At 72.6% G+C, this 56847-nt stretch carries 53 protein-coding genes (2 of these 53 running past the window's edge); 21 read left to right on the top strand and 32 right to left on the bottom strand.

The window, feature by feature from the left end; translation table 11 throughout:
• From tal to pgl, 4 genes are all read left to right on the top strand, one after another.
• Positions 1 to 749, top strand: the 3' portion of a protein-coding gene (tal, locus tag AB0R04_RS07085) for a transaldolase (RefSeq protein ID WP_063349514.1). 391 nt of this gene lie to the left of the window's left edge; the window shows 749 of its 1140 coding nt (coding positions 392-1140); the start codon falls outside the window, past its left edge; it ends in the stop codon at positions 747 to 749.
• 64 nt (positions 750 to 813) lie between these two features.
• Positions 814 to 2370, top strand: coding sequence for a glucose-6-phosphate dehydrogenase (gene zwf / locus AB0R04_RS07080; protein WP_363369122.1), 1557 nt, complete (start codon positions 814 to 816; stop codon positions 2368 to 2370).
• On the top strand, positions 2367 to 3479 hold the full coding sequence (opcA, locus tag AB0R04_RS07075) for a glucose-6-phosphate dehydrogenase assembly protein OpcA (protein WP_363368898.1): 1113 nt from the start codon (positions 2367 to 2369) through the stop codon (positions 3477 to 3479). Before zwf ends, opcA begins: the two co-directional genes overlap by 4 nt.
• The gene (gene pgl, locus AB0R04_RS07070) at positions 3476 to 4264 is read left to right on the top strand and encodes a 6-phosphogluconolactonase (protein ID WP_363368896.1); all 789 of its coding nucleotides are present in this window, start codon (positions 3476 to 3478) and stop codon (positions 4262 to 4264) included. The genes opcA and pgl overlap by 4 nt, the downstream gene beginning before the upstream one ends.
• Positions 4265 to 4332: 68 nt before the next feature.
• On the opposite strand, the gene AB0R04_RS07065 is transcribed toward pgl, so the two are convergent.
• The 11 genes from AB0R04_RS07065 to uvrA form a co-directional block, all read right to left on the bottom strand.
• Positions 4333 to 4668, bottom strand: coding sequence for an RNA polymerase-binding protein RbpA (locus AB0R04_RS07065; RefSeq protein ID WP_079135914.1), 336 nt, complete (start codon positions 4666 to 4668; stop codon positions 4333 to 4335).
• Positions 4669 to 4825: 157 nt separating this feature from the next.
• On the bottom strand, positions 4826 to 5062 hold the full coding sequence (gene secG, locus AB0R04_RS07060) for a preprotein translocase subunit SecG (RefSeq protein WP_363368894.1): 237 nt from the start codon (positions 5060 to 5062) through the stop codon (positions 4826 to 4828).
• A gap of 87 nt (positions 5063 to 5149) precedes the next feature.
• Positions 5150 to 5935: a triose-phosphate isomerase gene (gene tpiA / locus AB0R04_RS07055; RefSeq protein WP_363368892.1), complete on the bottom strand. Its 786-nt coding sequence runs from the start codon at positions 5933 to 5935 to the stop codon at positions 5150 to 5152.
• A 5-nt stretch (positions 5936 to 5940) separates the two neighbouring features.
• Complete coding sequence (locus AB0R04_RS07050; RefSeq protein ID WP_363368890.1) at positions 5941 to 7143, bottom strand: phosphoglycerate kinase; 1203 nt, start codon at positions 7141 to 7143, stop codon at positions 5941 to 5943.
• Positions 7144 to 7294: 151 nt separating this feature from the next.
• Positions 7295 to 8302, bottom strand: coding sequence for a type I glyceraldehyde-3-phosphate dehydrogenase (gap, locus tag AB0R04_RS07045; RefSeq protein ID WP_063349506.1), 1008 nt, complete (start codon positions 8300 to 8302; stop codon positions 7295 to 7297).
• A 297-nt stretch (positions 8303 to 8599) separates the two neighbouring features.
• A complete protein-coding gene (gene whiA, locus AB0R04_RS07040) occupies positions 8600 to 9580 on the bottom strand; it encodes a DNA-binding protein WhiA (RefSeq protein ID WP_063349505.1) in 981 nt (326 codons plus the stop codon).
• A complete protein-coding gene (gene yvcK, locus AB0R04_RS07035) occupies positions 9571 to 10542 on the bottom strand; it encodes a uridine diphosphate-N-acetylglucosamine-binding protein YvcK (protein WP_107453083.1) in 972 nt (323 codons plus the stop codon). The genes whiA and yvcK overlap by 10 nt, the downstream gene beginning before the upstream one ends.
• A 189-nt stretch (positions 10543 to 10731) precedes the next feature.
• Complete coding sequence (gene rapZ / locus AB0R04_RS07030; RefSeq protein WP_363368888.1) at positions 10732 to 11616, bottom strand: RNase adapter RapZ; 885 nt, start codon at positions 11614 to 11616, stop codon at positions 10732 to 10734.
• Between the two features lie 118 nt (positions 11617 to 11734).
• On the bottom strand, positions 11735 to 13813 hold the full coding sequence (gene uvrC / locus AB0R04_RS07025; protein ID WP_363368886.1) for an excinuclease ABC subunit UvrC: 2079 nt from the start codon (positions 13811 to 13813) through the stop codon (positions 11735 to 11737).
• Between the two features lie 96 nt (positions 13814 to 13909).
• A complete protein-coding gene (locus AB0R04_RS07020) occupies positions 13910 to 14362 on the bottom strand; it encodes a Rieske (2Fe-2S) protein (protein ID WP_363368884.1) in 453 nt (150 codons plus the stop codon).
• A gap of 110 nt (positions 14363 to 14472) precedes the next feature.
• Positions 14473 to 17382, bottom strand: coding sequence for an excinuclease ABC subunit UvrA (uvrA, locus tag AB0R04_RS07015; RefSeq protein ID WP_063349501.1), 2910 nt, complete (start codon positions 17380 to 17382; stop codon positions 14473 to 14475).
• 268 nt (positions 17383 to 17650) lie between these two features.
• Here uvrA and AB0R04_RS07010 point away from each other — a divergent pair, with 268 nt between their 5' ends.
• Both AB0R04_RS07010 and AB0R04_RS07005 read left to right on the top strand, forming a co-directional pair.
• Positions 17651 to 18385 (top strand): maleylpyruvate isomerase family mycothiol-dependent enzyme, encoded by a 735-nt coding sequence (locus tag AB0R04_RS07010; RefSeq protein ID WP_363368882.1) that lies wholly within the window; start codon positions 17651 to 17653, stop codon positions 18383 to 18385.
• A gap of 48 nt (positions 18386 to 18433) precedes the next feature.
• Entirely contained in the window at positions 18434 to 19087 is a 654-nt protein-coding gene (locus AB0R04_RS07005; RefSeq protein WP_363368880.1) for an MBL fold metallo-hydrolase, read from the top strand.
• A 108-nt stretch (positions 19088 to 19195) separates the two neighbouring features.
• On the opposite strand, the gene AB0R04_RS07000 is transcribed toward AB0R04_RS07005, so the two are convergent.
• The 6 genes from AB0R04_RS07000 to zapE form a co-directional block, all read right to left on the bottom strand.
• Positions 19196 to 20176: a TerC family protein gene (locus AB0R04_RS07000; RefSeq protein ID WP_363368878.1), complete on the bottom strand. Its 981-nt coding sequence runs from the start codon at positions 20174 to 20176 to the stop codon at positions 19196 to 19198.
• Between the two features lie 266 nt (positions 20177 to 20442).
• On the bottom strand, positions 20443 to 21021 hold the full coding sequence (locus AB0R04_RS06995) for a TerD family protein (protein ID WP_063349497.1): 579 nt from the start codon (positions 21019 to 21021) through the stop codon (positions 20443 to 20445).
• 301 nt (positions 21022 to 21322) lie between these two features.
• Complete coding sequence (gene uvrB, locus AB0R04_RS06990) at positions 21323 to 23416, bottom strand: excinuclease ABC subunit UvrB (RefSeq protein WP_063349496.1); 2094 nt, start codon at positions 23414 to 23416, stop codon at positions 21323 to 21325.
• 43 nt (positions 23417 to 23459) lie between these two features.
• Positions 23460 to 23768 (bottom strand): helix-turn-helix transcriptional regulator, encoded by a 309-nt coding sequence (locus AB0R04_RS06985; RefSeq protein ID WP_063349495.1) that lies wholly within the window; start codon positions 23766 to 23768, stop codon positions 23460 to 23462.
• Positions 23765 to 24142 (bottom strand): type II toxin-antitoxin system RelE/ParE family toxin, encoded by a 378-nt coding sequence (locus tag AB0R04_RS06980; RefSeq protein WP_363368876.1) that lies wholly within the window; start codon positions 24140 to 24142, stop codon positions 23765 to 23767. The genes AB0R04_RS06985 and AB0R04_RS06980 overlap by 4 nt, the downstream gene beginning before the upstream one ends.
• A gap of 57 nt (positions 24143 to 24199) precedes the next feature.
• The gene (zapE, locus tag AB0R04_RS06975) at positions 24200 to 25246 is read right to left on the bottom strand and encodes a cell division protein ZapE (RefSeq protein ID WP_063351439.1); all 1047 of its coding nucleotides are present in this window, start codon (positions 25244 to 25246) and stop codon (positions 24200 to 24202) included.
• A 102-nt stretch (positions 25247 to 25348) separates the two neighbouring features.
• On the opposite strand from zapE, the gene AB0R04_RS06970 reads away from it, so the two are divergent.
• The 4 genes from AB0R04_RS06970 to msrB all read left to right on the top strand — a co-directional run bounded on the left by AB0R04_RS06970 (position 25349) and on the right by msrB (position 28606).
• A complete protein-coding gene (locus AB0R04_RS06970; protein WP_363368874.1) occupies positions 25349 to 26116 on the top strand; it encodes a pyrimidine reductase family protein in 768 nt (255 codons plus the stop codon).
• A 66-nt stretch (positions 26117 to 26182) separates the two neighbouring features.
• Positions 26183 to 26644, top strand: a complete 462-nt coding sequence (locus tag AB0R04_RS06965) for an indole-3-glycerol phosphate synthase (RefSeq protein ID WP_363368872.1) — start codon at positions 26183 to 26185, stop codon at positions 26642 to 26644.
• Positions 26645 to 26748: 104 nt separating this feature from the next.
• Positions 26749 to 28179, top strand: a complete 1431-nt coding sequence (gene murC / locus AB0R04_RS06960; protein ID WP_363368870.1) for a UDP-N-acetylmuramate--L-alanine ligase — start codon at positions 26749 to 26751, stop codon at positions 28177 to 28179.
• 22 nt (positions 28180 to 28201) lie between these two features.
• Positions 28202 to 28606 carry a peptide-methionine (R)-S-oxide reductase MsrB gene (gene msrB, locus AB0R04_RS06955; RefSeq protein ID WP_063349491.1) on the top strand — a complete coding sequence of 135 codons (405 nt, stop codon included), beginning with the start codon at positions 28202 to 28204 and terminating at the stop codon, positions 28604 to 28606.
• Positions 28607 to 28732: 126 nt separating this feature from the next.
• Here the strand turns inward: msrB and AB0R04_RS06950 are convergent, their stop codons facing one another.
• The 8 genes from AB0R04_RS06950 to AB0R04_RS06915 form a co-directional block, all read right to left on the bottom strand.
• The gene (locus tag AB0R04_RS06950; RefSeq protein ID WP_063349490.1) at positions 28733 to 29923 is read right to left on the bottom strand and encodes a cytochrome P450; all 1191 of its coding nucleotides are present in this window, start codon (positions 29921 to 29923) and stop codon (positions 28733 to 28735) included.
• Positions 29920 to 30528, bottom strand: a complete 609-nt coding sequence (locus AB0R04_RS06945; protein WP_363369119.1) for an ATP/GTP-binding protein — start codon at positions 30526 to 30528, stop codon at positions 29920 to 29922. Before AB0R04_RS06945 ends, AB0R04_RS06950 begins: the two co-directional genes overlap by 4 nt.
• 55 nt (positions 30529 to 30583) lie before the next feature.
• Positions 30584 to 30937, bottom strand: a complete 354-nt coding sequence (locus AB0R04_RS06940; protein ID WP_063349488.1) for a DUF742 domain-containing protein — start codon at positions 30935 to 30937, stop codon at positions 30584 to 30586.
• Positions 30934 to 31365 carry a roadblock/LC7 domain-containing protein gene (locus tag AB0R04_RS06935; RefSeq protein WP_363368868.1) on the bottom strand — a complete coding sequence of 144 codons (432 nt, stop codon included), beginning with the start codon at positions 31363 to 31365 and terminating at the stop codon, positions 30934 to 30936. Before AB0R04_RS06935 ends, AB0R04_RS06940 begins: the two co-directional genes overlap by 4 nt.
• Positions 31362 to 33200, bottom strand: coding sequence for an ATP-binding protein (locus AB0R04_RS06930; protein ID WP_363368866.1), 1839 nt, complete (start codon positions 33198 to 33200; stop codon positions 31362 to 31364). Before AB0R04_RS06930 ends, AB0R04_RS06935 begins: the two co-directional genes overlap by 4 nt.
• Before the next feature lie 105 nt (positions 33201 to 33305).
• A complete protein-coding gene (locus AB0R04_RS06925) occupies positions 33306 to 34319 on the bottom strand; it encodes an MBL fold metallo-hydrolase (RefSeq protein ID WP_363368864.1) in 1014 nt (337 codons plus the stop codon).
• Between the two features lie 121 nt (positions 34320 to 34440).
• Positions 34441 to 35244, bottom strand: a complete 804-nt coding sequence (locus AB0R04_RS06920) for a hypothetical protein (RefSeq protein ID WP_363368862.1) — start codon at positions 35242 to 35244, stop codon at positions 34441 to 34443.
• A gap of 116 nt (positions 35245 to 35360) precedes the next feature.
• Positions 35361 to 36281 (bottom strand): GNAT family N-acetyltransferase, encoded by a 921-nt coding sequence (locus AB0R04_RS06915; RefSeq protein ID WP_363368860.1) that lies wholly within the window; start codon positions 36279 to 36281, stop codon positions 35361 to 35363.
• Between the two features lie 268 nt (positions 36282 to 36549).
• Between AB0R04_RS06915 and AB0R04_RS06910 the strand changes: the two genes are divergently transcribed.
• The 4 genes from AB0R04_RS06910 to AB0R04_RS06895 all read left to right on the top strand — a co-directional run bounded on the left by AB0R04_RS06910 (position 36550) and on the right by AB0R04_RS06895 (position 40489).
• A complete protein-coding gene (locus AB0R04_RS06910; RefSeq protein WP_363368858.1) occupies positions 36550 to 37863 on the top strand; it encodes a DUF692 domain-containing protein in 1314 nt (437 codons plus the stop codon).
• Positions 37864 to 37937: 74 nt separating this feature from the next.
• Positions 37938 to 39035: a TIGR04222 domain-containing membrane protein gene (locus tag AB0R04_RS06905; protein WP_363368856.1), complete on the top strand. Its 1098-nt coding sequence runs from the start codon at positions 37938 to 37940 to the stop codon at positions 39033 to 39035.
• A 69-nt stretch (positions 39036 to 39104) separates the two neighbouring features.
• Positions 39105 to 39887: a TIGR04222 domain-containing membrane protein gene (locus tag AB0R04_RS06900; protein WP_363368854.1), complete on the top strand. Its 783-nt coding sequence runs from the start codon at positions 39105 to 39107 to the stop codon at positions 39885 to 39887.
• A 47-nt stretch (positions 39888 to 39934) separates the two neighbouring features.
• Entirely contained in the window at positions 39935 to 40489 is a 555-nt protein-coding gene (locus tag AB0R04_RS06895) for a hypothetical protein (RefSeq protein WP_363368853.1), read from the top strand.
• A gap of 59 nt (positions 40490 to 40548) precedes the next feature.
• Here the strand turns inward: AB0R04_RS06895 and hemQ are convergent, their stop codons facing one another.
• The 3 genes from hemQ to AB0R04_RS06880 are packed head-to-tail and all read right to left on the bottom strand — an operon-like array spanning position 40549 to position 43329.
• Positions 40549 to 41274 (bottom strand): hydrogen peroxide-dependent heme synthase, encoded by a 726-nt coding sequence (gene hemQ / locus AB0R04_RS06890; RefSeq protein WP_063349479.1) that lies wholly within the window; start codon positions 41272 to 41274, stop codon positions 40549 to 40551.
• Complete coding sequence (gene hemG, locus AB0R04_RS06885) at positions 41271 to 42704, bottom strand: protoporphyrinogen oxidase (RefSeq protein WP_363368850.1); 1434 nt, start codon at positions 42702 to 42704, stop codon at positions 41271 to 41273. The genes hemQ and hemG overlap by 4 nt, the downstream gene beginning before the upstream one ends.
• A 34-nt stretch (positions 42705 to 42738) precedes the next feature.
• Entirely contained in the window at positions 42739 to 43329 is a 591-nt protein-coding gene (locus AB0R04_RS06880) for a Uma2 family endonuclease (protein ID WP_363368849.1), read from the bottom strand.
• A gap of 43 nt (positions 43330 to 43372) precedes the next feature.
• Here AB0R04_RS06880 and AB0R04_RS06875 point away from each other — a divergent pair, with 43 nt between their 5' ends.
• Together AB0R04_RS06875 and AB0R04_RS06870 are read left to right on the top strand one after the other, a co-directional pair.
• Positions 43373 to 43825, top strand: a complete 453-nt coding sequence (locus tag AB0R04_RS06875; protein WP_363368847.1) for a DUF523 domain-containing protein — start codon at positions 43373 to 43375, stop codon at positions 43823 to 43825.
• Positions 43826 to 43913: 88 nt separating this feature from the next.
• A complete protein-coding gene (locus tag AB0R04_RS06870; RefSeq protein ID WP_363368845.1) occupies positions 43914 to 44873 on the top strand; it encodes a DUF4349 domain-containing protein in 960 nt (319 codons plus the stop codon).
• A gap of 68 nt (positions 44874 to 44941) precedes the next feature.
• Here the strand turns inward: AB0R04_RS06870 and hemE are convergent, their stop codons facing one another.
• Complete coding sequence (gene hemE, locus AB0R04_RS06865; protein WP_244293679.1) at positions 44942 to 45955, bottom strand: uroporphyrinogen decarboxylase; 1014 nt, start codon at positions 45953 to 45955, stop codon at positions 44942 to 44944.
• A 236-nt stretch (positions 45956 to 46191) separates the two neighbouring features.
• Here hemE and AB0R04_RS06860 point away from each other — a divergent pair, with 236 nt between their 5' ends.
• From AB0R04_RS06860 to AB0R04_RS06840, 5 genes are all read left to right on the top strand, one after another.
• Positions 46192 to 46854, top strand: coding sequence for a DUF3000 domain-containing protein (locus AB0R04_RS06860; protein ID WP_363368843.1), 663 nt, complete (start codon positions 46192 to 46194; stop codon positions 46852 to 46854).
• Positions 46855 to 47174: 320 nt separating this feature from the next.
• The gene (locus AB0R04_RS06855) at positions 47175 to 47909 is read left to right on the top strand and encodes a response regulator transcription factor (RefSeq protein ID WP_063349472.1); all 735 of its coding nucleotides are present in this window, start codon (positions 47175 to 47177) and stop codon (positions 47907 to 47909) included.
• 163 nt (positions 47910 to 48072) lie between these two features.
• Positions 48073 to 49317, top strand: coding sequence for a ribonuclease D (locus tag AB0R04_RS06850; protein ID WP_363368840.1), 1245 nt, complete (start codon positions 48073 to 48075; stop codon positions 49315 to 49317).
• 238 nt (positions 49318 to 49555) lie between these two features.
• Positions 49556 to 50800 carry an acetyl-CoA C-acyltransferase gene (locus AB0R04_RS06845; protein ID WP_063349470.1) on the top strand — a complete coding sequence of 415 codons (1245 nt, stop codon included), beginning with the start codon at positions 49556 to 49558 and terminating at the stop codon, positions 50798 to 50800.
• A gap of 2 nt (positions 50801 to 50802) precedes the next feature.
• A complete protein-coding gene (locus AB0R04_RS06840; RefSeq protein ID WP_363368838.1) occupies positions 50803 to 52932 on the top strand; it encodes a 3-hydroxyacyl-CoA dehydrogenase NAD-binding domain-containing protein in 2130 nt (709 codons plus the stop codon).
• Positions 52933 to 53008: 76 nt separating this feature from the next.
• Here AB0R04_RS06840 and AB0R04_RS06835 read toward each other — a convergent pair whose 3' ends face one another.
• The 3 genes from AB0R04_RS06835 to AB0R04_RS06825 all read right to left on the bottom strand — a co-directional run.
• A complete protein-coding gene (locus tag AB0R04_RS06835; RefSeq protein WP_244293472.1) occupies positions 53009 to 54538 on the bottom strand; it encodes a glycosyltransferase family 39 protein in 1530 nt (509 codons plus the stop codon).
• 137 nt (positions 54539 to 54675) lie between these two features.
• A complete protein-coding gene (dxs, locus tag AB0R04_RS06830) occupies positions 54676 to 56583 on the bottom strand; it encodes a 1-deoxy-D-xylulose-5-phosphate synthase (RefSeq protein ID WP_363368836.1) in 1908 nt (635 codons plus the stop codon).
• Between the two features lie 245 nt (positions 56584 to 56828).
• Positions 56829 to 56847: the 3' portion of an ROK family transcriptional regulator gene (locus AB0R04_RS06825; RefSeq protein WP_063349467.1), read on the bottom strand. 1160 nt of this gene lie beyond the right edge of the window; 19 of the gene's 1179 nt are visible here — the last part of the coding sequence; its start codon lies off the right edge, out of view; its stop codon occupies positions 56829 to 56831.

The following is a 56847-nucleotide window of genomic DNA, read 5'->3' as shown; positions in this document are numbered from 1 at the left end:
GGCTGGTCGACCGTCCGAACGTCTTCATCAAGATCCCCGCCACCAAGGCCGGCCTGCCCGCGATCGCCGAGGTGATCGGCCGGGGCATCAGCGTCAACGTCACGCTGATCTTCTCGCTGGAGCGCTACAAGGCCGTCATCGACGCCTACCTGACCGGCCTGGAGGCCGCCAAGGCCAAGGGCCTGGACCTCTCCCAGATCGAGTCGGTCGCCTCCTTCTTCGTCTCCCGCGTGGACACCGAGATCGACAAGCGCCTGGAGAAGATCGGCGGCGACGCCCGGGACCTGCGCTCCAAGGCCGCCCTGGCCAACGCCCGCCTCGCCTACCAGGCGTACGAGGAGGTCTTCGGCTCGGTCGACGGCAAGTCCGCCGGCAGCGCCCGCTGGCGCTCGCTGGAGGCCGCCGGCGCCAAGCCGCAGCGCCCGCTGTGGGCCTCCACCGGTGTCAAGGACCCGGCCCTGCCGGACACCCTGTACGTCACCGAGCTGGTCGCCCCCGGCACGGTCAACACCATGCCCGAGGCCACCCTGGAGGCCACCGCCGACCACGGTGTGGTCACCGGCGGCACCATCGTCCCCAACTACGCCGACGCCAAGGCCGTGATGGACGCCATCGCCGCCGCCGGCGTGGACTACGACGACGTGGTCCAGGTGCTGGAGGACGAGGGCGTGGAGAAGTTCGAGCAGTCCTGGAACGAGCTGCTCGACACCGTCACCGCCTCGCTCGCCTCCTTCGCCGGCGAGAAGTGACCGTTCGCTCACACAGCCAGCGCACGAAAGCGGAGCCCAACAAGTGAGCACTGATTTCCCCGAGTTGACCTCGGAGTCGGACGCGGACGATCTCCCGCCGGCCCCCGTCAACCCGCTTCGTGACCCGGCCGACCGACGGCTCCCGCGCATCGCGGGGCCGTCCGGTCTGGTCATCTTCGGAGTCACCGGCGACCTGTCCCGCAAGAAGCTCATGCCGGCCATCTACGACCTGGCCAACCGCGGTCTGCTGCCGCCGGGCTTCTCTCTCGTCGGCTTCGCCCGGCGCGAGTGGGACGACGAGGACTTCGCCAAGGAGGTCCACGACGCGGTCAAGGAGCACGCCCGCACCCCGTTCCGGGAGGAGGTCTGGCAGCAGCTCGCCAAGGGCATGCGCTTCGTCCACGGCACCTTCGACGACGACGACGCCTTCGACAAGCTCCGCGAGACCATCGTCGAGCTGGACAAGGCGCAGGGCACCGGCGGCAACTTCGCCTTCTACCTGTCCGTCCCGCCGAAGTTCTTCCCGACCGTCGTCCAGCAGCTCAAGAAGCACGGCCTGGCCGACCCCCCGCAGGGCTCGTGGCGCCGCGCGGTCATCGAGAAGCCCTTCGGCCACGACCTGGAGAGCGCCCAGGAGCTGAACCGGATCGTCCACGAGGTCTTCCCCCGGGACGAGGTCTTCCGGATCGACCACTACCTGGGCAAGGAGACGGTCCAGAACATCCTGGCGCTGCGCTTCGCCAACCAGATGTTCGAACCGATCTGGAACCGGTCGTACGTCGACCACGTGCAGATCACCATGGCCGAGGACATCGGCATCGGCGGCCGGGCCGGCTACTACGACGGCATCGGCTCCGCCCGCGACGTCATCCAGAACCACCTGCTCCAGCTGATGGCGCTCACCGCCATCGAGGAGCCGGCGTCCTTCCACCCGAAGGCGCTGGTCGCCGAGAAGCTCAAGGTGCTCAGCGCCGTCAAGCTCCCGGCCGACCTCGGCCGGCACACCGTGCGCGGCCAGTACGCGGCCGGCTGGCAGGGCGGCGAGGAGGTGGTCGGCTACCTGGACGAGGACGGCATCGACCCGGACTCCAAGACCGACACCTACGCGGCGATCAAGCTGGAGATCAACAACCGCCGCTGGGCGGGCGTCCCGTTCTACCTGCGCACCGGCAAGCGGCTGGGCCGCCGGGTCACCGAGATCGCGGTGGTCTTCCAGCGCGCCCCGTACCTGCCGTTCGACTCCTACGCGACCGAGGAGCTGGGGCAGAACGCCCTGGTCATCCGGGTCCAGCCGGACGAGGGCGTGACGGTGCGGTTCGGCTCCAAGGTGCCGGGCACCTCCTTCGAGGTCCGGGACGTCACGATGGACTTCGCCTACGGCGAGTCCTTCACCGAGTCCAGCCCGGAGGCGTACGAGCGGCTCATCCTCGATGTGCTGCTCGGCGACGCCAACCTGTTCCCGCGTCACCAGGAGGTCGAGCTCTCCTGGCAGATCCTCGACCCGATCGAGAAGTACTGGGACACCCACGGCAAGCCCGCCCAGTACTCCGCGGGGACCTGGGGCCCGGCCGAGGCGGACGAGATGCTCGCACGAGACGGCAGGAGCTGGCGCCGGCCATGAAGATCGACCTCACCAACACGACGTCCAGCAAGATCAACGCCGCGCTGATGGAGGCGCGCCGGGCCAGTGGCTCCACCGCCGCCGGCATGGTGCTCACCCTGGTGATCGTGACCGACGAGGGCAGCGCGTACGACGCCCTCAAGGCCGCCAACGACGCCTCCCGCGAGCACCCCTCACGCACCCTCGCGGTGATCAAGCGCGCCGGGCGCTCGCCCCGGGCCCGCGCCGAGACCCGGCTGGACGCCGAGATCCTGGTCGGCACCGACGCCGGCTCGGGAGAGACGGTCATCCTGCGCATGCACGGCGAACTCGCCGCGCACGCCCAGTCGGTGGTCCTGCCACTGCTGCTCCCGGACGCCCCGGTCGTCGTCTGGTGGCCCGACAACGCGCCGCTGCACCCGGCGCAGGACCCGCTGGGCGCGCTCGCCCAGCGCCGGATCACCGACGCCGTCACCGCCGAGTCCCCGGTCGGCCAGCTCGCCCAGCGGGCCCAGAGCTACACCCCGGGCGACACCGACCTGGCCTGGACCCGGATCACCGGCTGGCGCTCGATGCTGGCCGCCGCGCTGGACCAGCGGCCGGTCACGATCACCTCCGCGGTGGTCGAGGGCGAGTCCTACAACCCCAGCGTCGAGCTGCTCGGCCTCTGGCTGCACAACCGGCTGCACGTGCCGGTCGAGCGGGTCGTCACCGGCGGCCCCGGCATCACCGCGGTGCACCTGCGCACCAAGGACGGCGACATCACCCTGGACCGCCCGGACGGCCTGATGGGCACGCTCTCCATGGCCGGCTCCCCGGACCGCCAGGTGGCGCTCAAGCGGCGCGAGACCTCGGAGCTGATCGCCGAGGAGCTGCGCCGGCTCGACCCGGACGACATCTACGCGACGGCCGTGCGCACGCCCGTCGACCGGCTGCGCGAGCCGGACACCGCCGAGACGGCGGCGGCCGAGCGGGTCGCCCGCGCGGCGGTCGCCGAGGCCGCGGTGGCCAACCCCGCCCGGGTGACCGCCAAGGTCGCGTCCGAGGCCTCGTCCGAGGACGTGCCCGAGGACGCCGAGAAGGCTCCCGCCAAGAAGCCCGCCAAGCGCGCCGCCAAGGGGAGCGCATGACCAACGCGACCCCGCAGCTGGTCGTCCACCGGGACAAGGAGCTGATGGCCCAGGCGGCCGCGGCCCGGCTGATCACCCGGATCGTGGACGCCCAGGCCGCCCGCGGCACCGCCTCGGTGGTGCTCACCGGCGGGCGCAACGGCAACGCCCTGCTGGCCGCGATCGCCGCCTCCCCGGCGCGCGACGCGGTCGACTGGGCGCGGCTGGACCTCTGGTGGGGCGACGAGCGCTTCGTCCCCGCCGGGGACCCGGACCGCAACGCCGTCCAGGCCCGCGCCGAACTGCTGGACTCCGTCCCGCTCGACCCGGCGCGGGTGCACGAGATGCCCGCCTCGGACGGTGCGGACGGCTCCGACGTGGAGGCCGCCGCCGCCCGCTACGCGGAGGAGCTGGCGAAGGCCTCCGGCCCGGGCGACCGGCTCGGCGTCCCGGCCTTCGACGTGCTGCTGCTCGGCGTCGGCCCGGACACCCATGTCGCCTCGCTCTTCCCCGAGCACCCGGGCGTGCGGGAGACCGAGCTGACCGTGATCGGCGTGCGCGGGGCCCCCAAGCCCCCGCCGACCCGGGTCTCGCTCACCCTCCCGGCGATCCGGGCGGCCCGCGAGGTCTGGCTGCTGGCGGCCGGCGCGGACAAGGCGGACGCGGTCGCGATGGCCCTGTCCGGCCCCGGCGAGCTCCAGGCGCCCGCCTCCGGCGCGTACGGCCGCAGCCGCACCCTGTGGCTGCTGGACCGGGCCGCGGCGGAGCAGATCCCGCCCCAGCTGTACCCGCCGGCCTCGGCGTAACGGGCCCGGCAACGCACAAGGGCGCCACCGTCCTCGACGGTGGCGCCCTTCGCTGTCTGTCGTCCGGGTCAGATCTCGCCGCGCAGCTTGGCCAGCGCCTCGGCGAGGATCGCCTCGCCGTCGGCGTCGGTGCGCCGCTCGCGGACGTAGGCGAGGTGGGTCTTGTACGGCTCGTTGCGCGAGGGCGCGGGCGGGTTGTGCTCGTCCTGCCCGGCCGGGAAACCGCACCGCGGGCAGTCCCAGGTGTCCGGGATGACGGCCTCGGCGGCGAAGCTCGGCCGGGTCTCGTGCTTGTTGGCACACCAGAAGGTGATCCGGTTGCGCGGGGCGGACTCGCCGCGCTCCGCCTCGCCCATCGGGCCCGCTCCGACCCTGCTGCCACGGATGGCGTTGCCACTTGCCACGGTCTGACTCCCTGCGTGCTGGTGCGCCGACCCTCCGCAGTGCGCGTCGGTGGCGAAAGTCGTCCTAGTGTAAGCAGGAGTTAAGCGTCCACCGCCATCGCCTCCGCCCCCGACCGTCCCAGGATAGGCGCTCGGGCGACGGGGCGTCAGGGTTACGTCAGCTCTTGTACTTCAGCACCAGGCCCAGCACGATGATGCAGGCGAACCAGCCGAGACCGACGATGATCGTGATGCGGTCCAGGTTGCGCTCGGCCACCGCCGAGCCGCCGCCGGTGGACATCGCGCCGCCACCGAACATGTCCGACAGGCCGCCGCCCTTCCCCTTGTGCAGCAGCACCAGAAGGATCATCAGCAGACTGAAGATGATCAGGGCAATCGAGAACCCGAGAACCACGACGGGACCAACTCTCTCGTATCTTCGGCGACGGGGCCGGGCCGCTGACAGCGGTCCGGCCCCAAAGCCTACGTTGCTGCGGCGGCGTTAGCCTACTGCCTGCTCACGGTAGCGCACGATCTTGACGAACTCGTCGGCGTCCAGCGAGGCACCGCCGATCAGGCCGCCGTCGATGTCGGGCTTGGCCATCAGACCGGCCGCGCTCGACGACTTCACCGAACCGCCGTACAGCACACGGACCTTGTCGGCCAGCTCGGCGTCGTACAGCTCGGCGATCCGCCTGCGGATGGCAGCGCAGACCTCCTGCGCGTCCTCCGGGGTGGCCACCTCGCCGGTGCCGATCGCCCAGACCGGCTCGTAGGCGACCACGATGGACTCGGCCTGGTGGGCCGGGATGTCCGCCAGGGCGCCGTCCAGCTGGGCGAGGGTGTGCTCGACGTGGGTGCCGGCCTTGCGGACGTCCAGCGGCTCGCCGATGCACAGGATCGGGGTGATCCCGGCCCGGTAGGCGGCCTTGACCTTGGCGTTGACGATCGCCTCGTCCTCACCGTGGTACTGGCGGCGCTCCGAGTGGCCGATCACCGCGAAGGTGCACTTCAGCTTGGCCAGCATCGGGCCGGAGACCTCGCCGGTGTAGGCACCGGAGTCGTGCTGCGAGATGTCCTGCGAGCCGTACTTGATCTTCAGCTTGTCGCCGTCGACCAGGGTCTGCACCGAACGCAGGTCGGTGAACGGCACCAGGACGGCGACCTCGACGGCCGCGTAGTCCTTGTCGGCCAGCGCGAAGGCCAGCTTCTGGGTGTGCTGGATGGCCTCAAGGTGGTTGAGGTTCATCTTCCAGTTGCCCGCCATCAGCGGGAGACGCTCAGTCATTGCTTTCAGCCTTCCAGGGCGGCGAGACCGGGGAGGGTCTTGCCCTCCAGGTACTCGAGGCTGGCGCCACCGCCGGTCGAGATGTGTCCGAATGCGTTCTCGTCGAAGCCCAGGATGCGGACGGCCGCGGCGGAGTCGCCGCCACCGACCACGGTGAACGCGTCGCTGTCGAGCAACGCCTGGGCCACGGCCTTGGTGCCGTTCGCGTAGTCCGGGTGCTCGAAGACACCCATCGGGCCGTTCCAGAACACGGTGCCCGCGTCGGCCAGCTTCGCCGCGTACAGCTCGCGGGTCTTCGGGCCGATGTCCAGGCCCTCCTGGTCGGCCGGGATCGCGTCCGCGGCGACGAGCGAGGGGTTGGCCGGGGCCTTGGTCTTGAGGTCGGGGAACTCCGCCGACACCAGGACGTCCACCGGCAGGACGAACTCGACGCCCGTCGCCTCGGCGCGCTTCAGGTAGTCCAGGACGACCGGGATCTGGTCCTCCTGCAGCAGCGAGATGCCGACCTCGTGGCCCTTGGCCTTGAGGAAGGTGTACGCCATGCCGCCGCCGATCAGGATCCGGTCGGCCTTCTTCAGCAGGTTGTCGATCACGCCGAGCTTGTCGGAGACCTTGGCGCCGCCGAGCACGACCACGTACGGGCGCGCGACCTCCTCGGTGAGCTTCTTGAGCACACCGACCTCGGTGGCGATCAGGTCGCCGGCCGCGTGCGGCAGCAGGCCGGGCAGGTCGTAGACCGAGGCGTGCTTGCGGTGCACGGCGCCGAAGCCGTCGCCGACGTACAGGTCCGCGAGGGCGGCCAGCTGCTCGGCGAAGGCCTTGCGCTCGGCGTCGTCCTTGCTGGTCTCGCCGGTGTTGAAGCGCAGGTTCTCCAGCAGCGCAACCTCGCCGTCGCCCAGCGCGGCCACGGTGGACTCGGCGCTCTCGCCCACGGTGTCGGTGGCGAAGGCGACGTTCTTGCCGAGGATCTCGCCGAGGCGCACGGCCGCCGGGGCCAGCGAGAACTGCGGGTCCGGCGCACCCTTCGGGCGGCCGAGGTGGGAGGCGACGACGACCCGGGCGCCGCGCTCGACGAGCTTGGCGATGGTCGGGGCGACGGCACGGATCCGGCCGTCGTCGGTGATCGTGGTGCCGTCCAGCGGGACGTTCAGGTCGGCACGGACGAACACGCGCTTGCCGGCGACGTCGAGGTCTTCGATGGTCTTCACGGGGATTGGCTCTCCTGGGGAGATGGTTGATGCGCAGAGGCGGCACGGCGCAGGGGCCGCCTGGGAAAGTCCTGGTGCGCAGAGCGAGGGCCCGGTCGGCACAGTGCGCCAGCCGGGCCCTCGCCCCTACATCACGTCAGCTCCCGCTGCGTCAGAGCTGGCCGCCGACGAGGGAGGTCAGGTTGACGAGGCGGTTCGAGTAGCCCCACTCGTTGTCGTACCAGCCGAGCACCTTGACCTGGTTGCCCTGGACCATGGTGAGCTGGGAGTCGAAGATGCAGGAGGCCGGGTCGTTGACGATGTCCGAGGAGACGATCGGGTCCTCGGTGTAGGTCAGGATGCCCTTGAGCGGGCCCTCCTGCGAGGCCTTCTGGAAGGCGGCGTTGACCTCGTCCTTGGTCACCTCGCGCTCCAGGGTGACGACCAGGTCGGTGATGGAGCCGGTCGGGACCGGGACGCGCAGCGAGGTGCCGTCCAGCTTGCCCTTCAGCTCCGGCAGGACCAGGGCGGTCGCCTTGGCGGCACCGGTCGAGGTCGGGATGATGTTCTGCGACGCGGCACGGGCGCGGCGCAGGTCCTTGTGCGGGAAGTCCAGGGTCACCTGGTCGTTGGTGAACGCGTGGACGGTCGTCATCAGGCCCTTGACGATGCCGAAGTTCTCGTGCAGCACCTTGGCCATCGGCGCCACGCAGTTGGTGGTGCAGGAGGCGTTGGAGATGATCGAGTGGTTGGCGGCGTCGTACTTGTCCTCGTTGACGCCCAGGACGATGGTGACGTCCTCGTCGCTCGCGGGCGCCGAGATGATGACCTTCTTCGCGCCGGCGGCGAGGTGCTTCTTCGCGGCCTCGGCCTTGGTGAAGATGCCGGTGGACTCGACGACGATGTCGGCGCCCAGGGCGGCCCACGGCAGGTTGGCGGGGTCACGCTCGGCGCTGACCTGGAAGGTCTTGCCGTCGACGGTGATGCTGTCCTCGGTGTGCGAGACCTCGCCCGGGAAGGTGCCCAGGGTGGTGTCGTACTTGAGCAGGTGAGCCAGGGTCTTCGTGTCAGTGAGGTCGTTGACACCGACGATCTCGATGTCCGCGCCCTGCGCCTTGACCGCGCGGAAGAAGTTGCGGCCGATGCGGCCGAATCCGTTGATGCCTACCCGGATCGTCACGAACCGATCTCCTCGTTAGGTACGCCGGAGCTAAGCCGACGGGGGTGAGATTTGGGAAGTCCCCGACCGCCTATGACCCTACCCCTCCCAGGCCTGGGAGGGCACATCGCGCCACGTGCGACGACCTGGCGTGGCGCGAAATCAGGCCGACCGTCCTTGGCGGTCAGGGCAGTTGGTCCCGGTCAGTGGTCTCTACCAATTTGCGCACACCGGGCGCGTCCGGGTATCCCGTCCGGACACGGCGGCGGCCGGTGCCCGGAATCCGGACACCGGCCGCGGAACAGCCACTTGGTGCGGTCAGTTCATCGCCATCTCGTCGGTGAGGTTGGCCTCGGTGCTCGGCAGGCCGAGCTCGGAGGCGCGCTTGTCGGCCATCGCCAGCAGGCGGCGGATCCGGCCGGCCACCGCGTCCTTGGTCAGCGGCGGGTCGGCGAGCGCGCCCAGCTCCTCCAGCGAGGCCTGCTTGTGCTGCATCCGCAGCTGGCCGGCCGCGGCCAGGTGCTCGGGCACCTCCTCGCCGAGGATCTCCAGCGCCCGCGCCACCCGGGCGCCGGCCGCCACCGCGGCGCGGGCCGAGCGGCGCAGGTTGGCGTCGTCGAAGTTGGCCAGGCGGTTGGCGGTGGCCCGGACTTCGCGCCGCATCCGGCGCTCCTCCCAGGCGAGCACCGACTCGTGCGCGCCGAGCCGGGTCAGCAGCGCGCCGATCGCGTCGCCGTCGCGGATCACCACCCGGTCCACGCCGCGCACCTCGCGGGCCTTGGCCGGGATGCCGAGCCGACGGGCCGCGCCGACCAGGGCGAGGGCGGCCTCGGAGCCGGGGCAGGTGATCTCCAGCGAGGAGGAGCGGCCCGGCTCGGTGAGCGAGCCGTGCGCCAGGAAGGCCCCGCGCCAGGCCGCCTCGGCGTCGCAGGTGGCCCCGGAGACGACTGCCGGGGGCAGCCCCCGGATCGGCCGGCCCCGGCCGTCCACGAGGCCGGTCTGGCGCGCGAGCAGTTCGCCGTCCTTGACCACCCGGACGACGAAGCGGCTGCCGCGCCGCAGTCCGCCGGGGGCCATCACCACGAGGTCGGAGGAGTGTCCGAAGATCTCCAGCAGGTCCTTGCGCAGCCGCCGCGCCGCCGCGCCGGTGTCCAGCTCCGCCTCGATCACGATCCGGCCGCTCACGATGTGCAGCCCGCCCGCGAACCGCAGGATCGCCGACACCTCCGCCTTGCGGCAGCAGGCCCTGGTGACCGGGAGCCGGCTGATCTCGTCCTTCACCGCTGGAGTCATCGCCATGGCCCGATCCTTCCATGTGTCCGGAAAATCCGGTCGTACGCGGCCGCCAACAGCTCCGGGTCGTGTCGCGGGGTGCCGTCGGTGCGGGCCACCCTGCCGAGGACCAGGGCGGCGCCCATCCGCTCGGCGGCCTTCTCCAGACCGGCCAGGTCCGCCTGGCCGAAGGCGCCGCCGGTGACGGCCCGCTCGTCCACCAGGATCGCATCCACCGCGAGGCCCGGGGCGTGGTCGGCGATGACCTCCAGGTGGCGCTGCGGGGTGAAGCCCTCGGTCTCGCCGGGCTGCGGGGCCAGGTTCAGGGTGAGCAGGCGGCGGGCGCGGGTCTCGGTGAGCGCCTTGGCCAGCTCCGGCACCAGCAGGTGCGGCAGCACGCTGGTGAACCAGGAGCCGGGCCCGAGCACCACCCAGTCCGCCTCCCGGACGGCGGTGACCGCCTCCGGGACGGCCGGCGGCCCGTCCGGCAGCAGCCGGATCGACTGCACGGTGCCAGGCGTGACCGCGACGTCGGCCTGGCCGCGGACGGCCGACAGCTCGCCGGGGCGCTCCGGGTCGTGGCCGCGCACGGTCGCCTCGATGTCCAGCGGCACCGCCGACATCGGCAGCACCCGGCCCTGGACGTTCAGCAGCCGGCCGACCCAGTCCAGGGCGGCCACCGGGTCGCCGAGCTTCTCCCAGAGCGCGACGATCAGCAGGTTGCCGACCGCGTGGCCGCCCAGCTCACCGGTGCCGGTGAAGCGCTGCTGGATCACCTCGGACCAGGTGCGCCCCCAGTCGTCGTCCCCGCACAGCGCGGCCAGCGCCTTGCGCAGGTCGCCGGGGGGCAGCACGCCCAGCTCGGTGCGGAGCCGGCCGCTGGAGCCGCCGTCGTCGGCGACGGTGACCACGGCGGTCAGGTCGCTGGTGAGTCGGCGCAGCGCGGAGAGCGAGGCGGACAGGCCCTGGCCGCCGCCGAGCGCGGTGATCCGGGGGGCCGGGTTGGCCCGGGCGGGGCTGCTGCGCGGCCGGCTCGGGACCGGCGTCCGGGCCGGGCCACCCGCCCGGTCGGCACTCCTGTTCTGCGGCTGCCGCCCGGGCACATATCCCGCCACACTCACCTCGCGTTCCTCGCCGCGGCCACCGGCCCCGCCGGCGGCCCGGCTAGGAGGCGGCGGTCACTCCCGTCCCATGTCACGGTGGACGAGCACCGTCTCCACTCCGTCGGCGATGAGACGCTTGGTCAGGCGCTCGGACATCGCGACGCTGCGGTGCTTGCCACCGGTGCAGCCTACGGCAAGCGTCATGTAGCGCTTCCCCTCGCGGCGGTACCCCTCGGTGATGATGCGCAGGAGCTCGGCGTAGCCGTCCAGGAACTCGTTGGCGCCGGGCTGCTGGAACACGTAGTCGGCGACGTCCGCGTCGGTGCCGGTGCGGGCGCGCAGCTCGGGCACCCAGTGCGGGTTGGGCAGGAAGCGGCAGTCCACCACCAGGTCGGCGTCGACCGGCAGGCCGTACTTGAAGCCGAAGGACATCACGGTGGCGCGCAGCTCGGGCTCGTCGTGGTCGGCGAACTGGGCGTCCAGCTTGGCGCGCAGCTGGTGCACGTTGAGGTTGGAGGTGTCGATCACCAGGTCGGCCTCGCCGCGCAGGTCGCGCAGCAGGTCGCGCTCCTGGGCGATGCCGTCGACGATCCGGCCGTCGGCCTGCAGCGGGTGCGGGCGGCGCACGCTCTCGAAGCGGCGGACCAGCGCGTCGTCGGAGGACTCCAGGAAGACCACGCTGAGCCGGACGCCGCGCTTCTCCAACTCGTCGAGGGAGGTGAGCAGGTCGTCGAAGAACTGGCGGCCCCGGACGTCCACGACCACGCCGATCCGGGCGACGTTGCCCTGGGAGCGGGCGCCCAGGTCGACCATGGTCGGGATCAGGGCCGGTGGCAGGTTGTCCACCACGAACCAGCCCAGGTCCTCCAGGCACTTCGCGGCGGTGGAGCGGCCGGCTCCGGACATGCCGGAGATGATCACCAGCTCCGGCGCGTTCTCGGCCACGTCTGACACGGTCACTTCGGTTCCCCGCTCTCGGTCTTTCTGCTGGGGAGAACGCGCACGGCGCGACCACCCTTCCCCTGCCCGGACAGGCGGGCGGGGGCTGGGCGCGTCGTCTGACGGTCGGCGTCGGCCGTCATGGCGTCTCCTGGGATGGTGCGGTCTGGGATGCTGCGGCCACCGGCTCGGCGGCCGGTTCGGCCCCGTCCTCGATGATCTCGCCGGTAGCGGTGTTCACCGCTGGTGCGACGGGTGTACGGGAGGACAACGCCGCCGCAACAGTCTCCGCCGTGCGGCGTCCGATGCCGGGTACGGCGCAGAGTTCGTCGACGGTGGCGGCCCGGAGCCTCTTCAGCGAGCCGAAGTGCTTGAGCAGCGCCTGGCGGCGAGTCTCGCCGAGGCCCGGGACGGAGTCCAGTTCCCCTGCGGTGAGTCGCTTGGAACGCTTGCTGCGCTGGTAGGTGATCGCGAAGCGGTGGGCCTCGTCGCGGACCCGCTGGAGCAGGTAGAGGCCCTCGCTGGAGCGCGGCAGCACGACCGGGTCGTCCTCGCCGGGCAGCCAGACCTCCTCCAGCCGCTTGGCCAGGCCGCACAGCGCGACGTCGTCGATGCCGAGTTCGTCCAGGGCGCGCTTGGCGGCGGCGACCTGCGGCTGGCCGCCGTCGACGACCAGCAGTTGGGGCGGGTAGGCGAAGCGGCGCGGGCGGCCCGTCTCCGGGTCGATCGGGCCGGCCGGGGCCCCGGTGCCGTCGGCGGCGGCGCCCGGGTCGTCGGCCTCGGGGACGACCCACTCGCCGGTCTGCTCGCGCTCCTGGAGGTAGCGGCGGAAGCGCCGGCCGATCACCTCGTGCATCGAGCGGACGTCGTCCTGGCCCTCGAAACCCTTGATCTGGAAGCGCCGGTACTCGCTCTTGCGGGCCAGGCCGTCCTCGAAGACGACCATCGAGGCGACCACGTCCTCGCCCTGGAGGTGCGAGATGTCGAAGCACTCGATGCGCAGCGGCACCGAGTCCAGCTCCAGCGCGTCGGCGATCTCCTGCAGGGCGCGGCTGCGGGTGGTGAGGTCGGAGGCCCGCTTGGTCTTGTGCAGTGCCAGCGCCTGCTGGGCGTTGCGCTGCACGGTGGCCATCAGGTCCTTCTTGTCGCCGCGTTGCGGGATCCGCAGGTCGACCTGGCTGCCGCGCAGGCCGCTCAGCCAGTCCCGGACCGGACCGGACGGCTCGGGCAGCGCGGGGACGAGCACCTCGCGCGGGACGGTCTCGTTGCGCTCGTCCGGGCCGGCGCCGCCGTAGAGCTGCTGGAGGGCGTGCTCGACCAGGCCGGCGGTGTCGACGTCCTCGACCTTGTCGGTGACCCAGCCGCGCTGGCCGCGCACCCGGCCGCCGCGGACGTGGAAGATCTGGACGGCGGCCTCCAGTTCGTCCTCGGCGACGGCCAGCAGGTCGGCGTCGGTGGCGTCGGCGAGCACGATGGCGTTCTTCTCCATCGCGCGCTTGAGGGCGCCGATGTCGTCCCGCAGCCGGGCCGCCTTCTCGTACTCCATCTCCTCGGCGGCCTCCCGCATCTGCTCTTCCAGCCGGCGCAGGTAGTTGCCGGTGCGCCCGGCCATGAAGTCGCAGAAGTCCTCGGCCAGCGCCCGGTGTTCGTCCGGCGAGACCTTGCCGACGCAGGGCGCGGCGCACTTGCCGATGTAGCCGAGCAGGCAGGGCCGGCCGACCTGCCGGGCGCGCTTGAACACGCCGTTGGAGCAGGTGCGGACGGGGAAGACGCGCAGCAGCAGGTCGACCGTCTCGCGGATCGCCCAGGCGTGCCCGTACGGGCCGAAGTAGCGCACGCCCTTCTTGTGCGCCCCGCGCATCACCTGGACCCGCGGGTACTCCTCGTCGAGGGTGACGGCGAGTTCCGGATAGCTCTTGTCGTCGCGGTACTTGACGTTGAACCGCGGGTCGAACTCCTTGATCCAGGAGTACTCCAGCTGGAGCGCCTCGACCTCGGTGGCCACCACCGTCCACTCCACCGAGGCGGCGGTGGTGACCATGGTCGCGGTGCGCGGGTGCAGGCCGGCCAGGTCCTGGAAGTAGGACGACAGACGCGGCCGCAGGCTCTTGGCCTTGCCGACGTAGATGACCCGCCCGTGGGCGTCACGGAACTTGTAGACGCCCGGTGAGGTCGGGATCGCGCCCGGCGCCGGGCGGTAGGTGCTCGGGTCAGCCATGGGTCCACCGTACCGAGTGGAGCCGGGGCCGCGAAGGGGAGATCAACCGGGCGGGGACCGACTGGGCCGAGATCGACTGGGTGGAGATCAACTGCTTCAGCTCGGGGTCACCTTGAGGTTCCCGCCGTCGACCGTGACGGCGTAGGCGGGCAGCGGCCTGGGGGCCGGGCCGTCCTGGACGGCGCCGTCGGCGATGGCGAACCGGCTGCCGTGGCAGGGGCACTGGATCTGCTGGCTCTTCACCTGGTCGACGACACAGCCGGCGTGGGTGCAGACGGCGCTGAAGGCCTTGTACTCCCCCGCGGTCGGCTGGGTCACGACGATCTTCTGGTTGCGGAAGACCTTGCCGCCGCCCTCCGGCACCTCCGAGGCCGGGCCGAGGTCCACCGGGGTCTTGGCCGCGCTGCCGGCGCCGGAGGAGCCCGAGGAACCCGAGGAGGGACCGCAGCCGGCGACCGCCACGGTGCCGCCGGCCGCCAGTACGGCGGCGGCGCCGCAGAGCACGGTGCGGCGGGAGGTGGCGGGGCTGGTCTCGGGGGCCTCTGACATCGGTGCGCTCCTGCGGTTCGGCTTCCTACGAGGGACCTCGGAAGTCTATGCGGCACCCGCTCCGCCGCCCCGGGGGCGGGGCGGCGGAGCGGGCCGCTGCTCCCTCTTCGCTACTTCTTCGCCGCGGCGGCGCGCTTGCGCGGCGCCTTCTTCACCGGGGCGACCGGGGCGTCCGCGAACTCGCCCGGAAGGATGTCCCGGAGGAACTTGCCGGTGTGGCTCTCCGGGACGGCGGCGATCTGCTCCGGGGTGCCCTCGGCGACCACCATGCCGCCGCCGGAACCGCCCTCGGGGCCCATGTCGACGACCCAGTCGGCGGTCTTGATCACATCGAGGTTGTGCTCGATGACGATCACCGTGTTGCCCTTCTCCACCAGCCCGCTGAGCACCTTGATCAGCTTGCTGATGTCCTCGAAGTGCAGGCCGGTGGTGGGCTCGTCCAGCACGTAGACCGTCCGCCCGGTGGAGCGCTTCTGCAGCTCGGAGGCGAGCTTGACGCGCTGCGCCTCGCCGCCGGACAGCGTCGGCGCGGACTGGCCGAGCCGGACGTAGCCGAGGCCGACGTCGTTGAGCGTCCTGAGGTGCCGGGCGATCGCCGGGACGGCCTCGAAGAAGGCCAGCGCCTCCTCGATCGGCATGTCCAGCACCTCGGAGATGGACTTGCCCTTGTAGTGGACCTCCAGCGTCTCCCGGTTGTACCGGGCGCCGTGGCAGACCTCGCACGGCACGTAGACGTCCGGCAGGAAGTTCATCTCGATCTTGATGGTGCCGTCGCCCGAGCAGTTCTCGCAGCGGCCGCCCTTGACGTTGAAGGAGAACCGGCCGGGCAGGTAGCCGCGGACCTTCGCCTCCTGCGTCTCCGCGAAGAGCCGGCGCACGTGGTCGAACACCCCGGTGTAGGTGGCCGGGTTGGAGCGCGGGGTGCGCCCGATCGGCGACTGGTCGACGTGCACCACCTTGTCCACCAGGTCGGTGCCGGTGATCCGGGTGTGCCGACCGGGCACGCTGCGGGCGCCGTTCAGCTCCCGGGCGAGGTGGGTGTAGAGGATGTCGTTGACCAGCGTCGACTTGCCGGAGCCGGAGACGCCGGTGATCGCGGTGAAGGTGCCGAGCGGGAAGCCGACCGTGACGTCCTTGAGGTTGTGCTCGCGGGCGCCGTGGACGGTCAGCTGGCGCTTCTTGTCCCGGTCGCGGCGGCCCGCCGGGATCGGGATGGACCGCTTGCCGGAGAGGTACTGGCCGGTCAGCGACTCCTTGTTGGACAGCAGCCCCTTCAACGAGCCGGAGTGCACCACCTTGCCGCCGTGCTCGCCGGCGCCCGGGCCGATGTCGACCACCCAGTCCGCCGTCTTGATGGTGTCCTCGTCGTGCTCGACCACGATCAGCGTGTTGCCGATGTCGCGCAGCCGCACCAGCGTCTCGATCAGCCGGTGGTTGTCCCGCTGGTGCAGGCCGATGGACGGCTCGTCCAGCACGTACAGCACGCCGACCAGGCCGGAGCCGATCTGGGTGGCCAGCCGGATGCGCTGGGCCTCGCCGCCGGACAGGGTGCCGGCCGCGCGGTTCAGCGAGAGGTAGTCCAGGCCGACGTCGACCAGGAAGCGCAGCCGCTCGTTGACCTCCTTGAGGACGCGCTCGGCGATCTGCTTGTCCCGGTCGTTCAGCTTCATCGCGCCCAGGAACTCGGCGCAGTCGCTGATCGACATCGCCGAGACGTCGGCGATCGACTTCTCCTCGACGGTGACCGCGAGCACCACCGGCTTGAGCCGGGTGCCCTCGCACGTCGGGCAGGGCACCTCGCGCATGTAGCCCTCGAAGCGCTCGCGGCTGCTGTCGCTCTCCGCCTCGGTGTGCCGGCGCTGGATGAACGGGACGGCGCCCTCGAAGCCGGTGCTGTACGAGCGCTCGCGCCCGAAGCGGTTGCGGTAGCTGACCTGCACCTGGTGCTTGTGCCCGTACAGCAGCGCCTTCTTGGCGCGGGCCGGCAGCCCGGCCCACGGGATGTCGGTGCGGAAGCCCAGCTCCCCGGCGAGCGCGTCGATCAGGCGCTGGAAGTACTCCTTGGCGTGGCCCGCCGACCACGGGTGGATCGCGCCCTCCTCCAGCGAGCGCTCCGGGTCCGGGATGACCAGCTCCGGGTCGACCTCCATCCGGTTGCCCAGGCCCGAGCAGTCCGGGCAGGCGCCGAACGGCGAGTTGAAGGAGAACGAGCGCGGCTCCAGCTCCTCGAACGACACGTCGTCGTACGGGCAGTAGAGGTGCTCGGAGTACATCCGCTCGCGCTCCGGGTCGTCCTCCGCGAGGTCGACGAAGTCGAGCACGACCATGCCGCCGGACAGCCGCAGGGCCGTCTCCACCGAGTCGGTGAGCCGCCGCTTGGCGCTCTCCTTGACGGTCAGGCGGTCGATGACCACCTCGACGGTGTGCTTCTCCTGCTTCTTGAGCTTCGGCGGCTCGGCGAGCTGGATCGTCCCGCCGTCCACCCGGGCGCGCGAGTAGCCCTTGGACTGGAGGTCGGCGAAGAGGTCGACGAACTCGCCCTTGCGCTCGCGCACCACCGGGCTGAGCACCTGGAACCGGGTGCCCTCGGCGAGCTCCAGCACCTTGTCGACGATCGCCTGCGGCGACTGCTTGGCGATCGGGCGGCCGCAGTGCGGGCAGTGCGGCTTGCCGATCCGGGCGAACAGCAGGCGCAGGTAGTCGTAGACCTCGGTGATCGTGCCGACGGTCGAACGGGGGTTGCGGTTGGTGGACTTCTGATCGATCGAGACGGCCGGGGAGAGGCCTTCGATGAAGTCCACATCGGGCTTGTCCATCTGCCCGAGGAACTGGCGGGCGTAGGAGGACAGCGACTCGACGTAGCGGCGCTGGCCCTCGGCGAAGATCGTGTCGAAGGCGAGCGAGGACTTGCCGGAGCCGGAGAGGCCCGTGAAGACGATGAGGGAGTCGCGGGGCAGGTCGAGCGAGACGTTCTTGAGGTTGTGCTCGCGAGCACCGCGGACGATGAGGCGGTCGGCCACTGCTTCTGGCGCCTTTCTCCGGGGCGAGAGGACTTGCGGGGAGATGTGTGCTTCTTCCAGGATGCGGCAGCCAGCCTACTAGCTCAGACGTTCGAATATCGACCGTGTCCAGCGGAGTCCACCCGAACGAGTGAGAGCGCCCCTCGGACCCTCCGTACCCGGACCGAAAAAGGCCCTGCTCAGCGGTCGGATTCGGCGATAGCGTCAGCTGGTCAACGAGCGGAGCCCCCCGCGGGCAACGCGCCGTCTCCCACAGAAGGCCGATCCGATGACCGACCCGCAGACCGCCGCCGAGGCCGCCGCGCAGTACCTGGCCCTGGTCGAGGAGAGCACCCGGCACCTGCTGCACACCGTCGCCGAGCTGAAGCCCGAGGCCGTCGCCGAACCCTCCGCCCTGCCCGGCTGGACCCGCGGTCACGTGCTGGCCCACCTCGCCCGCAACGCCGACTCCCTGGTCAACCTGCTGGACGGCGCCCGCACCGGCACCGACATCCCGCAGTACGCCAGCACCGAGGCCCGCGACCGGCAGATCGAGGAGGGCGCGCCCCGCCCGGTGGACGTCCAGCTCGCCGACCTGCACGACTCCCGCGAGCGCTTCGCCGCGGCCGCCGCGCTGCTGCCCGCCGAAGCCTGGACGGTCGAGGTCCGCCACCGCACCGGCTACGTCTTCCCCGCCCACGACCTCCCGTGGAAGCGCCTCGCCGAGGTCGAGTACCACCACGTCGACCTGGACGCCGGCCACACCCCCGCGCACTGGCCGGAGGTCTTCGCCGTCACCGAGTTCCACAAGATCGCCAACAAGCTGCACGGCACCGCCCTGCCCGGCGTCGAGCTGGTCGCCGAGGACACCGGGGACATCGGCCTGATCGGCACCGGCGAGCCCGTCCTCACCGTCCAGGGCCCCCTCCGCTCCCTGCTCGCCTGGCTCTCCGGCCGCTCCGACGGCGCCGGCCTGCGGACCACCCCCGACACCGCCCTCCCCCAGCTTCCCCCGCTGGGCTGACGGCGCGAAGATGATCCTGAACCCCTTCACCGGACGAGGAGCGCACGGATGACGTACCACGGAGCGGTCAAGGTCGGCGGGCCGCCGGACGTGCGGGAGCTGGCGCACCTGATCATCACCAAGGTGGCCGTCGGCCCGTACGACAACAACGCCTACCTGCTGCGCTGCCGGGCCACCGACGAGCAGCTGCTGATCGACGCGGCCGCCGACGCCCCGGTGCTGCTGGAGACCGTCGGTGACGAGCTCGCCACCGTGGTCACCACCCACCGGCACCACGACCACTGGGCCGCGCTCGCCGAGGTGGTCGCCGTGACGGGGGCTCGCACCGCCGCCGGCGCGCACGACGCCGAGGGCGTCGACGTGCCCACCGAGCTGCTGCTCGCGGACGGCGACCAGCTGCGGGTCGGCGACGTGGAACTCACCGTCCGGCACCTGGTCGGGCACACCCCGGGCGCGATCGTGCTGATCTACGACGACCCGCAGGGCCACCCGCACGTCTTCACCGGCGACTGCCTCTTCCCGGGCGGCGTCGGCAACACCTGGGGCGATGCGGAGGCCTTCACGAGCCTCTTCCGGGACGTCAACGCGAAGATCTTCGACGTCCTGCCGGACGAGGCCTGGGTCTACCCCGGCCACGGCAGCGACACCACCCTCGGCGCCGAGCGCCCGCACCTCGACGAGTGGCGCGAGCGCGGCTGGTGACCTCGGCCTCCGGGCACCGGGCACCGGGCACCGGGCACCGGGCACCGGGCACGACGAGGCCCCCGCGATCCCTTCCGGGTCGCGGGGGCCTCGGCCGTCACGCGGGGGTCAGGCGTCCAGCTTCTGGGCCTCTCGCTCGGCCCGTTCCTGCTTCTTCGAGGCGATCAGGCTGGTCACCGTGGTGACGGCCAGGACGACCACGATGACGCCCAGCGAGAGCGGGATGCCGATCTCCGGCACGTTCGCGCCCGCCTCGTGCGCCGCGTGCAGCACCAGCTTCACGCCGATGAAGCCGAGGATCACCGACAGGCCGTACGACAGGTGGACCAGCTTCTTCAGCAGGCCGCCGATCAGGAAGTACAACTGGCGCAGGCCCATCAGGGCGAAGGCGTTGGCGGTGAAGACGATGTACGGGTCCTGGGTCAGGCCGAAGATCGCCGGGATGGAGTCCAGCGCGAACAGCACGTCCGTGGTGCCGATCGCCAGCATCACGATCAGCATCGGGGTCATCAGCCGGCGGCCGTTCTCCCGGATGAACAACTTCGTGCCGTGGTACGTGTCGGTGGACGGGAATCGCCGCTCGATCGACTTGAGCAGGCGGTTCTCCTCGAACTCGTCCTCCTCCTCGCCGGCCCGGGCCTCCTTGATCAGCTTCCAGGCGGTCCAGATCAGGAAGGCGCCGAAGATGAAGAACACCCAGGAGAACTGGGTGACCAGCGCCGCGCCGCCGGCGATGAAGACCGCCCGCAGCACCAGCGCGATGATCACACCGAACATCAGCACGCGCTGCTGGTAGATCCTCGGCACCGCGAACTTGCCCATGATCAGGATGAAGACGAACAGGTTGTCGACACTGAGCGACTTCTCGGTGATGTAACCGGCGAAGAATTCACCGGCCGGCTGCGCGCCGGAGTGCCACCAGAGGAACCCGCCGAAGATCAGCGCCAGCACGATCCAGACCGCGGTCCAGATCCCGGCCTCCTTGATCGAGACCTCGTGCGGCTTGCGCCCTCCGATGAAGAAGTCCGCCACGATCAGTGCGATCAGCACACCGATCGTGGTGATCCACATGGTTACGGAAACGTCCACTACTGCTCCTCCGGCAGGTAGGCGAGACAGTCATCGTCACTGCCGGAGGTCTCTTCCGCCCGTCGGGCCCGCTCTCGGGGCGTCCGCACGGACCAGCGCCCCGGGGCGCCACTCGTGGGCGCCCGTGATGACGGGGACAACTGCGGGGGAATACTCCCCTCCGCTGCCATCGAGAGTAACAGGAAGCCCAAAGAAAGGTAAAGAAGGTAAAGAACCGTCAGAGATGACGTCCGGGGCGCCCGCCAGGGATGCCGTCCGGGATGCCGTCAGAGGTACGGCTCGATCGCCGGCAGCAGGTCCTGGAAGGTCCGCCCCTTGGCCGGCGCGCCGATCGCCTGCATCTCCCAGCCGCCGGCCCCGTCACGGAACACCTTCGCCATGATCTGCCCGGTGTGCGGCCCTCCCCCGGCCAGCTCGTACCGGGCCAGCTCCTCGCCCGTGGTCTCGTCCACCAGCCGGCAGTGGGCGCCCTGCACCTCCGCGAAGGTCTGCCCGGTGTACGAGCTCACCGTGAACACCACCTGGGTGATGTGCGCCGGCACATGCAGCAGGTCCACCAGGATCGCCTCGTCGTCCTCCGTGCCGGAGCCGCCCTCCAGGTTGTCCCCGGTGTGCCGGACGGAACCGTCCGTGCTCTCCAGGTGCTGGAAGAACACCACGTCGGACGGGGTCTTCTCGGCGTACAGGAGCGCCGACGCGTCCAGGTCGATCGTCCTGGTGCGGCTGCCGAACAGGCCCCGCTTCGGCGCGGCCTGCCAGCCGAGCCCCATCCGGACCACGGTCAACGCGCCGCCCGGCCCCTTCTGGAGACTGACCCGCTGTCCCTTGGCAAGGTTCACCGACACGGCGTTGTCCTCTCTACCCGGCCACGCGGTCGCTCCCCGCGCGGCGCCACGGTGGAACACCCCGTGCCGTCCCCCGGCTGAGGCCCCCTGTTGCTGTCGCACCACCCCGTCCCGAGGTCGATGCCGCAGGCCAGCCTAGGGCCTGCGGCACCCCGCACCTCCCGGCGGTCGCCGCATTGTGGCAAGGCTGAGACACCGCCGGGCTTGACCGGTGTCACACCGGCCCGGCCCGGCGGCCGCCTCGACCCGCCTCAGCCCCCGTCGGCCCCTCTGCCGCCTCGACCCCCGTTCAGGCCCCCGCTCAGGCCACGCCGGCCTCCCGCATCTGGCGCAGCTCCCGCTTCAGCTCCTTCACCTCGTCGCGCAGCCGGGCCGCGACCTCGAACTGGAGGTCGGCGGCGGCCGCGTGCATCCGGTCCGTCATCGACTGGATCAGCTCCGCCAGCTCGGCGGCCGGCAGGCTCTCGCCCTGCTTGCGCTCCATGCCCAGGGCCGGCACCGGGGCCTTGCCCTTCCCGGCGGCCCCGCGGTAGCCGGTGGAGAGCAGCTCGTCGGTGTCCACGTCCTCGCGGGCAAGGGTGTCCAGGATGTCGCCGATCTTCTTCCGCAGCGGCTGCGGGTCGATCCCGTGCTTCTTGTTGTACGCCTGCTGCACGACCCGGCGGCGGTTGGTCTCGTCGATCGCCTTCTCCATCGACGGGGTGATCCGGTCCGCGTACATGTGCACCTGGCCCGAGACGTTTCGGGCGGCCCGCCCGATCGTCTGGATCAGCGAGGTGCCGGAGCGCAGGAAGCCCTCCTTGTCCGCGTCCAGGATCGCCACCAGCGACACCTCGGGCAGGTCCAGGCCCTCGCGCAGCAGGTTGATGCCGACCAGCACGTCGTACCTGCCCGCGCGCAGCTCGCGCAGCAGCTCCACCCGGCGCAGGGTGTCCACGTCGCTGTGCAGGTACCGGACCCGGATGTCCAGGCCGAGCATGTAGTCGGTGAGGTCCTCGGCCATCTTCTTGGTCAGCGTGGTCACCAGGACGCGCTCGTCCCGCTCCACCCGCGTGCGGACCTCGTGCACCAGGTCGTCGATCTGGCCCTCGGTCGGCTTGACGATCACCTCCGGGTCGATCAGACCGGTCGGGCGGATGATCTGCTCGACCTGGCCGTCGCCGCGGGACAGCTCGTACGGGCCGGGCGTCGCCGACAGGTACACCGTCTGGTCGATCCGCCCCAGGAACTCCTCCCACTTCAGCGGGCGGTTGTCCATCGCGGAGGGCAGCCGGAAGCCGTGCTCCACCAGGGTGCGCTTGCGCGAGGCGTCACCCTCGTACATCGCGCCGATCTGCGGGACGGTGACGTGCGACTCGTCGATGACCAGGAGGAAGTCCTCCGGGAAGTAGTCGAGCAGGGTGTTCGGCGGGGAGCCGGGCTCGCGGCCGTCGAAGTGCATCGAGTAGTTCTCGACGCCCGAGCAGGTGCCGATCTGGCGCAGCATCTCGATGTCGTAGGTGGTGCGCATGCGCAGCCGCTGGGCCTCCAGCAGCTTGCCCTGCTTCTCCTGCCGGGCGAGCGTCTCCTCCAGCTCCTTCTCGATGCCGGTGATCGCCCGCTCCATGCGCTCCGGGCCGGCCACGTAGTGCGAGGCGGGGAAGACGTACACCGACTCGTCCTGGCTGATGATCTCGCCGGTGAGCGGGTGCAGGGTGTACAGCGCCTCGATCTCGTCGCCGAACATCTCGATCCGGACGGCCAGCTCCTCGTAGACCGGGAAGATCTCGATGGTGTCGCCGCGGACCCGGAAGGTGCCACGGGTGAACGCCACGTCGTTGCGGGCGTACTGGATGTCCACGAAGCGGCGCAGCAGGACGTCACGGTCGATCTCCTCGCCGACCTTGAGCGGGACCATCCGGTCCACGTACTCCTGCGGGGTGCCGAGGCCGTAGATGCAGGAAACGGAGGCGACCACGATCACGTCCCGCCTGGTCAGCAGCGAGTTGGTCGCCGAGTGCCGCAGCCGCTCGACCTCCTCGTTGATCGAGGAGTCCTTCTCGATGTAGGTGTCCGTCTGCGGGACGTACGCCTCGGGCTGGTAGTAGTCGTAGTACGAGACGAAGTACTCGACCGCGTTGTTCGGCAGCAGCTCGCGGAACTCGTTCGCCAGCTGGGCGGCCAGCGTCTTGTTCGGCGCCATCACCAGGGTGGGCCGCTGCAGCCGCTCGATCATCCACGCCGTGGTGGCCGACTTCCCGGTACCGGTGGCACCGAGCAGGACGACGTCCTTCTCCCCGCCCTTGATCCGCCGCTCCAGCTCGGCGATCGCCGCCGGCTGGTCCCCGTTCGGCTGGAAGGGACTGACGACCTCGAAGGGCGTCACTGACCGCTCAATACTCGTGATGGGTCGCACGAGTCCACCGTACGACCCACCACCGACAAGCGGTGCGGCTCCCTCAGGCCGCGTGCGCCTCGAACCTCATGGCGGGCTCGCGGGCCGGGTCGATGCGGACGACCGAGTCGAACGCGGCGGCGAGGCGTTCGATCAGCGGCAGGGTCGGATCGACGCCGCTCTCCTCGATGCTCTCGACCGTCGCCTCGTCCAGCCCGGCCCGCTCCGCGAGTTCGGCGAGCGTCCAGCCGAGAGCGGATCGGCGGGCGTACACGGCCTCGGCCAGCGCCATCCGCCGCCCGGCCGCCCGGTACTGCTCGCTCTCCCGATGCTCCGGCGGCACGACCCACCGCGTGTGATAACCGCTGCTCACCGCTGCTCCTCCCGGTCGTAGACGTCGTGGTCGGCGGCGGGCAGATGCTCGGCCTCACACACCTTCTGAGCCCGCCGTGCCCGCTCGACCTGATCCGTTTCGCGGTTCCTAGTCTTACGGAAGACCGTCAGCAGCACAGCCCTCCGCCCGGGTGCGAGCCAGTACGTGATCCGCATCGGCCCGACCCGCAGTTCCCGCAGTCCGCCGCCGAGGTGGCTGGAGAGCGGGAACGGCAGGAGTTCACCGTCCTCGGCCAATCGATCCGCCGCGCGCTCGACCGCACGGTACTCGGGGAGCGGACACTGCCGCAGCCACTCGCGTACCTCGGGTTCGATCTCGATCGAGTAGCCCGCTGCGGGCCCGCCACCGGCCATGCGTCCCCCCTCTGCTCCGCTAGGGAGCAACGCCCGGCCGGGGCGGGGGTTACGGGGTCAGGTCTTCGCGCTGTCGCGGGCGAGGGCGACCAGGCGGGAGATGGCGCGGAGGTACTTCTTGCGGTAGCCGCCGCGGAGCATGTCGTCGGGGAAGACCTGGTCGAAGGGGAGGCCGGAGGCGGTGATGGGGAGCTCGCGGTCGTACATGCGGTCGGCGAGGACGACCAGGCGCAGGGCGGTGGACTGGTCGTCGACCTGGCGGACGCCGCGCAGGCAGACGGCGGTGACGTCGTCGAGCAGCGCGCCGTAGCGGCTGGGGTGGACGGCGGAGAGGTGGGCGAGGAGGGTGTCGAAGTCGTCCAGGGAGGCGCCGGGGGTGCGGGCGGCGACGGCGTCGACGGCCGCGTCGGGGTAGGGCGGCGGGGCGTCCGGGAGGCCGCGGTGGCGGTAGTCCTGGCCGTCGATCCGCATCGGGCGGAAGTGCGCGGACAGGCCCTGGATCTCGCGCAGGAAGTCGGCGGCGGCGAAGCGGCCCTCGCCGAGCTTCTCCGGCAGGGTGTTCGAGGTGGCGCAGAGCTTGACGCCGTTGTCGACGAGGCGGGTGAGCAGCGTGGAGACCAGGACGGTGTCGCCCGGGTCGTCGAGCTCGAACTCGTCGATGCACAGCAGCGTGTGCTCGGAGAGGGTCCGGACGGCCTGCTGGAAGCCGAGCGCACCGACCAGGTTGGTCAGCTCGACGAAGGTGCCGAAGGCCTTGGGGCCGGGGGCGGCGTGCCAGAGCGAGGCGAGCAGGTGGGTCTTGCCGACGCCGTAGCCGCCGTCGAGGTACACGCCGGCCGGGCCGGTGGGCGCCGGGGCGGAGCGGCGGAACCAGCTGCGCTTGGGCGCGGAACCGTTTCCCCCGCCGAGGGTGGTGGCGAACTGCTCCAGGACCTGGACGGCCTCGTACTGGCTGGGCTGGTTCGGGTCCGGAATGTACGTCCCGAAGCTCACGTCGGAGAACCGGGGCGGCGGGACCATCTCGGCGACCAGCCGCTCGGCGGGCACGACGGGGCGGCGGTCGGCGAGCGCGATCGGGGAGCCGGCCGCGCTCGCGGCGGCTATGGACTCGGTCGCGGTGTCGGGGCGGGGGGCTGCTGGCACGTTAGTAGAGGGTACGCCTGGTCCCAGGCCCCTCGGGACGGCGGCCGGTGGAAGACTGAGGGCATGCAACAGTTGATCAGCCCGCTGGGCGAGCCGGTCGCCGACCCGGCCTCGCTGGAGTCGCTCGCCGCCGTCTACGCGTACCCCGACCAGGTGAATCGGGGGCGGCCCTGGCTGCGCGCCAACATGGTGGCCGGTCTGGACGGCGGGGCGAGGCTGGAGGGCCTCTCGGAGGGCCTGTCCGGGGACGCCGACAAGCGGATCTTCGGTGTGCTGCGCGCGCTGTCGGACGTGGTGCTGGTGGGCGCGGAGACGGTCCGCGCGGAGGGCTACCGGCCGGCCCGGGCCCGGGCCGAGTTCGCGGCGGCGCGGGCGGCGGCCGGGCAGGCCCCGGCTCCGGCGATCGCGATCGTGAGCCGCTCGCTGACCCTGGACCTGACCGCGCCGCTGTTCACCGCCCCGCTGGTCAGGACGGTGGTGATCACCACCGCGGACGCGCCCGAGGAGCGCCGCCGGGCGGTCGCCGAGGTGGCCGACCTGGTGCTCGCCGGGGAGGGGTCGGTGGACCTGCGGGCGGGCGTGTCGGCGCTGGCGGAGCGGGGCTGGACGCGGTTGCTGAGCGAGGGCGGCCCGCGGCTGCTGGGGCAGCTGGCGGCGGCGGGTCTGCTGGACGAGTTGTGCCTGTCGCTGGCTCCGCTGATCACGGGCGGCGACGCGCCGCGCATCATCCGCGATGCGCAAATGCCTGACGTGCAGCGGATGCGGCTGGTCTCATTGATGGAGCAGAAAGGATTCCTCTTCACCCGCTACCTGCGTCCGCCGACCCCGTGACCGACGGGTCGTGATCCCGTTAATGCGATGCCGGGGCCCGGGGGCCGGCCACTGGAAGGGACTCACGTGTTCAAGACGGTACTGATGATCGAAAAGGCTCTCTCCGACGCGGACGTGGAACTCGTCACCACGCTCCACAGCGACGAGAAGGTCTCCTTCGTCGTCCTGATGCAGCCGCGCGGCAAGCAGGACGAGCTGCTGCGGGCGCTGGACGACGTGGCGCTCGGCCACCTCGACAAGGTGGTGCACGAGCACGACGAGTCCGAGTCCGGGCCGACCGTGGCCACCGAGTCGCTCGAACACAGCCTGCGCCACCTGCGCACGGCCGGGGCCGAGGCGGTCGGCGAGCTGGTCGAGGAGAAGCCGCTGGACCGGCTGCGGACGGCGGTCGAGGAGCACCGCGCGGACGAGGTGGTGGTGCTCACCTCACCGCACTTCGTGGAGGAGTTCTTCCACCGCGACTGGGCCTCCCAGGCCCGGCACAAGGTGGGGGTCCCGGTGCTGCGGCTGTTCGCCAGCGACTCCTAGGGATCCCGGCCGGTGGTGCAGAATCGTCCTTGCGGTCCGCCCGCGAGGACGATTCCCCATCCCGTCCGCCCGACCATTCCGCCCCCGCCCTACGGAGCCCCGCCTTGAACGACGCCGCGCACGACCTGCACGCCCCGCACTTCATCGGCATCGGCGGCGCCGGGATGTCCGGCCTGGCGAAGATCCTCGCGGTGCGCGGCGCCAGCGTCTCCGGCAGCGACTCCAAGGAGTCCGAGACCGTCCTCGCGCTGCGCGCCCTCGGCGCGACCGTGCACGTCGGCCACGCCGCCGAGCACGTGCCGGACGGCACCAGCAGCGTGGTGGTCTCCAGCGCGATCCGCGCCGACAACCCGGAGCTGGCCGCCGCCCACGAGCGCGGCATCCCGGTGGTGCACCGCTCCGACGCGCTGGCCGCCCTGATGGGCGGCCGCCGGGCGCTGGCGGTGGCCGGCACCCACGGCAAGACCACCACCACCAGCATGCTCGCCGTCGCCCTCGGCGAGCTGGGCCTGGACCCGTCCTACGCGATCGGCGGCGACCTCGACGCGCCCGGCTCCAACGCCCACCACGGCGTCGGCGAGATCTTCGTCGCCGAGGCGGACGAGAGCGACCGCAGCTTCCACAAGTACGCGCCCGAGGTGGCGATCGTGCTCAACGTGGAGCTGGACCACCACGCCAACTACGCCTCGATCGAGGAGATCTACGAGTCCTTCGAGACCTTCGTCGGCCGGATCACCCCCGGCGGCACCCTGGTGGTCTCCGCCGACCACGACGGCGCCCGCGAGCTGACCGCCCGGGTGGCCGGCCGCGAGGGCCTCACCGTGGTGACCGTCGGCGCCGCCGAGGACGCCGACGTCCGGGTCCGCTCGGTGGTCGCCCGCGGCATGACCAGCGAGGTCACCGTCGAGCTGGACGGCGTCGAGCTGTCCTTCACCGTCTCGGTGCCCGGCCGGCACTACGCGCACAACGCGGTCTCCGCGCTGGCCGCCGGCGTCGCGCTGGGCGTCCCGGCCGCCGACCTGGCCAAGGCCCTCGGCGCCTACACCGGCGTGCGGCGCCGCCTCCAGCTCAAGGGCGAGGCCGGCGGCGTCCAGGTGATCGACTCCTACGCCCACCACCCCACCGAGATGACCGCCGACCTGGAGGCGATCCGGGAGGGCCTGGAGGGCGAGGGCCGGGTGCTGGTGGTCTTCCAGCCGCACCTGTTCAGCCGCACCCAGCAGCTCGCCGAGGAGATGGGCCAGGCCCTGGCGCTGGCCGACGCCTCGGTGGTGCTGGACATCTACCCGGCCCGCGAGGACCCGATCCCCGGCGTGACCAGCGAGCTGATCATCGACGCCGCCCACCGGGCCGGCGCCGACGTCACCGCCGAGCACTCCTTCGCCGCCGCCCCCGCCGTGCTGGCCGGCCTGGCCCGCCCCGGCGACCTGCTGCTCACCATGGGCGCCGGCGACGTCACCAACCTGGGCCCCGCCATCCTGGAGGAGATCCGGGGAAGCGTGCAGCACCTCTCGAACGTTGCCTCCAACGTCTGACGTACCCCGACCGGGAGCCGTGATGAGCTACGAGATCGAGAAGACCGAGGCCGAGTGGCGGGACGAGCTGAGCCCCGAGGAGTACCACGTGCTCCGCGAGGCGGGCACCGAGCGCCCGTTCACCGGTGAGTACACCGACACCAAGACCGTCGGCGTCTACGGCTGCCGGGCCTGCGGCGCGGAGCTGTTCAGCTCCGAGACCAAGTTCGACAGCCACTGCGGCTGGCCGTCGTACTACGCGCCGCTGGCCGGGGACCGGGTCCAGTACATCGAGGACACCACGCTCGGCATGCGCCGGGTCGAGGTGCGCTGCGCCCGCTGCGGCGGGCACCTGGGCCACGTCTTCGAGGGCGAGGGCTACGGCACGCCGACCGACCAGCGGTACTGCATCAACAGCGTCTCGCTGACGCTGAAGCCGGCCGAGTAGCGCCGGCCGGTCGCGCCGCGAGGGCCCGGGTTTCCGTACGGACGGACACCCGGGCCCTCGTGCGTCCCGGGCCGCTGGAGCCCGGGCCGCCGGGACTCGGACCGGCAGGGTTCGGGCCGCCAGGGCTCAGGCCGTCGGGGCGAAGCGGACCGGGAGGTGGACCAGGGCCCGGTGGAACGGGCCGGGGCGCCAGAGCAGGTCCTCGGCCGGGGTGGCCAGTTCGAGGTCGCTGAGCCGGCTGGTCAGCTGCTCGATCGCGGTGATCGCGATCAGCAGCGCCGGGTCGCGGGCCGGGCAGCCGTGCGGGCCGGCCGCCCAGGCCAGGTGGGCGCTCTCGCCGCTGCGCAGCTCGGTGCCGTCGGTGGGCGGCGCGGCCTGCGAGTTGGCGGCCGCGTAGGAGACCAGCACCAGGGTGCCGGCCGGGATCTCCCGGCCGTGGAAGGTGATGTCGTAGCGCGGGTAGTGGGCGGAGAGGTTGGCCAGCGGCGGCTCGTGCCAGAGCACCTCGTCGATCGCCTGGTAGGCGGTCATCGCGCCGCCGATGAGGGAGCCGGCGTAGCGGGCGTCGGTGAGCAGGCGCAGCAGGGCGTTGCCGATCAGGTTGGTGGTCGGCTCGTGCCCGGCGATCATGGTGAGGGTGATCTGCCGGATCACCTCGTCGTCCTCCAGCCCGGCCGGGTGGGTGACGAACCAGGAGGTGAGGTCGTGCCGGGGCCGCTCGCGCCGCTCGGCGACCATGGCGGTGACCACCGCGACGAGGTCCCCGTACGCGACGACGGCCTTCTCGGTGGACTCGATCATCCCGGCGATCCCGGCGACCAGCCGGGCGCTGTGCTCCTCGGGCACGCCGAACCAGGTGGTGAGGACGAAGGCCGGCAGCTGGCGGGCGTACTCGGCGATCAGGTCGGCGGTGCCGGCCGCCTCGAAGCGGTCGACCAGCTGGTGGGCGACCTCGGCGACCCGGCGCTGGAGCCGGTGCGGTTCGAGCAGGGCGAGGCCGTCGGTGATCACCGCGCGGTAGCGCGCGTGCACCTCGCCGTCGCTGAACAGGGCGGTCGGGCGGTAGCCGAGCACCGGCAGCAGCGGGTTGTCGGGGGCGACGGTGCGCTGCCAGGCGCGGGAGTCCTTGGAGAAGGTGTCGGTGTCGCGCAGCAGGTCCAGGGCGGCCTGGTAGTCGGTGACCAGCAGGGCCTCGACGCCGGGCGCGATCTCCACCGGGGCGACGGCGCCGTAGCGGCGCAGCCGGTCGTAGACCAGCTGCGGGTCGGCGGCGAAGACCGGGCCGTAGATCGGGGTCGGGCGGGTGTCGGTGGTCACGGGCGCTCCTCGGCGGCGGAGGCGGCAGGGACGGTCGCTACCTGGTCTGCGGGGTCGGGGGCGTTCGCGGGGGCCGCGGGCAGGCCGTCGAGGACGTGCTCGGCCAGCGCGATCAGCGCGTCCAGGCTGGCGCCGCGCTCGCGGGCGTCGCAGAGCAGCAGCGGGGTGGTGGGGTGCAGGTCCAGGTGGGCGCGCAGCACCTCGATCGAGTGGACCGGCGCGTCCGGGAAGCAGTTGACGGCGACGGCGTAGGGCAGGCCCTGCTCCTCGACCATGTCCATGATCTCGAAGGAGTCGGCGAGCCGGCGGGTGTCGGCGAGCACCAGCGCGCCGAGGGCGCCGCGGGCGATGTCCTGCCAGAGCGGGAAGAAGCGGCGCTGGCCGGGGGTGCCGAACATGTAGAGCACGAGGTTGCCGGGCAGGGTCAGCCGGCCGAAGTCGACGGCGACCGTGGTGGTGGCCTTCTCGGGCAGGCCGGCCAGGTCGTCCACCGGCCGTCCGGTCTCGGTCATCGCCTCCTCGGTGTGCAGGGTGGCGATCTCGGAGAGGGTGCGGATGAGCGTCGTCTTGCCGACCCCGAACGGGCCGGCCACCACCAGCTTCATCAGCGTCTGGTCCCGGTCGGGCAGGTAGCCCACCCGGCTCGGCCGGTCGGCCGGGCTACCGGAGCGCACGGAGTCCAACGAGGAGCCTCTCGACGATGGAGCGGTCGGTCTGCTGGGCGCGCGGGATCGGCGCGCGGGCGCGCAGGCAGCCCGCCTCGACCAGATCGGCCGCGAGGAAGACGGTGGCGCTGACCGGCAGGCACAGGTGCGCGGCGGCCTCCACCACGGTCAGCGCACCGGGGCGCAGCAGTTCCCAGAGCCGCTGGTGTTCGGGTTCCAGCTCGCGGGGCGGTTCGGTGCGGTCCGCGAACAGCACGGTGAGCCGGTCGAAGCCGGCGGTGCCGGGGCGGCTGCGGCCGCCGGTGGCCAGGTAGGCGGGCACCATCCGCCTGCGGGGTACGGCGGTCATGATCGGACGGTGGTGTCCTGCTGCCGGCTCGGACTCGCGAGGGCACGGCCCAGGGCGGCGACCTGCACCTGCATCTGGTAGGCCACGTTGCCGAGTTGGGCCTCCGGGGAGGTGAACACGGCGAGCGAGGTGTTCTCCCCGGCCGGGACGACGACGGCGTAGCCGAGGTCGGACTCGACGACGGTCTGGGCCAGCCGGGGCCGTTCGGTGTCGGTGAAGGCGCTGGTGAACGCGCGGGCGGCGGCGTGCACGGTGGCGGTCATCGCGGCGACCCGCTCGGCGGAGGCGCGGTCGAGCCCGTCGGAGGCTCCCTCGACGAGGCCGTCACCGGTGGCGATGACCGCGTGCAGCACCCCCGGCAGCTCCAGCAGCGGGGTCAGCACCCACGAGATCTCGTCGGTGGTGGTCGGGCTGGGCGTGCTGGTCACTGCTCGGCTCCTTCGGGGGTCGGGGCGGGCGGACGGACGGTGGTGCGGGCACCGGTGTCGCGGGCGGCCGCGGTCGGGCCGCTCCCGCCGGTCGGGCTGGATTCGCTGGCCGGGCTGGTCCCGGCGGTCGCGCTGGACCCGCCGGTCGTGCTGGTCCCGCGGGCGGCCTGTGCCACGGCGGCGCGGCCGGAGTCGGTGCCCTCCTGGAGCGCCTGCCAGTGGGCGGCGGCGCGCTCGGGCGTCCGCTCGGGGGCCCGGGCGGGCGGCTCGGCCGGTGCGGCGGACGGCCTGGCGGCGGGCTCGGGGGCGCCGGGGCCGTCGGCGGTGACCGGTCGGCGGCGCCGCCGGCTGGGCAGGCCGGTGCCGTCGTCGACCGGGTCGGCGGGGCCGGCCGGCGCGTCGGGCACCGCGTGGATGGCGGGCGCGGGGTGCGGGCCCGGCTGGTTGTGCCGGTCGGCGAGCGGGGGCGGCCCGTCGCCCTCGTCGGCGTCGCGCATCGGCGGGACGGCCTGGACGGTGGGCGCGGGGGCCGGGCCGGCGCCGGCCCGCAGCGGCAGCGGGGTGAGCACCGACAGCGGCTGCTCGTCGTCGACGACGGTCACCAGCGCGGCCGGGATGCGCAGGATGGTGCGCATCCCGCCGTACGGCGAGGGCTCGATGTGGCAGGAGAAGCCGTACTGGCGGGCCAGTTTGCCGATCACCGCGAAGCCGGTCTTGGGCGGGTTGCCGAGTTCGGTGAGCAGGACGTCGGGCGGGCCGGCCAGCAGTCGGCGGGCCCGGCGCAGCTGGTCGTCGTCCATGCCGATGCCGCTGTCGTCGATGATCACCAGCGCGCCGCGGCCGCCCTGCTGGACGGTGACCGGGATGTCGGTCTCCGGGTGCGAGTAGGCGGAGGCGTTGGCGAGGAGTTCGGCGACGGTGATGGCCAGCGGCTCGGCGGCCCGGGCGACCACGGCGAGCCGCTGCTCGCGCAGGTGGTTGGCGACCTTGATCCGGGCGTAGCCGGGCACCCGGGAGAGCGCGCCGACCACCACTTCGGCGAGCGGGGAGTCGGTGCGGGCCAGGCCGGGCCAGGCTTCGCAGAGCACGGCGACGGTCTGGATCCGGCGCAGCGCGACCTCGTTGCGGAAGTCGACCTCCAGCAGCCGGGGGTCGTCGTTGTCGTGCTGGAGCTGCTGGACCAGGCTCTGGATCTGGTAGAGCAGCGTCTGGATCCGGGAGGTGGCGCCGCGCATGGCGGCGCGGGCGGCGGCGTCGACGCGTTCGCGCTCGTCGGTGAGGGCGGCGGAGGCGGCGTCCAGGACGGACTGCAGCGCCCGGACGGCCTCGGGGCCGACGGCCTGCGAGTCCAGCGGGCCGACCAGCGGGGCGTTGGCGTGGCTGAGCCGGACGGCGGTGGCGGCGACCCGTTCCTGGGCGAGGTGGCCGATCTCGGCGAGCAGGGCGGCGGTGTGCTCCTCGGCGGCGGTGAGCCGCCGTTCGGCCTCCCCGGCCCGGGTGCTCGCGGCGGCGGCCCGCTGGTCGGTCTCCCGGGTGGCGTCCTCGGCGGTGCGGGCTCGGCTCTCGGCCTCCCGGGTGCGCTCCTCGGCGGCCCGGTAGCGGCTCTCGGCGTGGTGGGTCTCCTCGGTGGCGCGCCGGGCGGCCTCCTGTGCCTCGCGCAGTTGCTGCTCGGCGCGGGCCAGCCGGCCTTCGGCGGCGCGGGCGCGTTCCTCGCCGTGGCCGCGGGCGGTCTCGGCGGCGACCGCCCGGGTGAGGGCCCGGGCCCGGCCTCGGGCGAGCACGCCCGCCGTCGCGGCGGCGACCAGCGCCAGGGCGATCAGCGCAATCTGCGTCATCGAAGTCCTCGGGAGTCCTCTGGGGGTCCTGGCTGGTCGGCTGCTGCCGGGCCGGGGGCCGGTGGTGGTCCAGCCCGGGCGCGGCGGGCGTTCAGTCCCGGGCGTTCAGTCCCGGGCGGCGGCGCGCGGGCGCGGGCTGCGGGCGGCGTCCTCCGCCAGTTCGCGGGCCACCTGGGCGACCTGGCCCATGGCCTCCAGGACGTTCGGCACCTCGGTGCCGTCCAGGTGCCGGTACTCGGCGGCGACGGTGAGCACCAGCCGCTCGGGCAGGCCGAGTTCGGGGTGGCGCTGCTCGGCGATCACCCGCCGGGCGGCGTCCAGCGCGGGGATCCCGGCGGTGTGCAGGGCGTGCGCGCGCTCCCGGACGTACGTCAGGTAGGCGATGTGGTGGCGGACGCCGTCGCGGTCGAGCACGGGGCCGTGGCCGGGGACGAAGATCTCGGCGCCGGTGGCCAGGATCCGCTCGCAGGCGGTGATCACGTTCTCCAGCGGGCCGGCCCAGTGCACCGGGTGGTCGCCCGGGTACTCGGGGGTCGAGCCGAAGATCACGTCGCCGGTGAAGACGGCGCGCTGGTACGGGAGGTGGACGATCAGGTCGCCGCCGGTGTGGGCGGCGGGCAGGCCGGTCACCTGCACCGGGTACTCCCCCACCCGCAGTTCCAGCTCGCCGGTGAAGACGGTGTCCGGGTGCACGGGGTCGGTGGCGGACCAGTCGAACCGTCCGAAGTGCTCTCTGAGGTAGCCGCCGAGCGGGGAGTCCGGGTCGCCGCCGACGACGAGGGCGTGCTGCTGCTGCGGGGTGGGCTCGTAGTGGATGTGCTCCAGCGCCTCGCGGGTGGAGATCACCTCGGCGTCCGGGACGACTCCGGCGCCCCACAGGTGGTCGCCGTTGGCGTGGGTGACGATCACCCGGTCGACCTCGACCCCGGCCGGCAGCAGGCGGCGGCTGGCGGCGAGGAACTCCCCGGCCAGGGTGGGGTCGTAGGGGGTGTCGATCCAGAGCGCGGTCTTCGCCGAGGCCAGCAGCCCGCAGTTGGCCAGGCCCCAGCCCCGCTTCGGGGGGAGCCACACGTACAGGCCCTCGGCAATCGCGCTCACGTTCGCACGGTTGATCGTCATGTGCGCGATTATGCCCAAAGTGTGTCAGGGGCGGGGCAAAACCTGTACGGCCGCCAGGAGTTACTGCCCCAGACTCTCCCGAGCTGTCCGGTTTCGCCCCCTGTGGTCGAGACCAATCGTCTCAACCGTCGGGACGACCCGTGGACACCTCGCCCCGGAATCCCGACGGGACGTCGGACCGGGGCGCGGGCAGGGTGCGGCAGACCTCGACCGTGACGTCGACGGTGTCCAGGCCTATCACCCGCCCCTCCACCGCGACGAATCCTTTCTCCCCCGAGCGGAAGAGCGCCGCCAGCGGGGAGTTGCGGCTCGCCGCGGTCAACGCCTCCACCGCCATCGCGGAGCCGAAGGCGAACACCCCGCAGAGCACGATGCAGGGCGCCTGCCGGGGCGTGCGGGTCACGAAGATGAAGCCGTGGTCGCGGATCAGCTCCCCGGCCGGGTTGTACAGCGCCTCGAAGGTCATTGCGCCCCACCGGGCACGGGCCTCGTCCGGGTACTCGATGGCGAAATCCGGGAACACCGCGTCCAGCACGCCGCCGGAATAGGAGTTGACGCTCGGGCCCCCGATCGAGAACGTCGGCATCCGCGGATCCTGCGCGCCGGCCACCACCAGCTCGATCGTCGCCTTCCGGTTGACCTTCCGCAGCAGGTCGGTGAGCCCCGCTATCGCCCTGGCCTCGGCCATCGGCATGAACAGCACGTTCTTCGGCCCGCGGCTGGTCAACTGGCAGCCGTCCGTGGTGAAGGCGAACTCCGCGACCTCGATGCTCGGCGTGATGATCTGCACCCGGCTGTACGGCGCCAACAGCGCCCGCAGGAAGCCGTAGCGCAGGAACAGTCTGGTCCGGGCGAGGGAGCGGGCCGCGAGGAAGCCGATCACGGCCGGAACCGATGCGATGAACACCTGGAGCAGGATCTCCATATCATCCCCACGGAGAAAGACTCGACCACGAACTGTGTGCCCTGGTTAAGTCCCCTCCGTGGCCGGAAATACCCCCCTCGCGGCAATTCCGACCGTCAGGATTGCCGCACCCGGCGTCACTTCAGGCGCTTGATCCCCTTGCGCTCCCCGGCGCACCGCTCGTACCCCAGCCACGCGTTGATCGCGAGCATCGGCGCATTGGTCTCGTCGTTGGAGGTGTACGCGCGCCGGTAGCCCGCCCCGGCCGCCAGGCGCAGCGACTCCAGCTTGGCCAGCTTGCTCAGCCCGCGCCCGCGGAACTCCCGGCGGCAGGCGGTGAACGCGGACCAGTAGCGGTCCACCCCGTCGGTCTGCGCCATGCTGAACGCGGCCGGTTCGCCGTCCACCACGGCGACGACGGTCAGCGCCCGGTCCAGGTCCGGCCGGGCCCAGTCGCCCCGCAGCCAGTCCTCGTACTCCAGGGCGTCCATCGGCACCTCGCCGGGCTCGTCCCGGACGGCGTCCGCCTCGACCAGGAACAGCGGGCGCGGGTCGGCCGCCCAGTCGGCGGCCGGGCGCAGCTCGACACCGGCCGGCCGTACGGGCGCCTGCGGCAGCGGCAGCGCCAAGTCCCGTCCGCCGAACTGCGCCGCGCGCCCGAGCTCGTAGCCCCGGGCGGCGGCGAAGGCCAGCGAGGCGGGCTCGTCGTCCAGCCAGGTGTGCAGCTCGCTCACCCCGTGCCCGGCCAGGTGCCGTTCGGCCGCGGCCAGCAGCGCGGTCGCCGCGCCGCGCCGCCGGAACCCCGGCAGCACGCTGCCGTTGGCGTACCCGACGCCGGCGGTCGTCGTCCCGAGCACCGCCGCACAGCGCACCGCGCCGACCACCCGGCCGTCCAGCTCGGCGACGAAGGTGCGGAAGTGCTCGCCCGGACTCTGCCGGCCGTTCATCCAGAGCAGGGCCTCGGAGGTCATCACCAGGTGCTCGCGCCCGGCCCGGTGGGCGGCGGCCACGGCCTCGGCGTCGTCGGGACAGAAGTCACGGATCGTCAAAGAAGTCATGGGTTCCCACGCTAGCCCCGCCCGCCCGTCCGGCGCCTGCGAATTTTCCCTCGCCGGTGCGCCTCACCTGCGGCAACGGCCCCGGCTTGGGACCAAAGTCCCTCACCCCCGCGGCGGCAAGCTCAAATAATGCTCTGAGAAGACCGGGCGGGGCTTGGCAGCCGCCCCACCCGGGGACATCCTCAGCAACACGGCCGCGCGGTCCTGGCGACGAAGCCCGCACCACCCGACGGCCTCCCCACCCGGCCCTCCGAAAGGGGGCGAACCGATGACCTCCCCTGCCCTGGACCTGCCCGGCTCCGCCACCCCGGCGCGGGGCGGCGCACCCCGCCTCGGCGTCGGCCTCGGCTGGCGCAGCGAGATCGACACCGTCGTCGAACGCCAACCCGGCCTGGACTGGGTCGAGGTGGTCGCCGAGAACATCTGCGCCGACCACCTGCCCGAGTCCCTGACGGTCCTGCTCGCCCGTGGCGTCACCGTCATCCCGCACGGCGTGGCGCTCGGCCTCGGCGGCGCCGACCTGCCCGACCCCGCCCGGCTCGCCAAGCTCGCCGGGGCGGCGCTCGCCCTCGGCTCCCCGCTGGTCACCGAACACCTGGCGTTCGTCCGGGCCGGCGGCCTGGAGGCCGGCCACCTGCTGCCCGTCCCCCGCACCCGGGACTCGCTGCGGGTGATCGCCGAGAACGTCCGGATCGCCCAGGACCAACTCCCGGTGCCGCTCGCGCTGGAGAACATCGCCGCCCAGCTGGCCTGGCCCGACGACGAGCTGACCGAGGGGCAGTTCCTCGCCGAACTGGTCGAGCGGACCGGCGTCCGGCTGCTGATCGACGTCGCCAACCTGCACACCAACCGGGTCAACCTCGGCATCGACCCGGCCGCCGAACTGGACCGCCTGCCGCTGGAGGCGCTCGCCTACGTCCACGTCGCCGGCGGCACCCTGGTCGACGGCGTCTGGCACGACACCCACGCCCACCCCGTCACCGAACCGGTGCTGGAGGTCCTGGCCGAACTCTGCGCACGGGTCGCACCACCCGGCGTCCTGTTGGAACGGGACGCCGCCTTCCCGCCGCCCAGCGAGCTGGCCGGCGAACTGGACGCCATCCGCCGGGTGCTGGAGGGGAGCACCCCGCGGACGGCCCCACCGGCCCCCCGCACCGAGCCCCGGGAGACTGCGGCGGGCGCGTGCCCGAGCGGCACCCGCGCCCGGCTGGCGCGGCGCCAGGAGGACCTGCTCGCCGCACTGGTGGCCGGCGGGCCAATCCCGCCCGGCTTCGACCCGGACCAGGTCCGCGCCCAGTCCACCGGCCTGGCCACCAAACGGCGGGACACCGTCGCCAAGGTGGCCCCCGAACTGCCCCGCCTGCTCGGCCGGCCGTACGGACCGCTGTTCCTCGACTACGCCCGCCGGCACCCGCAGACCGGCGGCTACCGCACCGACGCCCGGGCCTTCGCCGCCTGGGCACTCGCCGACGGCGGCCCGCTCGCCGCCGACCACCGCCGGGCCCTGGAGCAGTGGCTCCACCCGGCCGCCGAGCGGCCGCCCGGCGCGTTCGCCCGCCTGCGCCGAGCCCTGCGGCACTGAGCAGGCACTGAGCAGGCACTGAGCAGGCGATGAGCACCCGTCTTCACCGCACACCTTCGGGGGGGAACCCGCCCATGTGGCACAACACCTACTTCGTCATCCCCGCCGTCCTGCTGGTGGCGGCCTCGCTGTACGCGGCCCGGACCAAGCATCGGGTCGGCCAGGTCACACACGTCCGGGGCCTGCCGGGCCGCGGCCTGCCGCTGATGGACACCGCCTTCCTGTCCGGCGGCCCCGGCCGGGTCTTCGACACCGCCCTGATCCGGATGCACCTCTCCGAGCGGGCCGTGATCAGCCGCGCCGGCCTGGTCACCCTCACCGGGCACAAGCCGTACGACGCCGTCGACCAGGCCGTCCTGGACGCCGTCGGCCCGGGCGGCAGCCGTGAACTCGCCCCGCTGCGCCGGGCCGTGATGCGCTCCGCCGCCGTGCAGGAGATCGGCAACCGGCTCGCCGACCGTGGCCTGATGCGCCGCCCCGAGCGGCTGCGGCGGGCCCGCACCGCCCGGCGGCTGCTCTGGCTCGCGCTGCTCGGCGTCGCCGTCTCGACCGTCCTCGCCCACGTGCTGGACGACGGCGGCGCCGGCTCCGACCACCCCGCGCCGTGGGTCCCGGTGGTGCTCCTGGTCTTCGGCGGGATGAGCCTGCTCGTCACCTGGCCGGTCAAGGGCCGGATCACCCCGGCCGGGCGGCGCCAGCTCTCCCTGATGAAGGTCGGCACGCCGTGGACGCCGAGCGCCGGCCTGTCGCCGAAGACGACCGGCGGCGTGCTGCTGGGCGCCCTCGCGCTCGGCGGGCTGGCCGCCGCCGGGCTGGAGGACGACGAGCTGCAGTCCGCGATGCTGGCCGCGGCCGCCCAGGACGAGGCGATGAAGTCGGCCGCCGCGAGCTCCTACGCCGCCTCCTCCTCGACGGGCTCCTCCAGCAGCTTTCCCCCCAGCTCGTGCAGCTCGTCCGGGTCCTCCTGCGGGGGCTCCACGGCCTGGTGCGGCTCCTCCCACTCCGGCTCCTCCGGCTGCGGGGGAAGCAGCAGCAGCTGCGGATCCTCGTCCTCCAGCTGCGGCTCCGGCTCCAGCAGTTGCGGCTCCTCCTCGTCGAGCTGCGGGTCGTCCTCGTCCAGTTGCGGGTCGTCCTCGTCGAGCTGCGGTGGCGGCGGCGGCTGCGGCTCCTGACGTCACAGTTCGGTATCGCGGTCCGGGAAGCCGTTCCCCGCGCCGTCGGCCCAGGCATACAACAAGCCCATGTGGTTGCTGTTCCTGATACCGGCGTGCGTCGCGGCGGTCCTCTCGTGTCTCCGGCTGGTCCGGACGACCGCCACCGCCGACGCCCTGGCCGAGGCGGACGGCCTGCGCCCGCCCGAGGCCGTCGGGATCGGGCTGTACGAGACGGCCTACCTGGCCGGCGGCCCGGACCGGGTGGTCGAACTCGCCCTCGTCCTGATGGCCGGCCGGGGCCGGCTGCACCTGGCGCACACCGGCTGGACGACGGTGGTCGACCCCCGGGGCCGCAGCCGCCTGGAGCGCGCGGTCATCGTCACCGTCGGCGCCGACGGCCAGTGCCGCACCGACGGGCTGCGCCAGGCGATGGCCGAGCACCCGACCGTCCTGGAGATCGGCGCCCGGCTCTCGCTGGCCGGCCTGGCCACCCCGGCCCTGGTCCAGCGCAGCACCGTCCTGGTGGTCCGGCAGGTGCGGCACGCACTGCTGCTGACGCTCCTCCTGCTGGCCGCCGCGCTGTCCCTCACCGGCTTCACCGGCGGTGACACCGTCGCCCCGCTCGCCTGGTTCTCGCTGCCGCTGGTGCTCACCTCGGGCACCCTGCTGATGGCCCGGGTCGACGTCTACCCCTACACTCGCTGGGCGTCCCCGGTCGGCCAGGAGGTGCTGCGCGAGGTCCGCCCGGCCCGCCAGCACGGCCTCGCCGACGACGAGGAGCGCGAACTGCTCACCGCCGTCGCCATGAACGGCCCCGCCGTCCTCCCCGACCCCCGCCTGCGCGCCGCCCTCCGCCCCCACCGGACGTAGGAAAAACCGGCTGCGCCCACCCCGCCGACCAGGGCAGACTCCACCCCATGGACGACCGGGACCTCGCCGTACTCGACCGCGCCCGTCACGAGGGGCGGCTGGTCCGGCTACGCCGCACGCTCCCCGGCGCGGACCGGCTGGAGGGCTTCGTCCTCGGCACCGGCCCGGTCTGGACCTTGCTCGCCAACTGTGCCGACCATCGGCTCGACGGCTGGACCGCCGTGCGCACCGACAGCCTGCGCAAGGTCCGCGACCTGGGCGGCCCGGAGACCCTGACCGTCCGGGCACTGCGTCGCAGCGGCCTGTGGCCGGTCCGCCCGCCCGGCGCCGACCTGCCGCTGGACGACCTGCCCGGCCTGATCACCGCCGCCTGCGCCGAGTACGGCCTGATCGCGCTGCACACCGAGCACCACGACCCGGACGCCTGCTGGATCGGCGCGGTCACCTCCCTGCGCCCCGCCTCGCTGCGCCTGCACGAGGTCGACCCCGAGGCGCGCTGGCACCGGGAGCCGACGAAGTTCCGCTTCGCCGACGTCACCCGGGTCGACCTGGGCACCCACTACAACGCGGTGCTGCGCGAGTTCGCCGACGAACGCCCCTGAAACGGCGTGGAGACCGGCCCCCGAACGGGGAACCGGCCTCCACGTACCGTCCGTACGACTCAGGCCAGGCCGTTGAGCAGCTCGCTGACCGGCTTGCGGCGGCCGGTGAAGAACGGCACCTCCTCGCGGACGTGCAGCCGGGCCCTGGAGGGGCGCAGGTCGCGCATCAGGTCGACGATGCGGTGCAGCTCGTCCGCCTCGAAGGCGAGCAGCCACTCGTAGTCGCCGAGCGCGAACGAGGCCACCGTGTTGGCCCGCACGTCCGGGTAGCCGCGGGCCATCTGGCCGTGCTCGGAGAGCATCGCGCGCCGCTCGGCGTCCGGCAGCAGGTACCACTCGTAGGAGCGGACGAACGGGTACACGCAGACGTAGTCGCGCGCGCGCTCGTCGGCGAGGAACGCCGGGATGTGCGACTTGTTGAACTCGGCGGGGCGGTGCAGCGCCATGTTGGACCAGACCGGCTCCAGCTGGCGGCCGAGGCCCGTGCGGCGGAAGCGGTTGTACGCCTCCTGCAGGTCGTCCGAGTCCTCGGCGTGCCACCAGACCATGAGGTCGGCGTCCGCGCGCAGACCGGACACGTCGTACGTGCCGCGCACCGTCACGTCCTTCGCGGCCAGCTGGGCGAACAGCTCGTCCACCTCGGCGGCCAGCGCCGTGCGGTCCTCGGGCAGCGTGCCCTTGAGCTTGAACACCGACCACATGGTGTAGCGGATGACCTGGTTCAGGTCGCGCGCCTTCTTCTTCTCGGGCTGCTGCTCCGGCTGCCGCTCAACGGTCTCAGTCATGCGCCCATTGTCCTCTCCGTGGAACCTTCCCCCGTTGCCGGGGTCAACAGTTTGTCGAGGGCCGCCACCGCGGCGGCCGCCGAGCCGATGCAGGCCGGAATGCCGACCCCGTCGTACGCGGCGCCGCACAGCGCCAGTCCCCCCACGCCGGCGGCCGCCGCCCGGATCCGGGCCACCCGGTCCAGGTGGCCCACCGGGTACTGCGGCAGGCCCGCCCGGAAGCGCGAGACGGCGGTGTCGTACGGCCGGGCGGTCAGGCCGATCGCCTCCCCGAGGTCCGCCAGCGACCGGGCCACCAGCTCCTCGTCCGGCAGCTCCAGCGCCTCCTCCTCCCGGTAGCGGCCCAGCGAGGTGCGCAGCAGGAACGCGTCCGGGGCGGAACGCTCCAGCCAGCCCCACTTGTTGGAGGAGAAGGTCGACGCCTTGATCCGCCGCCCGTCCACCGGCGGCACCAGGAACCCGCTGCCGGCCGGCGGCTCCGCCAGGTCGGCCCGGCGGAACGCCAGGGTCACCAGCGCCATGCCCGCGTACTCGACGGCGTCCAGCTCGGCCGCCGCCGCCGGCGCGTCCGCGCGCAGCAGCCGGGCCGCGGCCGGCGCCGGGACGGCCAGCACCACGGCGTCCGCGTGCAGCACCTCGCCGCCGCCGGTCACCACCCGCCAGCCCCCGGGGGTGCGGCGCAGCCCGTCCACCGACGTACCGGTGCGCAGGTCCACGCCCGCCTTCCGGCAGGCGGCGGCGACGGCCTCCGGCAGGGTGCCGAGCCCGCCGCGCAGGCCCTGGAACACCGGGGTGCCGACCACCTTCGGCCGCGAGGCCAGCTCGTGCACCCCGTCGACCAGCGAGCCGCCGCCCCGCGCGATCGCCAGCAGCTGCGGCACGGCGGCGCGCAGCGAGATCTCCTCGGCCCGCCCGGCGTAGACGCCGCCCAGCAGCGGCTCGACCAGCCGGTCCACCACCTCCTGGCCCAGCCGGTCGGCGACGTAGCGGCCGATCGCCACGTCGTCCCCGACCTCGGTGGCGCCCTCGTGCCGGGCCCGCTCCAGCCCCTCGGCGGTGAGCACCCCGGAGGCCGCCAGCGCGTCCAGATCGCCCGGGACGCCCATCACCTGCCCGCCCGGCAGCGGGCGCAGCGCGCCCCGCGTCCAGATCGAGGCCTTCGCGGTGGTCGGCGGCTCCAACTCCTCGCCCAGCCCGACCGCCCGGGCCAGCTCCACCGCCTCCGGCCGCCGCGCGAGCATCGACTCGGCCCCCAGGTCCACCCGGACCCCGCCGACCTCGCCGCCCCGCAGCTTCCCGCCTACCCGCTCCGACGCCTCCAGCAGCGTCACCCGCGCCCGCACCGGCCCCCCGGCGGCCCCGCTCAGAAAAGCGGCCGCAGCCAGCCCCGCGATCCCACCACCGACGACGACGACCTGTGCATCCGACATGCCTCGCAGTCTCGCAGGTCTTTACACCGGGCCCTCAATCCGCTGCACGCCGCCCGCTCGGCACCAGCCCGTCCAGATCGATCGTGATCGGGAACGGCACCGGGCGTTCGAGTTTGCCGCGGAAGATCCCGGCCGGGACGTAGGAGGACGTCGCCGGCTCCAGCTCGAAGACGTGCACGACCGGCAGGCCGTCCTCCTCCTCGACGATCCAGTAGTGCGGGATCCCGGCCTCGGCGTACTTGCGGACCTTGACCGTACGGTCGCGGTGCGCGGACTCCGGGGAGACGACCTCGACCACGAGCGAGACCTCGCCGGGCGCGAACCAGGTCCGATCGGGGTCGAACTCCGCGTCGGTGACCAGCACATCCGACTCCAGGCGGCTGCGCCGGTCCAGCGTGATCGTCATGCCCCCGGTCGTCCGCTGCCCGGCCGGCACCAGCCCGTCCAGTGCTGCGGTCAGCTGCGACCCGACATGGCTGTGGAAGGACGACTGCGGCCAGCTGCGGAACACCAGGGCGCCGTCGATGAGTTCGGTGTGCTGGGGCGCATCGGGCAGGTGGTCGAGGTCCTCGGCGAACCAGCCTTCGACTCGGGGTGCGTACATCCACTCCGGCAGCTCATCCATGGCCCCAACGTAGCGGATCGGGCACACCCCGTAAGGTCGGTCCATGGAACCGATCGTGGTGAGTGCGTGTCTGGCCGGGGTGCCGTGTCGGTACGACGGGCGGGCGAAGACCTCGCCGGACGTGGTGGGGCTGGTCGAGGCGGGGCGGGCGGTGGTGGTGTGCCCGGAGGGGGCGGGCGGGCTGCCGACCCCGCGCCCTCCGGCGGAGATCGTGGGCGGGGACGGGGCGGACGTGCTGGACGGGCGGGCCCGGGTGGTGGACGCGACGGGCGCGGACTGTACGGCGGAGTTCGTGGCCGGGGCCCGGGCGGCGCTGGCGGCGGCCGAGGCCGCGGGGGCGCGGCGGGCGGTGCTGATGGCGCGCAGCCCGTCCTGCGGCTGCGGGCGGGTGTACGACGGGACGTTCACCGGGGAGCTGCGCCCCGGGGACGGGGTGACGGCGGCGCTGCTGCGGCGGGCGGGCATCGAGGTTGTCCGGTCCGCTGCCGAGCTGTGATCGAGTCGCGACCTTCCGGCGGGGTCCGCCCGGGGCGTTCCTTCGTCCAATGGGGAGATCTCACAACGGACTTGGGGAGGGCTTCGGAATGGGGAGACGGGCAGGGGCGGGGGCGCTGGCGGTAGCGACCGCGGGCGTGCTGCTGGTCGGGGCGTGCAGCGCCGGCGGTGCGGGCCGGGCGGGGGAGGCGGCGAAGGCGGACGCCGTCGCCCCGGCGGCACCTGCGGCACCTGCGGCCGCGCCGAGCGCCGCCGGGACGGCGCCGGCGGCAGGGGCGAGTGCCCAACCGGTCGCGGACAACCGGCTGATCGCGTACACCGCGCAGTTGACGCTGCGGACCGGGGACGTCGCCCAGGTGCTGGCGAAGGCCCGGGAGTTGACGGCGGCCGCGGGCGGCTACGTCGGCGCCGAGTCGGTCTCCGGCGCGGTGGAGGGCGGGCCGGGGGGCGAGACGGGCGGCCAGCTGACGCTGAGGATCCCCTCCGCCGCCTACCAGCAGACGCTGGACCAGCTGGCCGCGCTGGGCCAGGTGGTGTCCCGCAGGAGCCAGGCGGACGACCTGACCCAGCAGGTCGCGGACGTGGCGAGCCGGGTGCAGACCCAGCAGGCGAGCGTGGAGCGGGTGCGGGCGCTGATGGGACAGGCGAAGTCGCTGAGCGAGGTGACCACGCTGGAGGCCGAGTTGAGCCGCCGGGAGGCCGATCTGGAGTCGCTGCAGAAGCAGCAGAAGGAGCTGGCCGGCAAGACCTCGCTCTCGACCGTCACGCTGGACGTGCGCCGTACGGCCGCCTCCCCGACGCCTACCCCGGCACCGCCGAAGGGTGGCGGCGAGGGCTTCGGGGCGTCGGTCGGCTCCGCGCTGGGCGGCGGCTGGCACGTGCTGGTGGCGATCGTGCGCGCCCTGGCGGTGGGGCTCGCGGCGGTGGCGCCGTTCCTGCTGGTGCTGGGCGTCCCGGGGGCGCTGCTGTACCGGCTGTGGCGCCGGCGCCGCCCGGCGGCCGCGCCGCCCCCGGAGTCCGGCCCGCAGGAAGGGCCCGCGGAGGAGTGAGCGAGGACTGAGCGAGGACTGAAACACGGCGGGCTCCCTCCCGGTCGGGAGGGAGCCCGCCGTCGGCGTCAGCGGGCGCTGGCCTCGTGGACGAAGGCGACGAGACGGGAGAGGGCGTCCGGGTCCATGGACGGCAGGACGCCGTGGCCGAGGTTGAAGATGTGGCCGCTGGTGCCGAGGGCCTGGGCGGCGTGCAGCACCTCGCGGGCCTTGGTCTCGACGACCTTGGTGGGGGCGAACAGCACGGCCGGGTCGAGGTTGCCCTGGAGGCCCTTGCCGGGGCCGACGCGCTCGGCCGCGACGTTCAGCGGCACCCGCCAGTCGACGCCGACGATGTCCGCGCCGGCCTGGCCCATCAGGCCGAGGAGTTCGCCGGTGCCGACGCCGAAGTGGATCCGCGGCACGCCGTAGGAGGCGACGGCGTCGAAGACCTTGGTGCTGGACGGCATGACCGAGCGGCGGTAGTCGTCGGGGGCGAGCGAGCCGACCCAGGAGTCGAAGAGCTGGACGGCCGAGGCGCCGGCCTCGATCTGCACCTTCAGGAAGGTGGAGGTGATGTCGGCGAGCCGGTCGACCAGGGCGGCCCACAGCTCGGGCTGCCCGTACATCATGGCCTTGGTGTGCTCGTGGTTCTTGGACGGGCCGCCCTCGACCAGGTAGCTGGCCAGCGTGTAGGGGGCGCCGGCGAAGCCGATCAGCGGGGTCTCGCCGAGTTCGTCCACCAGCAGGCCGACGGCCTCGGTGATGTAGGGGACGTCGTCGGGCTCCAGCGGGCGCAGCCGCTTGAGGTCCTCGGCGGTGCGGATCGGGTCGGCGATGACCGGGCCGACGTTGGGCTTGATCTCGACGTCGATGCCGACGGCCTTGAGCGGCACCACGATGTCGCTGAAGAAGATCGCCGCGTCCACCTTGTGTCGGCGCACCGGCTGGAGGGTGATCTCCTTGACCAGCTCGGGCCGCATGCAGGACTCCAGCATGGGGATGCCCTCGCGGACCTTCAGGTACTCCGGCAGCGAGCGGCCGGCCTGGCGCATGAACCACACCGGGGTGTGCGGCACGGGCTCGTGCCGGCAGGCGCGCAGGAACGCGGAGTCGTGCGCGGCGCCGCGGCGCGCGGGGGTGGGCCGGCCGTCGGGGGTGGCCGCCGTGGTGTCTGCCGTAGTCTCGCTCACGGTCCAAATCTTCGCATGCGCCTCGGGGCGCTCTTCCCGGCCGGTCTCGTCGGTTCCTCCAAGATCTGGCCGGGTTTGCCGTTCCGGCACGCCGCTCGGACGGAAGTTGCGGCCTTAACCGCGGTTTTCGACCTAGTCTTCGGGTCATGGCAGCGGTCGGCGGGCACCCCGCGCAGGGTGGCGGAGCAGGTGGCGGAACAGGTCGGGAGGGGGCTCCGAGCGAGTTCCGGGCCGCCGTGGAGGCCCTCGACGGCGCCCGGCTGCGGCCCGAGATCCAGCTCTCCCCCGCGCCGGCCCCGCGCCGGCTGGCCCCGTACGCGTTCGCGGTGACCGCCTCGGTGGAGGTGGACGGCGAGGAGCTGGCGGACGGCCGGCTGGTGCTGCTGTACGACCCGGCCGGGCAGGAGGCCTGGAACGGGGAGTTCCGGGTGGTGACGATGACCCGGGCGGAGCTGGAGCCGGAGATGGCCGGCGACCCGATGCTCTCGGAGGTCGGCTGGGCCTGGCTGCTGGACTCGCTGCAGGCGCACGGGGCCGGGTACGCGGAGCCGTCCGGCACGGTGAGCCACTGCGCCTCGCAGTACTTCGGCGGGCTGGCGGACCGCCCGTCCTCGACCGAGATCGAGATCCGGGCCTCCTGGACGCCGGCCGACGGCCGGTTCGAGCGGCACCTGGCGGCCTGGGGGGACCTGCTGTGCATCAGCGCCGGCCTGCCGCCGGCCGCGCCGGCCCCGCAGGCGCCGGCCGATGTGCCGTCACTCGGTGGGGTGGTCCCGATGCCCGCGCGGCGGCGTCCTCGTTCGCACTGAGGAGTGGCGCCCCGGGCCGGGCGGCCCCGGCGGCCCCGATGCCACCCCCAGGGCTGACGGAGTGTGACTTCGATCCCGCTCTGGGTCAATTAACCGGTTGAAACCGACCGATCAGCACCAGATCTGATCGATTTTGTGCGAATTCAGGACGGGTCGCATCACTCATATGCGCGATTTGTCCGTATTGTTACTCACTAGATCGTGATCTTTCGCTAAAGCCGGGCACGGTAGCTGCCGAAGCAGACTGTGACCCTTTCCGAACGCGGAACACTCCGACCGCCCCCTCGGGGTTCCGTCCGCCACTCCCCGCAGGAGGCCTGGTGTCGGTCCTTCTTGAGCACCCCGCAAACGTGGTCGCCTACCGGCCGACCAAGCCCACCGCCATGGTGGTCATCGCCGATCCCCGTGTCCGAAACACCGTCACCCGCCATCTGTGGGCGCTCGGCGTCCGGGACGTGATCGAAGTGTCCTCGATCGCCGAGGCCCGCCCCCGGGTCTCCACCCCGCGCGACATCTGCGTCGCCGACGTACACCTGCCGGACGGCTCCGGCCTGACCATCCTGGCCGAGACCCGCGCCGCGGGCTGGCCCAACGGCCTGGCCCTGTCCGCCGCCGACGACATCGGCGCCGTGCGCAGCGCGCTGGCCGGCGGCGTCAAGGGATACGTCGTCACGGGCACCCGCACCAACGTGGCGATGCCCGGCCGCCCGGGCCTGCCGCTCGGCGCCGCCGGGCTGGCCGGGCGGATGCGCCGCCCCGGCATGCCGGGCATGCCGGGCGCCGTGGGTGCGCCGGGCGCCCACGGAACCCACGGAGCCCCCGGTGCGCCCGGCGCGCCGGGCACGCAGCAGTCCGCCTACCGCGAGCTGTCGGGCCGTGAGGTCGAGGTGCTGCGGCTGGTCGCCGAAGGACAGTCGAACAAGGCGATCGGGGTGGCGATGGGCCTGTCGGCACTCACCGTCAAGAGCCACCTCGCCCGGATCGCCCGCAAGCTGGGCACCGGCGACCGCGCGGGGATGGTCGCGGTCGCGCTGCGCACCGGCATCATCCACTGAGTCCTCGGACGGCCCCGCCACGGCGGCCGAGGAGGAACGTTTCCTCCTCGGCCGCCGTAGCCGTGCCCCTCGGCCACCGCCCGGGCCCCGTGGCATAGTCACGGACCCGGTCTGACCAGTCCGACAACACTCCCGGCCGCGAGGACCGTCGTACCCTTGGTGGGTGACCGACGCCGTAGCAGCCATCCCAGAAGAAGCAGCCCCGGTCCCGCTCCTCGAACCGAAGGAGGGGATCCCGCCCGTCGTGGCGGACGAGCAGGCGCTGGCCGCCACCGTCGCCGCCTTCGCCGGGGGCACCGGACCGGTCGCCGTCGACGCCGAGCGGGCCTCCGGCTACCGCTACGGGCAGCGCGCGTACCTCATTCAGCTGCGCCGCGTGGGCGCCGGCAGTGCGCTGATCGACCCGATCGCCTGCCCCGACCTCAGCGGCTTGGGCGAGGCCCTCGCCGACACCGAATGGGTGGTGCACGCGGCCACCCAGGACCTGCCGTGCCTGGCCGAGGTCGGCATGAGACCCCGGCAGCTGTTCGACACCGAGCTGGCCGGGCGGATCGCCGGCTTCGCCCGGGTCGGCCTCGGGCCGATGACCGAGAGCGTGCTCGGGCTGAGCCTGGCCAAGGAGCACTCCGCGGTCGACTGGTCCACCCGCCCGCTGCCCGAGCCGTGGCTGCGCTACGCCGCTCTGGACGTCGAGGTGCTGGTCGAGCTGCGCGACGCACTCGAACAGGAGCTGGACGCCCAGGGCAAGCTCGGCTGGGCCCTGGAGGAGTTCGCGGCGATCGCCGCCGCACCGCGCCCGGCGCCGCGCACCGACCCGTGGCGCCGCACCTCGCAGTTGCACAAGGTCCGCCGGCGCCGCCAGCTGGCCGTGGTGCGCGAGCTGTGGCTGGCCCGGGACCGGCTGGCGCAGGAGCGCGACGTCTCGCCGGGCCGGGTGCTCTCGGACGCCGCGATCGTCAACGCCGCGCTGGCCATGCCGCTGAACATCGCCGCGCTGCAGGGCGTCCAGGGCTTCGGGCCGCGGGTCCACCGGCGCCAGCTGGAGCAGTGGCTGGCGGCCGTCCAGCGGGGCCGGGAAGTCCCGGAGAACCAGCTGCCGCCGGCCTCCGCGCCGCACGACGGGCCGCCGCCGCCGCGGGCCTGGGCCGAGAAGGACCCGGTGGCCGCCGCCCGGCTGTCCGGGGCGCGCGCCGCGGTCGCGGACCTCGCCGAGCGGCACAACCTGCCGGCCGAGAACCTGATCACCCCGGACCTGGTGCGCCGGGTCTCCTGGGAGCCGCCGGCCGATCCGGCCGCCGCGGGCGTGGCCGCCGCGCTGCGCCGGCTCGGCGCCCGGCAGTGGCAGGTCGACCTGGTGGCGCCGGTGATGGCCACCGCGTTCGCCGAGGCCGCGACCGCCCAGGACTGACCTGGAGCGCCTCCGAAGGGGGCGCCGTCCTTGTGACGGCGCCCCCTTCGGCGTATCCGGGGTCCGTCTTTCGAACCCCGCCGGTCGGACGTGTCGCGGGACACACGGGGTGAACCCTCCGTGAGGCCTGGGCAGGTTGGTTACCGACCGGTAGCATGGCGGTGGAGCGGCGCCGCTCGGGTCTTCACCGGCGGCAGCCTGCCCACCTCAAATGTTGGTCCCTGGGAGGAGAGCCCCCGTGCCTCGTACCGCGAGGGACGTCGTCTTCGTCGATGGCGTCCGCACCCCGTTCGGCAAGGCCGGCCCGAAGGGCATCTACCACGAGACGCGCGCCGACGACCTGGTCGTCAAGTGCATCCGGGAGCTCGTGCGCCGTAACCCGAACCTGCCCGTCGAGCGCATCGACGAGGTCGCCATCGCGGCCACCACGCAGATCGGCGACCAGGGTCTGACCATCGGGCGCACCGCCGCCCTGCTGTCCGGCCTGCCCAAGTCCGTCCCCGGCTACTCGATCGACCGCATGTGCGCCGGTGCGCTCACGGCCGTGACCGCCACCGCCGGCGGCATCGCCTTCGGCGCGTACGACGTGGTCGTGGCCGGCGGCGTCGAGCACATGGGCCGCCACCCGATGGGCGAGGGCGTCGACCCGAACCCGCGCTTCGTCTCCGAGAAGCTGGTCGACGAGTCCGCCCTGTTCATGGGCATGACCGCGGAGAACCTGCACGACCGGTTCCCGCACCTGACCAAGGAGCGCTGCGACGCCTACGCCGTGCGCTCGCAGGAGAAGGCCGCCAAGGCGTACGCCAACGGCGACATCCAGCCCGACCTGGTGCCGATCTCGATCCGCAACACCAACCCCGAGGTCGGCGAGACCGGCTGGGGCCTGGCCACCGTGGACGAGCCGATGCGCCCGGGCACCACGATGGAGAGCCTGGCCGGCCTGAAGACCCCCTTCCGCCCGCACGGCAACATCACCGCGGGCAACTCGGCCGGCCTCAACGACGGCGCCACCGCCTCGCTGCTGGCCGCCGAGGACGTCGCCGAGGAGCTCGGCCTCCCGGTCAAGATGCGCCTGGTCTCCTACGCCTTCGCGGGCGTGGAGCCCGAGGTCATGGGCATCGGCCCGGTGCCGGCCACCGAGAAGGCGCTGGCCAAGGCCGGTCTGACCATCGACGACATCCAGGCCTTCGAGGTCAACGAGGCCTTCGCCGTCCAGGTGCTGTCCTTCCTGGACCACTACGGCATCGCGGACGACGACGAGCGCGTCAACCCGTACGGCGGTGCGATCGCCTTCGGCCACCCGCTGGCCTCCTCCGGCGTGCGCCTGATGAACCAGCTGGCCCGCCGCTTCGAGCAGCGCCCGGACGTCCGCTACGGCCTCACCACGATGTGCATCGGGTTCGGCATGGGCGGGACCGTCATCTGGGAGAACCCGCACTGGAGCGGAGCGGAAAAGTCGTCCGAGCTCGAGGGTGGTAAGTGAACATGACGAGCACCACTGAGCTGCTGCAGCACGGCGCCGAGCTGTTCCCGGGCGAGGTCGTCACGACCGCGCACGTGCGCCACCTGGACCTGCCGCTGCAGGCCGGCAAGCTGGCCCTGATCACCCTGGACAACGGCTTCGACCACACCAAGCCGACCACCTTCGGCCCGGGCTCGCTGCTGAAGCTGTCCGCCGCGCTGGACCAGGTCGAGGCCGAGGCCGCCGAGGGCACGGTCGTCGCCGTCGCCGTCACCGGCAAGCCGTTCATCTTCGCGGTCGGCGCCGACCTCAAGGGCGTCGAGCTGCTCAAGGAGCACGCGGACGCGCTGGCCATCGGCAAGGGCGGCCACGAGGTCTTCAAGCGGATCGCCGCACTGCCCGTCCCCTCCTTCGCCTTCTACAACGGCGCGGCGATGGGCGGCGGCGTCGAGGTCGGCCTGCACGCCACCTACCGCACGGTCAGCGCGGGCGTCCCGGCGTTCTCGCTGCCGGAGGTCTTCCTGGGCCTCGTCCCCGGCTGGGGCGGCTGCACCCTGCTGCCGAACCTGATCGGCCCCTCGAAGGCGATCAAGGTCATCATCGAGAACTCGATGAACCAGAACAAGCAGCTCAAGGGCAAGGACGTGTTCGAGCTGGGGATCGCCGACGCGATCTTCGAGCCGGCCGACTTCCTGGAGCAGTCGCTGCTGTGGGCCGCCAAGGTCCTCAAGGGCGACGTCGTCGTCGAGCGCGAGGAGATCGACCGCGGCAAGGCCTGGGACGACGCCGTCGCCTGGGGCCGCCTGGTCGCCGACGCCAAGGTGCACGGCGCCGCGCCGGCCGCCTACAAGGCGCTGGACATCATCCAGCAGGTCAAGGACTCCGACCTCCAGGCCGGCTTCGACGCCGAGGACGCGGCCCTGGCCGACCTCATCATGAGCGGCGAGCTGCGCAGCGGCATCTACGCCTTCAACCTGGTGCAGCGCCGGGCCAAGCGCCCGGTCGGCGCGCCGGACAAGTCGCTGGCCCGCCAGGTCAACAAGGTCGGCGTCGTCGGCGCCGGTCTGATGGCCTCGCAGCTGGCGCTGCTGTTCGCCCGCCGCCTGGAGGTGCCGGTGGTCCTCACCGACATCGACCAGGAGCGCGTCGACAAGGGCGTCGGCTACGTCCACGCCGAGATCGACAAGCTGCTCGGCAAGGGCCGGATCGGCCAGGACAAGGCCAACCGTCTCAAGGGCCTGGTCAGCGGCTCGCTCGACAAGGCCGCCGCCTTCGGCGACGCGGACTTCGTGATCGAGGCCGTGTTCGAGGAGATGGGCGTCAAGCAGACCGTCTTCGCGGACCTGGAGAACGTGGTCTCGCCGACCTGCGTGCTGGCGACCAACACCTCCTCGCTGTCGGTCACCGAGATGGCCTCGAAGCTGAAGCACCCCGAGCGGGTCGTCGGCTTCCACTTCTTCAACCCGGTCGCGATCCTGCCGCTGCTGGAGATCGTCCGCGGCGAGCAGACCGACGACGCCTCGCTGGCCACCGCCTTCGGCGTCTCGAAGAAGCTGAAGAAGACCTCGGTGCTGGTCAAGGACGCCCCTGCGTTCGTGGTCAACCGGATCCTGACCCGCTTCATGGGCGAGATCCAGACCATCATCGACGAGGGCACCCCGATCGCCACCGTCGAGAAGGGCGTCGAGCCGCTCGGCCTGCCGATGTCCCCGATCGTGCTGCTGGAGCTGGTCGGCCCGGCCATCGCGCTGCACGTCTCGGAGACCCTGCACGGCGCGTTCCCGGAGCGGTTCGCCGTCTCCGAGAACCTCGGCAAGGTGGTCAAGGCCGGCAAGCGCGGCTTCTACACCTGGGTGGACGGCAAGCAGGTCCTCGACCCCGAGGTGCTGGAGCTGCTGTCCTTCGGCGACACCGTGCTGACCGAGGAGCAGGTCCTGAACCGCTCCCTGGAGGCCGTGGCCCAGGAGATCGGCCTGATGCTGGAGGAGGGTGTCGTCGCCGAGGCGCAGGACATCGACCTCTGCATGATCACCGGCGCCGGCTGGCCCTTCCACCTGGGCGGGATCACCCCGTACCTGGACCGTGAGGGCGTCTCGGAGCGGGTGAACGGCAAGCGCTTCCTCGCCCCCGGCGTGGCCTCGGTGCCCGCGTAACGCGCAGCGCCACCGCACGCCGGAGCCCCGGTGACCTGGACGGTCACCGGGGCTCCGGCGTGTGCGGGGGGGGCGGTCAGCTCTTCTTGAGGCGGTAGACCACGGTGTCGGCGAAGACACCGACCATCTCGTAGTGGGTGTCCAGCAGGTTCTCGATCCGCGGGACCAGCACCGGCTGGTACGGGGCGATGCCGGAGTCGTCCACCACGACCTCGGGCAGGTTGTCGGCGAGCTCCTTGTCGAAGGTCTGCCAGGCGTTGCTGACGCTGAACTGCTCGCCCACGTTGGCGTTGCCGTCCTTGCCGCCGCTGTAGTTGGTCAGGAAGCCGGCGGTCAGGTAGCGGGTGGCGGGCTTGCGGTCGGCCAGCCAGTACAGCTCGGGGTGCATGCCCCAGACCAGGACGGTGTCCTTGGGAGTGGTCTGGGCGGCGACCGCGGTGGCGACCTCGGTGGTGCGGTTGAGCCGCTCCCCCGGCCAGGCCAGGGCCAGCGCCCAGAAGACCGTCGAGGCGACCGTGGTGTACACCAGGACGGGCTTCCAGCGGACCGCCGAGGTGGCCACCGCCCCGGTGCCCAGCAGCACCAGCGGGGGGATCAGCTGAAGGTAGTAGTGGCCGAAGAAGTGGAAGCCCACGCTGACCGCGACGACCGAGGAGGCCAGCCAGACCCACAGGTCCCCGGTGGAGCCGTGCTCCTCCCCGGCGACGGGCAGCGGCCGGTGGCGGTGCTTGAGCCAGAGCCGGCGCCCGACCGGGAGCAGGAAGCCCAGCCCGGCCGCGACCAGGATGGCCGAGTTGCCGAGCGCGCGGCCGATCATCTGGAGCCAGGCGCCGCCGAAGGAGGCGTAGTCCCCGCTGCCGGTGACCACCCAGAACAGGAAGCCCTTGGGCTTGGTCAGGATGACCGCGACCAGCGCTATCGGCAGGATGAAGCCGAAGCCGATCTTGAACAGGGCGGGCGGCCAGCGCACCCCGCGCCGGCGGGCGTCCTGGAACAGCATCCAGAGCACCGGCAGCAGCACCGCGCCGCCGGTCTGCTTGGTCAGCGAGCAGAGCGCCACCGCGATGCCCGCGGCCAGCCAGCGACGGCGCTCGGCGTACCGGAACGCGGCCACCATGGCGGGCAGCATGAAGACCTCGAAGGTCGCCGCCTGGGTGTCCTCCGGGGAGAGCCCGATGGAGACCAGCAGGTAGAGCAGTCCCGCGCCGGCCCCGGCCCGGTTGCCCCAACGGCCGCGGGCGATGGACGCCAGCAGGATCGCGGTGACCAGGTGGGCGCCCACCGCCAGGGTGCGCAGCGGCCACAGCGAGGCGGAGCCGAAGATCGTGAAGCAGGCCTGGTAGAGCCAGGGGAGCAACGGCGGCTTGCGGTCCACCACGGTGTCGTACAGCACTCCGCCGTCGGCCAGCATCCGGGCCTGGGTGGCCAGGAACCCCTCGTCGGGGCTCCAGACGGGCCGGGCGAAGGACGGGATGTGGGTGAGCAGTGCGACCAGCGCGAGCACCGGCACCAGCCTCGTCCAGTACCCGGTCTGCACATGGGTACGGACGCGCTCGGGCAGGCGCTCGGCCAGTCCGGCGAGGCGGAAGCGGGTGGGGGTGGGCACGGATGACAACCTACCGGGCGGGATCGGCGCGGGCGGCGCCGGTCCCGCCTTTCGGTGCGATTGTCAGCTTGTTTCGTGACGAACTGTTACAGGGTTACGACGAACAGTCGTCGGTGGAACACGTTCCGGGACCGTTCTCAGGCCTCGACCCGAGCCGCATCCAGGCTGGCGACCAGGGCCGTCACCTTTCGGGCGATGTCCGGGGCGTTCAGGCCGATCTCGGCCAGGATCTCGTTCCGGCTCGCGTGGTCCAGGAACTCCTGCGGAATCCCGAAGTCGCGCACCGGCAGATCCACGTCCGCGTCGCGCAGCGCCTGCGCCACCGCGGCGCCGACACCGCCCACCCGGCCGTTGTCCTCGATCGTGACGACCACCCGGTGCTCGGCCGCCAGGCCCGGCAGGGCGGCGTCCACCGGCTTGACCCAGCGCGGGTCCACCACGGTGGCGGTGATGCCCTGGGCGGCCAGCAGGTCCGCGACCTCCAGGCTGGTGGCGGCCATCGCGCCGACCGAGACGACCAGCACGTCCGCGCGGTGCGTGCCGCCCGGCTCCTCGGCGGCGCGCAGCACGTCCATGCCGCCGATCCGGCCGACCGCCGGGACGGCCGGGCCGACGGTGCCCTTGGAGTAGCGGACCACGGTCGGGGCGTCCTTGACCTCGACGGCCTCGCGCAGCTGGGCGCGGACCTGGTCGGCGTCGCGCGGGGCGGCCAGCCGCAGGGTCGGGACGATCTGCAGCATCGACATGTCCCACATGCCGTTGTGCGAGGCGCCGTCGTCGCCGGTGACGCCGGCCCGGTCGAGCACGAAGGTGACGCCCAGCTTGTGCAGGGCGACGTCCATCAGGACCTGGTCGAAGGCCCGGTTCAGGAAGGTCGCGTAGACCGCGAAGACCGGGTGCAGCCCGTTGGTGGCCAGGCCGGCGGCGCTGGTGACGGCGTGCTGCTCGGCGATGCCGACGTCGAAGATGCGGTCCGGGAAGGCCTCGGCGAAGGGCGCGAGGCCGACCGGGTGGAGCATGGCGGCGGTGATGCCGACGATGTCGTCCCGCTCGTGGCCGAGCGCGACCATCTCCTCGGCGAAGACCGAGGTCCAGCTCCGGCCGCCGGCGTTCTGGATCGGCAGGCCGGTCTCCGGGTGGATCTTGCCGACCGCGTGGAAGCGGTCCTCGTCGTTGTTCTCCGCGGCGTGGTAGCCGCGGCCCTTCTCGGTGAGGCAGTGCACGATCACCGGGCCGCCGAAGCCGCGCGCCTTGGTCAGCGCGGACTCCAGGGCGGTCAGGTCGTGGCCGTCGATCGGGCCGATGTACTTGATGCCGAGGTCCTCGAACATGCCCTGCGGGGCGATGAAGTCCTTGAGGCCCTTCTTGGCGCCGTGCAGCGTCTCGAACAGCTGCTGGCCGACCACCGGGGTGCGCTGCAGCGCGTCCTTGCCCCAGGAGAGGAAGCGCTCGTAGCCCTGGGTGGTACGCAGGGTGGCGAGGTGGTTGGCCAGGCCGCCGATGGTCGGCGAGTAGGAGCGCTCGTTGTCGTTGACGACGATGACCAGCGGGCGGTCCTTGGCGTCGGCGATGTTGTTGAGCGCCTCCCAGGCCATGCCGCCGGTGAGCGCGCCGTCGCCGATGACCGCGACGACCGGGTCCGGCTTGCCGAGGATCTTGTTGGCCTTGGCCAGGCCGTCGGCGTAGGAGAGCACGGTGGAGGCGTGCGAGTTCTCGATCACGTCGTGCTCGGACTCGGCGCGGGACGGGTAGCCGGACAGGCCGCCCTTCATCCGCAGCATCGAGAAGTCCTGGCGGCCGGTGAGCAGCTTGTGGACGTAGCTCTGGTGGCCGGTGTCGAAGAGGATGCGGTCGCGCGGCGAGTCGAAGACCCGGTGCAGCGCGATGGTGAGCTCCACCACGCCGAGGTTGGGGCCGAGGTGGCCGCCCGTCTTGGCGACCTCGGTCACCAGGAAGGTCCGGATCTCCTGGGCCAGTGCGGCCAGCTGTCCCGGCGTGAGCCGGTCGAGATCACGCGGTCCCCGAATGCGGGTCAGCAGGGCCACCCGTTCCTCCTCGTTCAGTGTTCGCGGACCGCGGGCGGTCCGACGGGCGTCGCTGCCCGGTCTGGCGGCGGGCCGGCGGTCGCGGCCGGTGCCGACCGGTCGAGTCTAATGTCCGCTTGCCGGACACCGAGCGGCGCGGCCGGTGCCACCGACCCGTTACCGCCATTCCCGGAGGTCGGCCCGGGGGTCGCGCGTCACCCTGGATTGACGAATGAATGTTCGGGCGCGATCCGGGCCGCGGCGGCTCAGCCGCGCCCCAGCGCC

This window comes from Kitasatospora sp. NPDC056731, from assembly GCF_040687675.1.
Taxonomy (GTDB): Bacteria; Actinomycetota; Actinomycetes; order Streptomycetales; family Streptomycetaceae; genus Kitasatospora.
This window is presented reverse-complemented; position numbering and strand designations above follow the sequence as displayed.

Bases quoted from the DNA above. Each gene is read 5' to 3' on its own strand.
- opcA (WP_363368898.1), top strand. From the start codon at position 2,367: ATGAAGATCGACCTCACCAACACGACGTCCAGCAAGATCAACGCCGCG.
- pgl (WP_363368896.1), top strand. From the start codon at position 3,476: ATGACCAACGCGACCCCGCAGCTGGTCGTCCACCGGGACAAGGAGCTG.
- tpiA (WP_363368892.1), bottom strand. From the start codon at position 5,935: ATGACTGAGCGTCTCCCGCTGATGGCGGGCAACTGGAAGATGAACCTC.
- whiA (WP_063349505.1), bottom strand. From the start codon at position 9,580: ATGGCGATGACTCCAGCGGTGAAGGACGAGATCAGCCGGCTCCCGGTC.
- uvrC (WP_363368886.1), bottom strand. From the start codon at position 13,813: ATGGCTGACCCGAGCACCTACCGCCCGGCGCCGGGCGCGATCCCGACC.
- AB0R04_RS07020 (WP_363368884.1), bottom strand. From the start codon at position 14,362: ATGTCAGAGGCCCCCGAGACCAGCCCCGCCACCTCCCGCCGCACCGTG.
- AB0R04_RS07010 (WP_363368882.1), top strand. From the start codon at position 17,651: ATGACCGACCCGCAGACCGCCGCCGAGGCCGCCGCGCAGTACCTGGCC.
- AB0R04_RS07005 (WP_363368880.1), top strand. From the start codon at position 18,434: ATGACGTACCACGGAGCGGTCAAGGTCGGCGGGCCGCCGGACGTGCGG.
- AB0R04_RS06980 (WP_363368876.1), bottom strand. From the start codon at position 24,142: ATGGCCGGTGGCGGGCCCGCAGCGGGCTACTCGATCGAGATCGAACCC.
- AB0R04_RS06970 (WP_363368874.1), top strand. From the start codon at position 25,349: ATGCAACAGTTGATCAGCCCGCTGGGCGAGCCGGTCGCCGACCCGGCC.
- msrB (WP_063349491.1), top strand. From the start codon at position 28,202: ATGAGCTACGAGATCGAGAAGACCGAGGCCGAGTGGCGGGACGAGCTG.
- AB0R04_RS06945 (WP_363369119.1), bottom strand. From the start codon at position 30,528: ATGAAGCTGGTGGTGGCCGGCCCGTTCGGGGTCGGCAAGACGACGCTC.
- AB0R04_RS06940 (WP_063349488.1), bottom strand. From the start codon at position 30,937: ATGACCGCCGTACCCCGCAGGCGGATGGTGCCCGCCTACCTGGCCACC.
- AB0R04_RS06930 (WP_363368866.1), bottom strand. From the start codon at position 33,200: ATGACGCAGATTGCGCTGATCGCCCTGGCGCTGGTCGCCGCCGCGACG.
- AB0R04_RS06925 (WP_363368864.1), bottom strand. From the start codon at position 34,319: ATGACGATCAACCGTGCGAACGTGAGCGCGATTGCCGAGGGCCTGTAC.
- AB0R04_RS06920 (WP_363368862.1), bottom strand. From the start codon at position 35,244: ATGGAGATCCTGCTCCAGGTGTTCATCGCATCGGTTCCGGCCGTGATC.
- AB0R04_RS06915 (WP_363368860.1), bottom strand. From the start codon at position 36,281: ATGACTTCTTTGACGATCCGTGACTTCTGTCCCGACGACGCCGAGGCC.
- AB0R04_RS06910 (WP_363368858.1), top strand. From the start codon at position 36,550: ATGACCTCCCCTGCCCTGGACCTGCCCGGCTCCGCCACCCCGGCGCGG.
- AB0R04_RS06905 (WP_363368856.1), top strand. From the start codon at position 37,938: ATGTGGCACAACACCTACTTCGTCATCCCCGCCGTCCTGCTGGTGGCG.
- AB0R04_RS06900 (WP_363368854.1), top strand. From the start codon at position 39,105: ATGTGGTTGCTGTTCCTGATACCGGCGTGCGTCGCGGCGGTCCTCTCG.
- AB0R04_RS06895 (WP_363368853.1), top strand. From the start codon at position 39,935: ATGGACGACCGGGACCTCGCCGTACTCGACCGCGCCCGTCACGAGGGG.
- hemQ (WP_063349479.1), bottom strand. From the start codon at position 41,274: ATGACTGAGACCGTTGAGCGGCAGCCGGAGCAGCAGCCCGAGAAGAAG.
- hemG (WP_363368850.1), bottom strand. From the start codon at position 42,704: ATGTCGGATGCACAGGTCGTCGTCGTCGGTGGTGGGATCGCGGGGCTG.
- AB0R04_RS06880 (WP_363368849.1), bottom strand. From the start codon at position 43,329: ATGGATGAGCTGCCGGAGTGGATGTACGCACCCCGAGTCGAAGGCTGG.
- AB0R04_RS06875 (WP_363368847.1), top strand. From the start codon at position 43,373: ATGGAACCGATCGTGGTGAGTGCGTGTCTGGCCGGGGTGCCGTGTCGG.
- AB0R04_RS06870 (WP_363368845.1), top strand. From the start codon at position 43,914: ATGGGGAGACGGGCAGGGGCGGGGGCGCTGGCGGTAGCGACCGCGGGC.
- AB0R04_RS06860 (WP_363368843.1), top strand. From the start codon at position 46,192: ATGGCAGCGGTCGGCGGGCACCCCGCGCAGGGTGGCGGAGCAGGTGGC.
- AB0R04_RS06840 (WP_363368838.1), top strand. From the start codon at position 50,803: ATGACGAGCACCACTGAGCTGCTGCAGCACGGCGCCGAGCTGTTCCCG.